Genomic DNA, 57,671 nt, shown 5'->3' with positions numbered 1-57,671 from the left:
CAGCATGACGGCAAGCTTATCAAACTGTGCCGGGAAAATTCCCATTCCGAAACGAATCAAACCATACGCACCGATTTTTAGTAGAATACCAGAGTGAATCATAACCACTGACGGCGGTGCTTGTACGTGAACGCGGAGCATCCAGCTGTGCAATGGGAAAATTGGTAATTTTACACCAAAGGCAATGAGCAAGGCAATAAACAAGCCCATCTTTAAATCACCCGAAATCGGACCGCCTTTGACATTAACAATATGCTGTAATTGCTCAATATTCGTTGTTCCTGTTTTTGAAAACAAGATCATAATGGCGATTAATAATACCGCAGAACCTAATCCATTGTAGATTAAGAAGCTGAATGCGGCCTTTTCTTTTTCAAAATAACCCCATTTTCCGATTAAGAAGAAGGTTGGAATTAAGGTTACCTCGAAGAAGATAAAGAACAAAATTAAGTTTTCCGCTGTAAATACGCCGAGCATGCCAATTTCTAAAAGAAGGAACAGCATGAAGTAGCCTTTCCATTCTTTTTTCACAAATTTAGCAGCGCCGATTGCTGACAACGTTGCAATGACTGCTGTTAATACAACTAATAACAGCTGGAAGCCGCCGATTGCAAGCTCATAACGAACCGATAACAAATCCTTTGCGGCACCGGTTAGATTCCCAAATTTAATCCACGGAACCGATACGGAAAAGTCCGCTAGGTTTTTACCTGCTTGATAATGTAAATACACGGCAAGTGCCAGGAGCAAGGCCGGCAATGTAGCAAGGAAGCCAATCGCTTTGATTGCTTTTTCCGCAGTCTTTGGCATGAATGCTAAAATCACAATCCCTAGTAACGGGGAGAATACTAGGATTGAAAGAACGGATGTTAGATTCATTTTAAGTACCCCCCTGTTAACGCAAAGATGACAGCTAGAACAGCAAGACCCACGAAGGCAACCGCACCATAAGTTTGAACCTGTCCGGTCTGCATTTTCGAACCGGATGCTCCAAGTCCCTGTACAAATCCGACAACACCCTTCACAATTCCCTCTACAATAAAGGTGTCAATGAACTTGAGGAAGTAGCTGATTCCGGTTGTAACAGCAACCACTGTCATTTGGTAAAATTCGTCGATGTAATATTTGTTTAATAAAATCGTATGAAGCGTATCGCCTTTCCCGCTCAACCAGTTGCGTGATACGGAACGTTTTCCGTAGATCAACCATGCAAGGAAAATTCCAAGCAAGGATACAATGGTTGCGGCAGGCATAATCCATCCTGGACCTTCCGCATGGGCGTGGTGTGCAAGCACTTCGTTTCCATCCACAAGCCAATCGCCAAAGAAGGTTCCAAACCATGGAGTGTTCACATAACCTCCAATAATCGCCAAGACGCCAAGAATGATCATCGGGATCGTCATATTGGAAGGCGATTCGTGAACATGTTTTTGATCTCCGCGTGCTTCTCCGGTAAATACCATGAAGAACAGGCGGAACATATAAAATGCTGTAAAGAATGCTGCAATTAGAGCCAACAAGAATAGGACATAATGTCCATCTGCCCATGCAGCCGCTAAAATTTCATCTTTACTGAAGAAGCCTGATAAAAGTGGAACCCCACTGATGGCAAGCGTTCCGATTAAGAATAATGGTCCTGTCAGACGAAGCTTTTTCCAAAGGCCGCCCATTTCCTCGATGTTTTGTGTATGTACCGCATGGATGACACTACCTGCTGCAAGGAACAGCAATGCTTTAAAGAATGCATGTGTCATTAAGTGGAACACACCCGCCACATAGCCGGCAGATCCGAGGGCAAGCATCATGTAGCCAAGCTGACTGACCGTTGAATAGGCTAATACCCGCTTAATATCTGTTTGCACAAGACCGATGCTTGCGGCAAAAATCGCTGTAATCCCGCCGATCACGGCAATGACAAGCAGCGCTGTTTTACTTGCTAAGAACAATGGGAACAATGCTGCAACTAAGTAAACCCCGGCAGCAACCATTGTTGCGGCGTGGATTAACGCCGAAACTGGTGTCGGACCTTCCATCGCATCAGGCAGCCACGTATGAAGCGGGAACTGACCTGATTTACCAACAGCCCCGATAAAGATCAGAATGGCTGTTAAGGTGATCATCGATTGTGAAACAGCCCCGTTTTGGACGGCAGCAAAAATTTCACTATATTCAAAGCTTTTCGTTTCCCAGAACAAGAGGATCATCCCGATTAAAAGCCCAACGTCCCCGATACGGGTCATGATGAAGGCCTTTTTAGCAGCAGCCCTTGCCTCTTCTTTGTAAAAATAAAAACCGATTAAGAGGAAGGAACCGACCCCGACAAGCTCCCAGAAAATATAGGTTTGCAAAAGGTTTGGTGAAATGACCAGACCAAGCATTGCAAAGGTAAATAGTCCTAAATAAGCATAGAAAACGTGGAACCGCTCGTCACCATGCATGTACCCTTTTGAATAGGTATGTACTAAGCAACTTACGAGCGATACAATCACTAGCATTAATGCATTTAATTGGTTCACTTCAAAGCCCGCTGTTAAATGAAGATCTCCTATCGTCAGCCAGTCTGCCTTTGTCATATAGGTTGGCTCTGTGAAGCGTTCAAAGAGCACTAACACCGAATAAACAAGCGATGCCAATGTGAGCAGAATTCCCACATATGCACTCGCCTCCTTCAGGCGCTTCCCGAAAAGAAGAAGGAGCACAAACGATAATAGCGGGAAAAGCGGTATGATCCATGCATTTTCCATCAATATCACGATCCCCTTTTTTAAACGCGCTACCGCTGTAAATTTTATAAAATTGCGCGTCAGATTGGGCCCGCTAAAAATAGCAGGACAGATAAAGGTGTGGTCAAGACCACTCACCTCATCACAGGCTATAAAACACTACCTGCGCATTCATTCACAAAATATTCAAGATTTTCCAGTTGAAAATCCCTTGTTGGATTAGTTTTTCAATTTGTTCATTTCGTCAATGTTCACCGTCTTACGGTTGTTGTAAAGCGAAATGAGGATGGCTAATCCGACGGCTGCTTCTGCTGCGGCAACGCAGATGGCAAATAGGGCAAAGATTTGTCCGGTAATGGACGGTGCTAAGCCGTATTTACTGAAAGTAACCAAGTTGATGTTAACAGCATTCAGCATTAATTCAATCGAGATTAGGACAATTACGGTGTTGCGTTTTGTTAAGGCACCGTACAATCCGATGCAAAATAGAATCAGCGCAAGGGCCAGGAAGGCTGAAGCAGGAACTGAACTCATTCGTCGTCCGCCTCCTTCTTGTCTTTTTTCGCTAAAACAATCGCCCCAACCAATGCCACTAAAAGTAAAACAGAGGTTAACTCAAATGGAATCACCCATTTTGAGTAAAGAGCTTTACCGATTTGCATGGTGTTATTTTCATGCAAAGTGGTAGGAACTTGTTCGATATTGAAGTTATAGATCCCGATGTATACGGCAAAGGCGAAGCCTACAACCCCTAAGAACAATAGAAACTTTCGGAGTTTGCCAGTTGTTGGTTCACTTTCGTCATCATGCTTCGTTAACATGATTCCAAAAAGCATAATAATGGTAATTGCACCTGAATAAATTAAGATTTGGACACCTGCAACGAATTCTGCTGACAGCATAACATAGATGCCGGCAATGGCAACGAAAGTGAATATGAGGGCAACGACCATGTGCATAACCTTTGTCAGGTTTAAAAGCAGCACACCACCGATGACCGCAGCCAAGGCAAGACCCAAAAATGCGAGAAACTCGCCTGAAAATGTCATGGTTTATTCACCTGCCGTATGTTTTCGTCGTTTTCATCTAACCATTCAAGGTTTTTAAATAGAGCATCCCTGCTGTATTCAGCAAGCTCGAAGTTATTGGTCATGATAATCGCTTCTGTCGGGCATACCTCTGTACATAGATCACAAAGGATGCAGATTTCAAAGTTAATATCATAGGTATCGATGATTTTTCCCTTTTTCGTTGGATCCGGATGTTTTTTACCGACTAAATCAATACATTCGGTCGGGCAAATGTTCATGCACTGGTTACAGACGATACATTTTTCCGGATAGAATTTTTGAATGCCGCGGAACCGGTCAGGCAGTGGCAGCGGCTTATTCGGATAGTCATAGGTGACCTTTTCTTTTGTTAATTGTTTTAGGGTATATTTCAAGCCTTTTGCTAATCCAAGCACGTTTTTCACCCCTTTTATCATTTTAAAGTTTGCTTATCTGCCAAACGTGCGGCAGTCAAGGTATTGGACAACTCTATTCTCGCTGAAGGCGAAATAAGTTCCTTTTTAAAAAAATAAGGTTTTGATTAAGGCGGTTAGGAAGATGTTTGCCAAGGATACTGGCAGTAATACTTTCCAGCCCATTTCCATCAAATGGTCGGCACGCAGACGTGGGAACGCTACGCGGAACCAGATGTAGACGAATAGGACAACGGCGAATTTGAGTGCGAACCAAACGGCCCCTGGGATAAATCCAAGGAAATGGAATGGTGGCAGCCATCCGCCAAGGAAGATGGTCACAATTAGTGACGTCATCGCAAATAGGTACACATACTCGGCCAGCATGAAGAATGCCCAGCGGAATCCTGAGTATTCTACGTGGTATCCAGCGACAAGCTCTGATTCCGATTCCGGAAGGTCAAATGGTGTCCGGTTTAATTCTGCGACCGATGCGATTAAAAAGACGATAAAAGCGATTGGCTGTAATAGGATAAACCAGCCATGGCTTTGTTGGTGTACAATATCGTTTAGGTTTAAGCTGCCGGTGATAAGAATGATTCCCACCACTGACATGACAAGCGGGATTTCATAGGAAATCATTTGGGCTGCCGCACGCATTCCCCCGATAAGGGCGTACTTGTTGTTTGAAGCCCAGCCGCCGGTTACGACTCCAAGTGTGGTTAACCCGGAAACCGCGATGTAGTAAAGCAAGCCGACACCGATATCAGCAAATTGAAATTTGTCGGTAAACGGAAGCGTTGCAAGCACCATGAACGACGGTGCAAAGGCAATGACTGGTGCCAAAATAAATAATGGACGGTCCGCTAGTGTCGGAATAATATCTTCTTTTAATAATAGCTTTAAGACGTCAGCAACGGTTTGCAAGAGTCCCCAGCGGCCGCCGACTTGGTTCGGACCGTGGCGGAGCTGCATGTACCCCATGACCTTCCGCTCTGCTAAAATCCCGTAGGTAACGAAGCCAAGCACGACTAAAAGTAAAATGACTCCGAGTAAAAAGAAGATGAGAAAATTGAACAATCCAGGACTTGATTGGAGCAGATTATTAATCATTAGCCGTCAACCTCCCCAAGGACAATATCAATGCCCCCTAAAATGGCGATGAGGTTTGCGATATTTTCTCCTTTTAATAGCTTAGGGAGAATTTGCAGATTGTAGAAGGATGGCCTTCTCAGCTTTAGGCGATACGGCTCTTTCTTACCATCACTGCTAATATAAACGCCAATCTCTCCGCGTGGTGCTTCGATTCTGACATATGCTTCGCCTTTAGGCGCTTTGATAATTTTCGGCACTTTCGCGAGTATGTCCCCTTCTGCAGGAAATTGTTCGCAGGCCTGCTCAACAATTTTCAATGATTCTTCAATTTCCAATAGACGCAGCTGGTAGCGTGCCCAGACATCCCCGCCGTCAAGGGTCGGTACATCAAAATCAAAACGGTCATAAATCGAATATGGTTCGTCCTTGCGCAGATCCCATTTCACACCGGTACTGCGAAGGTTTACACCGCTAAGGGAATAATTGAGTGCATCATCTTTTGTGTATGTCCCAACACCTTTGACACGGCTTAGGAAAATTTCGTTTCCGGTTACAAGGTCATGGTAGCCTTTGACTTGTTCTCTCATGTAAGGGACAAAGTCTTTAACTCTTTCCACCCAGCCTTCAGGAGCATCCCATTTGACGCCGCCAACACGCATATAGTTAAAGGTTAGGCGGGCACCGGATAATTCGTTTAGGAAATTCAAAATCATTTCCCGGTCACGGAAAGCGTAAAGGAATGGACTGACTGCCCCCATATCAAGGAGGAAGGTTCCCCACCACAGGATATGGCTTGAAATCCGCCCTAATTCCATCGCAAGAATCCTTAAATATTCAGCCCGGTCTGGTACTTTAATTCCCATCATCGTTTCGACTGCATGGCAGAGAACATAGTTGTTCGTCATCGCTGATACATAGTCCAAGCGGTCTGTATAGGGAATGATTTGAGTATATTGCAGGTTTTCAGCTAGTTTTTCTGTTCCGCGGTGTAAGTAACCGATGACAGGGTTTGCTTCGGTAATAATTTCCCCATCAATTTTTACAACTAGCCGGAATACTCCATGCGTACTTGGATGCTGAGGACCTACGTTTAACATCATTTCTTCTGTTCTGATCATTGGCTATACCTCCACATCGTACGGCTCATAATCTTTTCTAAGTGGATGGCCAACCCAATCTTCTCCGAGCATGATTCGGCGTAAATTCGGATGTCCTGTAAACTTAATTCCGAGCAAATCATAAGCTTCACATTCTGCCCATTCCGCACCGGCCCAGATTGGCGTGACGGACTCGATTGTTGGTTCATCTCGGTCAATTTTCACTATGACAGCGACGGATTGACGGTTTTTGTATGAGTAAAGATGAGCATAAACTTCCATATGTGTTTGAAAATCGGTTCCATGGATCTCGGATAAATAATCGAATCCTAACAGCTCATTGTATTTTAAAAATTGTGTAAGCTTATAGTAGGATTCACGTTTTACCACGAGTGTTGGAACGTCTTTGGACAGTTTATTAATATAAGAATCTTCTAAAACCTCAGCGCCCAGGTTTTCCTCAATCACTTTTCGGTATTTATCCAGGAATGGCTGATTTGGTGAAGCTGCTTCCTCAGCCGCTGGTGCTGGTGCTTCTCCCGCTTTGCCGGCTGCTTTCGCCTTGGCTGCTGCTGCCGCTGCGGCCTTTGCTTTCGCTGCTGCGATGGCTTTTGCTTTTTCGTCATCGCCGCCTGCTGCTGCACCGCCCGCTTTTGCTGCGGCTGCTGCTTTGGCTTTTGCTGCGGCGGCGGCCTTCGCTTTGGCGGCTGCAATGGCTTTTGCTTTTTCATCATCGCCTGCAGGGGCTTCTGAAGCACCACCGGCTAATTCCGCTGCTTTTCGCTTCGCGGCTGCCGCTGCTTTAGCTTTGGCCACTGCGGCTGCTTTTTTCTTTGCTAGATCGTCGTCGCTGCCCGCTTCCGCTGCTGGTGCTTCCGCTGGTTCGTCTGCGATGCCTTCTCGTTGCTTTTTCGCTAATGCTGCAGCCTTTGCTTTCGCGGCTGCGGCTGCTTTTTTCTTCGCTAGATCATCGCCATCCGCTAGGGCCTCCGCTTCTAGTGCAACCGTTTCCTCAACCATGCCTTCCCGTTGCTTTTTGGCGAGTGCAGCTGCCTTGGCTTTCGCTGCTGCCGCTGCTTTTTTCTTCGCTAGATCATCAGCGTCGCCCGCCGCTTCCGCTGCTGGTGCTTCTACTGTTTCGTCCGCGATTCCTTCTCGTTGCTTTTTAGCGAGTGCAGCTGCCTTCGCTTTCGCTGCTGCTGCAGCTTTTTTCTTGGCAAGATCGTCAGCGTCGCCTGCTGGGGTTGGCGTATCTTCAGGCTTTGGTGCGTTTTCTCCGGCTTCCTTCGCCTGGCGTCTCGCTAGTGCGGCCGCCTTTGCCTTTTCAGCGGCTTCTCGCTTTAATTGTTCGAGATCTTTCTCCCCGCTCATGGATTACATCACCTTCTTCCCAGTCTTCGCTTCGTAACGAATCTTTTCCTTTAACTTATTGATTCCATATATTAAAGCGGCCGGGTTTGGAGGGCATCCCGGGATATAAACATCTACAGGGACGATTTGGTCCACACCTTTAACAACGGAATAGGATTTCACATATGGTCCGCCTGCTGTTGCACACGATCCCATCGCAATTACCCATTTCGGCTCCGGCATTTGATCATATAAACGGCGAAGAATTGGTGCCATCTTTTTCGTCACGGTCCCTGACACAATCATACAGTCCGACTGCCTCGGCGACGTCCGGAAAAATGATCCGAATCGGTCCAAGTCATAGTGGGAGGAACCAACGGCCATCATTTCAATCGCACAACAAGCCAGACCAAATGTCAGCGGGTAGATCGAATTGCTTCGCGCCCACGCTTTCACCTGCTCTAGTGTTGTCATAAATACATTCCTCTGTAACTCTTCCATTTCCTGAGGCGATACGTTGTCTAGTTTTAGGTCCATTTTAACACCTTCTTCTTCCAAGCATAGGCTAGGCCAATTAACAGCATGACAACGAAAATTAACATTTCGATCAATGCAAAAATGCCTAGTTTATCATAGGCAACAGCCCATGGATATAAAAACACAGTTTCTACATCAAAAATAACAAACATTAGGGCAAAAATATAATAGCGGACATTGAACTGTACACGGGAATCGTGAAATGGCTCAACACCGCTCTCATATGTGGTATTCTTTGCATCACTTGGTGCATGAGGACGCAAAAGCTTACCTAAATATAATGCTACCGCAGGCAGCAATACCCCGAGACATAGAAACACAAAAACAATCAGATAGTTATTCTGATATACATTTAGAAGTTCCATGTCTATCCCCTCCAATGTTGAAAATTTTCTTACTAATGAATATTTGTAACCGAATACATTATAGCATTGATAGATACCTGTGTCGACAAGCCTCCTCCTTTAAATTGGAAATACAGGAAACGACATTTTTATTCTAGTAAAAGACGTATAAACCCTTGATATATCAAGCTATTATGCTTCGATAATTCGACAACAACTCCTATTTAACTACAAAACCACCAGATTGTATGTGAGATTTGTCATTAATTGTTCATCTTCTTCATTTAAAAACTAGACTTGTTATCATTTTCACTACTACAATCATATTCTTGTACGGTGATTTCATGCTTGGAATAGTGAAATGAGTAAAAAGGAGTGTAGTATACTTGAACCACCGTTATTTTCTGGTCACTTCACTTTTCCCGCTTTAAAAACAAAAGGCCCCTAAAAAAGAGGGGCTCCGTCTGCACAAGGGTAATCGCTTTCATTACTTCAAGTTGTATTTATAACTATCACCCAAAATATACTGTTTTCCAATATGCACAGGTCTGTCGTTTTCATCATAGACCGTTGTTTCCATGTAAAAAAGAGGTTCTCCGCTCGATGTATGAAGTAAATTGACCTCTTCCTCAGTGGCACGAACAATCTCCAATGTTAACTCTCCCGCACGATCTGGTTTTACATTCAGCTTTTCTTCCAATATCTTGTAGACAGAGTCGTCCAAGCTTTCATTTAATAATGAATGAAAATCTTTATATGAAAAGTAGTTATTTTCAATCATAATCGGTGATTCATCCGCATATCTTACTCTCTGAATGAATAACAATGCATCTCCCTCATCGAGTTGAAGTCTTTCTTTATCCTTGGGTGTTGGTTGAATAATTTCCTTTTTAAAGACTTTACTGCTGGCTTTCATACCATTTGCTTTACAAGCATCCGTAAAGCTTAAAAAATGAACGATTTTTCTTTCAATTTTCCTTTTGTTTACAAACGTACCTTTCCCCTGCTTTTTAACTAAATAGCCTTCTTCTACTAAATCGAGGATTGCCTTTCTTACCGTAATCCTGCTAATCTTATACTCTTCGCTCAATTCTAATTCAGTGGGAATTTGATCTCCGAACTTTAATTGCCCATTTAAAATCGAACTGCGGATGGATTCCTTTAATTGGATATATAAAGGAATTTGATTATCTTGTTTTAACATTTGTTTCACCTGCCTTCATTACGTCATTCTGTCTATATTCAAGTATATAGAATTTCATTCACCCTATCAATTTCAAAAAAAATCGGAAAAAACATCCAATGTCCTTTCAATTGCAGCATCCGGATTTTGCACATATTGATAAGAAGTATATTCTAATGTTAGAGAGCCCTCGAAGCCAATTTCATTCAATTGTTCGATGTATTTCTGTAGAGGAAGGACCCCATCACCCCAGACAAGATGGCCTTCAGGTTTTCCATCAATAAAATGAATATGAACTAAATCTTCCTTTAATAAGCTAAAATAATCATGGAAATCTTCGTTCGCTAATGCCATTGGAATACTATCAATCATTCCTTTAAGATATGGGCTGTTCACTTCATCTAACATGGCTTTAAGTGTCTTCGCATTGTAAATTAAATTTGACTCTACCCTTGTTAATGGTTCAAGCGCAAGGATTAAGTCTAATTTAGCGGCAACCGTTGTTAATTGTTCCAATGAATCTCTTGTTCTTTTCCATGCCTCATTGCAGTCCTCATTTTCATAGCCCCAGCCTGGAGTAACTAACAGCATGGGCGCACCCAACTCTTTCGCGGCTTGGGCTGATTTAATAAAGTATTGGATACTTTTTTCCCGGATTCGATCCTCTTTTGCTGCAAGATTGATTGGATATACACACTGCTCTGGTGTAAAGCAAACAACCGATAAACCTCTTCTATCAATCTCTTTCTTTACTTGTCTAATGTCTTGGATACTCATATCATCCACATAAAAATGCGGAGAGGCACCCCATAATTCAATATTTTTAAACCCGTATCGAACCATTGCATCTAAAAAGTATTCGAAAGAATAGTGTTTATAATGGAAGTTCATCCCTGTAACTTGGTCCCGCCTGATTTTTGCCATGTACCCCACCCCCTCTTTTTTCAGCTCATTTATCAAAATCAACATAACATCATATTATGTTATAAGTCAATGTAATATTAATTTCTTTGGGTTCCAAAAAATTAAATGTTCAAAAAACATTGACAATTTACCTTTTGGCACTTAATATAATGTTATATAATGTATTATTATATTCAATACAAAAGATTTTAAGGGAGGAAACATGAATGGTTAATTCACAAGTAGTTGTCGATCAGCAAGTTCAAAATGTTTTAGATGCTTTGAAAGGACGTACCATCAACCACGTATATTTTGTTGCATGTGGAGGTTCTTCTGCCATTATGTATCCAAATAAGTACATATTGGACCGTGAAGCAAAAGATCTTACTTCTGATGTTTACAGTTCGAATGAATTCATTCATCGCAACCCTAGAAAACTTGGAGAAAATTCACTCGTTGTATTATGCTCTATGTCGGGTACAACTCCTGAAACGGTTAAAGCAGCAGAATTTGCCCGTCAAAAAGGAGCATTAACAGTTGGATTTACAAACCAGCCAACCTCACCTCTTGCACAAGAAAGTGAATTTGTTGTGAAATATGAGTGGGGCACTGAATCCGTTGCTTTTAATACAAACTTAGGTTTACTCTATCAATTAACATTCGGCGTTTTAAACGTATTAGAAGGAAATGATAAGTTTGACAAGATGGTCAACAGCTTATCCAATCTCCAATCTGTGTTTGAGAAGGCCGCTAAGCAATATGAAGGCAAAGCACTACAATTTGGCCAGGAATACAAGGATGAAAAAGTGATCTATACAATGGCAAGTGGAGCAAACTACGGAATTGCTTATTCTTACGCCATTTGTATTCTAATGGAAATGCAATGGATCCACTCCAATGCCGTTCACTCTGGTGAGTACTTCCATGGTCCGTTCGAGATTATTGATAAAGACGTACCATTCATTATCTTGCTTGGCTTGGATGAAACACGCCCACTAGATGAAAGAGCATTAGATTTCTCGAAAAAATATGGTGAAAAACTAGTTGTATTAGATGCTAAAGATCTTGATTTAACTGGTGTTGACGAAGAGTTAAGGGGCTATATCGCACCGCTTGTATTAAATCATGTACTTCGTAAATATGCTGAACAATTAGCAGAGGCGCGCAATCATCCACTATCACAAAGAAGATATATGTGGAAAGTTGAATATTAATAGTAAGAATTAGCTCCTCGAGTTTGAACTCGAGGAGCTTTTTTCATTTAGATTGTTGTATATACCTACATTCAAGCTTCTGATAGTCATCTTAACAGCGGGTTTTAATAGTTTATTAGCAAATCCAGTGTTTTATTTGCGAATATATTATTAAAGCAACAAAGAGCCAAAAAAATAACCTGCTCTTCAACAGAACAGGTTCATCTTATTAACGGCCAATGACAATCTTACTCTCCCGCTTCTTTCCATGACCAAAGGCGCCAAAGCGCTGGCACGTTTCAGCTGCAGCTGCGGAACCTTTATCCATTGCAACCTGGGCATTCCCATGTGCCACATATTCTTTTAAAAAGATCGCTACAAACGTATCCCCAGCTCCAAGTGTATCCACTACATCGGTCTCGACAATTCCCTGTTCATAAACTTGATGGGAATCCGAGAACAATGATCCTTCAGAACCTCTAGTAACGACAACATTTGGTGTACCTGCCTTGTGTACCCTCGTAATTAACGCATTGCATTCCTCTTTGGTTAAATCTCCACCAGAGAAAATTGCATATTTCACATATGGACAAACCTGTTCTAAATAGTCATCATCATATTTGGTTGAAAAATCAAATGAAATATCGATGTATTTTTGCAATAATGGCAACTCTTTCTCCAAATGACTAAAAACGCTTGTATGCAGCAGCGAAAAGGTTTGAATATATTCTAGTTCCTCATCGGTAAGATTCAATTTTAGCTGCTGTTGGACTCCGCCTTTATTGGAGCCGACAAACTTCCGATCCCCATGCTCATCGAGTGTGACTACCGCTTCACCTGACGGACCAATCGCTCTTCGTACCCTTGAAACATTGAGATTTTCCAACTTTAACGAGTTAACAATATGATCGCCTTCTTCATCATTGCCGACAATCCCAATATAGGATACCTCATCAACACCATAACGTTTCCAAAAGACCGCCACATTTACAGCATTCCCGCCCGGAAACATCTCACCAAGGTCATCATAAAAATCTACTACATTATCTCCTACTGCTATCAATCTCATAATTGAAACCTCCCATATGGTGAATAAGAGAAAGATACTTCTTGTATCTTTCTCTAAATCTTTTTAATAAGCCACTGTACGATAATATCTTCTAATCTCTAAAGAATGATTGCGTTTATCTTCTAAATGGACACTCAGTCTTTGGAGAAGCGTCGATGTAACGATTGGTGATAAATATTTGCGGAACTCTTCATTAATTCCTTCTAGCTCAAACGCCTTTGTATCGATTACGGTCAATTTCTTTGTATACTTCTCAGCAAAAGCCTCAACACGGTCCATCAACGGGCGTGATTCATCTTCACCCTTAAGTAAAAGAACGCTCGTGTCCTCTTCCACTAGCTCCAAGGTGCCATGGAAGAATTCTGCTGCATGAATTGATTTTGTTTTAATCCATTGCATTTCTTCCAATACACACATCGCATAGGAGTAAGCACGTCCCCAGGTATTTCCGGAACCAACTACCATATGATAGGGCTCATCCTTATAAGCGACAGCAAAAGCTTCCGCCTTGTCTTCAAACTGTTCTTTTGCCTCGATTAATCGTTCTGGAAGGGCTTCTAACTGTGCTGCAAACTCCTCATAACGAGGGAAATCTCCATTTTTATTCATTAATTTAAAAATGAGTAAATAGAGAACTAGTTGATTCCCATCGCTGGCAAAGTCATTTTCTGCAAAATTAACGATTGGAAAATCAACTGTGTCAGCAAGCGGTTTATTGTACTCACCTGTCAATCCAATTGTTGTTGCGCCTTTTTCTCTACAATATTTCGCTGCTGCTACTGTCTCCTGTGTTGTACCTGATAGAGAAGATAGAATGACAAGCGATTGTTCACTTAGTTGTTTATGATTCTGTAGGACAACTTCTGCTGCAATTTCGGCATAGGCTGGAATCGTGGATGTTGAATTAATCATAAATTCAAATGGATAAAAGGTCGCAACAGCACCGCCTGATCCAATTAAGAAAATATTTTTAAACCCCTTCTCATAAACCTTGTCCACTACCTTTTCAATTTCTTCCCGCAGCCCTACTGCACCGCCGGTTACCTTCAAATACTTCTCTCTACTAAAGTTTAACAATCTCACTCACTCCTTATTAATATTAATATGTTATAAAACGTTATATACAAGATAATAATAGTGGGGCACTGATTGCCCCCAGTCTCTTATTATCCTTTTACACTTCCCTCAGCCAACCCTCTGACAAAATACTTCTGCATCATCAGGAAGATGGCAATCAATGGAATGGCGGAAATGACCAGCCCAGCTAGTAAGACTCCCCAGTTTGTATTTAATGCATCTTTGAAAACTAATAAACCGGAAGTAATCGGCTTTACCTCTTCTGTTTGAATGAAAAGCATTGAGAATAAAAACTCATTCCATGAATAATAAGCAGTTAAAATGACACCCGTAAACATGATCGGCTTGCTCATTGGAAGAAATATTCTCACAAAAACATCTATACTCGTAGCCCCGTCGAGATAAGCTGATTCTTCCAATTCTTTCGGAATTCCGAGGAAAAATGAACGAATCAACAGAACCGTTAATGGAATTCGATAGGCTGTAAACGTTAAAATCAGCGCCCAATAGGTATCAAAAATCCCCATCTTTTGAATTAATTCATAGAGTGGAATTAAACCGCTTTGCGGGGAAAACATCAGACCAGCTGACACAAATAGGAGCAGGAACTTTCCTCCTTTTATTTGGAAACGGGTCAAACCGTATGCACATAACGAGCTAATCAAAACCGTTAAAATACATGTACCAATCGTAATGATCAAGCTATTAACGAAGTAGCTCGAAACCCCTTGTTCCCACGCAGCACTATAATTTGAAAACAGCCATTCTTTTGGAAGCCCCCAAGTATGGTTATAAATTTCTGTTGTATTTTTAAAGGAATTGACAACCATCCAGAAGATTGGATAAGCAATTGCAACAAAGTAAAGAAGTAGAAATAGAAAGATGATCCCAACAACGATGGAGAAGCCTTGTTTATGTTTTTTTGCTTTCGTGCTGATTTTCGCAGGCTTTACGATCGTTGCATTCGGACTCACCGCCCCTGAATCTCCCTGTGATTCAATCGGTTTCATTTTTACTCCTCCCCTGTTTTTACGAACTTATTTTGTAGAAAGTAGAAGATTAATGTGATACCCAAAATTACGTTTGCGATAGCAGAAGCAAATCCCGGTTGATTGTCAATAAACGCCTTTTGGTATAGATAGGTACTAAAGACTTGTGAAGAGTTATTTGGACCGCCAGCCGTTAATACGTATACTTCACTAAACACTAAGAATGAACCTGTTACGGTATAGATTAATAGCACAAAGGTCATTTCTTTTACTTGTGGAACTGTAATGCTAAAAAATGTGCGGATTTTTCCTGCCCCATCGATGGTAGCTGCTTCATATAATTCCCCTGGGACTTTTTGGACGGCCAACACATACAACATAACGGTGTAGCCAAGGCTTTGCCATTGAGAAACACCAATAACAGCGAAAATCGATGTTTTCGGATCCCCAAGCCAGCCTCTTGCCCATTCACCCAAGCCAATTGCTTTAAGAAAACCATTTAGTAACCCAACCTCTGGATTATAGATGAAACTAAAGAGGATCCCAATTACGGTCATGGAAATAAGAACAGGAATAAAAAAAGTTGTTCGAAAGAATGTGGAAAATCTTCTGAAGATCTTGTCTTCTAATATTGCTGCAATCACTAATCCAAGACCAACTTGAATAATAACGGAGATAAAGGCGTAAAATAGATTGTTTTTAAGTACTGTAAAAAAGACGGGATCTTTAAAGAGGTGTGCATAATTTTGTAGTGCGACAAATTTTCGATCTAAAGTAAATGGGTTCCATTCATAAAAGCCATTTATTACATTTCGAACTAATGGATAATAAACAAATAGTGCAAGCATAAGAATGGCCGGTGCTATGTATAAAACTGGGACAACTCGTGACTTGTGCATTCTATACCCCTCCCATCAATATCTATTAAGATATGTCGGTTTAAGAGGACCAAGGGCTCCGCTAAACCGACATTTTAATAGATTTTATGTCTTCCTTTATTGATTTACTTGTTTCGCTGCATCCTGAACATTCTTCATGACTTGTTCTGGTGTCATGCTGCCACCAAGCATAGCTTGTACTCCATCACCATATGGCTTAAATACTCTGCTGTCTAATGCGCTGTCAGTCCAAATGGCCATATTCTTTGCGCTCTTGATTAAATCCATTGCTTCGACTTCATGATCCGTTGCGCTATTCGCATTCACCGCACCATCCACCGTACTTGCCAAACCTGTATCCTTGATTAGTTTCTCTCCATTAACTTTAGAAGTCATAAACTCCAAGAACTCCATTGCTTCTTTCGGATGTTTCGATTTACTATGAACCATAAATCCTTCAGGTGCACCGATTAAGCCTTCTTGGTCACCTTTCGCTCCTGCAATGGTCGGTACTTTAAAGGTTCCCCATTTAAATGTAGCGTCTTTCATAAAGGTAATTTCCAATGATTCAAGGAATGTTACCGCTGCTTTTCCGCCAAGGAATAGGTTTCTTGCTTCGTCATGGGCAATCGCATTTGGATTATCATTCATATACGTTTTTAATTCATTTAATTTCTTTAATGCTTCTACATATCCAGCGTCTGTAAACTGGGCCCCTTTATAGCTTAAATCTTTATCTAAAACTTCCTTCGGTACTAGTCTCTGATTCAATGCTGTTACATAGTGAGCAGCAGCCCAAGGTGATTTATTCCCTAAAATAAGTGGCGTCGTTCCGCTCTTTTTAATGACAGCGAGGTCCTGAATAAATTCATCCCATGTCGTTGGTGCCTTTAAATTTAGCTTGTCAAACAAGTCTTTGTTGTAGAAGAATAACTTACTGTCAGTAAATAGTGGAACACCGTAGACTTTATCATCCTTTTTAAAGAAATTTACTTGTGAACCAATTAATTTACCTGACCAATCTTTGTTCTCGTCATAGTATTTCGAGAGATCTAATGCTACACCATCCCGGATAAACTTTTGACCATATTCTCCTGCCCAAGTAAAGAAAACATCCGGCGGATTTTGACTTCCAAGAAGAACATTTGCTTTTTGCTTATAATCATCATTTAATGCGGTTACTTCTTTAATTTGAATGTTAGGGTGCTGCTTTTCAAAATCTGCAATCACACTCTTAAAGTAAGACTTGTATGGCTCATTTGGCCAACGGTAAAAAAATGTAATGGTTGTCTTTCCGTTTGCTGAGTTTGAACTCGTGCTTTTCGAGGAACATCCGGCTAAAAATATGGACATTACCAAAAGGATACCAACTGCTAGATTAAGCCAACGTTTCATATACAAGATCCCCCTAATTAGTCTATAAACTATCAAATTACCAGATTACCATGTTAACCGCTTACAATTCCAAAAAATGTCTCCTAAGTCTCATTACACCCCACTGTCCCAGCGATTTTCCCATCACTTAATGTATTATAATATAATATTACATTCTATAACGTTTCACGTCAATATCAAAATAGCTTAAACTTTCAAACTATTTACTGTAAACTTAAATAGAACCATTAATTTCAGCTCTTCTCATTAGAAAACGGTATATCAAAATAATTCTTTCCTATCTATAAATACCACAAAATCAGCAAATTTAATAGTAATAATATTATCTTTTTTCAAAATACTCTATACATCAGATAGAGTAACAAAAAACCCCTCCAAAAAGGAGGGGTTCTTATCTAAAAACATCATTATCTTTTATCCGATACGGCGAGGCGGTTGATGGCACGTTGAAGAGCTAGTTCAGCACGCTTGAAATCGATATGTTCCTGCTGTGCTTGTTGAAGACGCTGTTCAGCGCGTTCCTTCGCCCTTAGGGCACGATCAACATCAATATCAGCTGCATTTTCCGCTGCTTGAGCTAAAATCGTCACTTGATCCGGACGAACTTCTAAAAATCCGCCGCTAACTGCGATCTGCTCTTGTTTACCGCCGCCTAACTTCAGACGAACAGCACCAATTTCAAGCGGGGCAACCAAGGGAATGTGGCCAGGCAAAATACCAAGTTCGCCACTTTTAGCTTTTGTACTAACCATTTCCACATCTGATTCATACACCGGGCCATCGGGAGTAACAACATTGACTTTAATCGTCTTCATTTTTTACCCTCCTGGCTGGAATTAGACCTCTACGCCCATGCGTTTAGCAGACTCAACCACTTCTTCAATGCGGCCGACAAGACGGAATGCATCTTCTGGAAGGTGGTCGTATTTACCGTCAAGGATTTCTTTGAATCCTTTAACCGTTTCTTTTACCGGCACATAAGATCCAGGCTGGCCAGTGAACTGTTCAGCAACGTGGAAGTTTTGTGATAAGAAGAACTGGACACGACGAGCACGAGCTACGGTTAACTTATCATCATCAGAAAGTTCGTCCATACCCAAGATCGCAATGATATCCTGTAATTCACGGTAACGCTGTAAGGTTTGCTGTACTTGACGAGCAACATTGTAATGCTCCTCACCAACGATTTCAGGTGACAATGCACGAGAAGTCGATGCAAGTGGGTCCACCGCAGGGTAGATACCCATCTCAGAAAGCTTACGCTCAAGGTTTGTTGTTGCATCTAAGTGAGCGAAAGTTGTAGCCGGTGCCGGGTCCGTATAGTCATCGGCTGGTACGTAAATCGCTTGGATCGATGTAACAGAACCTTTTGTTGTTGAAGTGATACGTTCTTGTAATTTACCCATTTCAGTAGCAAGTGTCGGCTGGTAACCAACGGCAGATGGCATACGGCCAAGTAACGCGGAAACCTCAGAACCTGCTTGTGTGAAACGGAAAATGTTATCGATGAACAATAACACGTCTTGGCCTTGCTCATCACGGAAATATTCAGCCATTGTCAAACCAGTCAAGGCAACACGCATACGTGCACCTGGAGGCTCGTTCATTTGTCCGAATACCATCGCTGTTTGCTTAATAACACCAGAATCCGTCATTTCGTGAAAAAGGTCGTTCCCTTCACGAGTACGCTCCCCTACACCAGCGAATACGGAAATACCGCTGTGCTCTTGTGCGATGTTATTGATCAATTCCTGGATTAATACGGTTTTACCTACACCGGCACCACCGAACAAACCGATCTTACCACCCTTAATATATGGAGCAAGAAGGTCAACTACCTTAATACCAGTCTCAAGAATTTCAACCTCAGTTGAAAGATTTTCATAAGTTGGTGCTTCACGGTGAATTGGATCACGGCGAGCGCCTGCAGGAATTTCTTCCTTAAGGTCAATTACTTCCCCTAATACGTTAAATACACGGCCAAGAGTTGGTTCCCCAACCGGTACAGAAATCGGTGCACCTGAATCCAACACTTCCAAACCACGAGTTAATCCGTCAGTAGAAGCCATTGCAATCGTACGAACTGTATCATCACCTAAATGAAGGGCTACTTCAAGGGTTAGGTTGACTGATTCAGAACTAATTTTCAATGCATTATAGATCTCAGGCAATTGGGCGTTATCAAACTTAACGTCAACAACCGGACCCATAATCTGAACAATGCGTCCCTTGTTCATCATTTTCCCTCCTTACTTACTTTTTTGATCCAAAACCCCTTTTTTAAAAAGGAACTTATTGAATCACACTGAACTCTGATTTCGGCCTGAAACCTGTTCACAGCAACGAATCACGATCCATAAGCTAAAAACAAGTCACAGACACGAAATAAGGTTCATTTTTCAAAAAACGGTCTGTCTAGCTTCAGCACCAAGGCGCTTCCGCTTTTCGGTCTATTCTAACGCCGCTGCACCGCCGACGATTTCGGTAATTTCTTGCGTAATCGCTGCCTGGCGGGCACGGTTATACATAAGTGTATAGTTACGAATTAATTCTTTTGCATTATCGGTTGCATTCTTCATTGCCGTCATCCGGGCAGCATGCTCACTGGCTTTGCTGTCTAGCAGCGCGCCATAGATTAAGCTCTCGGCATATTGCGGCAGGAGAACTTCTAGAATTTCTTCGGCAGACGGTTCGAATTCATATGAAATCAGCTTGCCTGTCGTTTTAATTTCAGCAAGTGGCAACAGTTTCTTCTCGGTTACTTCTTGCGAAATTGCGCTTATATAATGATTGTAATATAGATAAATTTCATCAAATGTACCATCAGCAAACATGCCTACTGTGCTCGATGCAATGTCTTTAATGTCAGCAAATGAAGGTTGGTCTGAAATACCAATGATTTCAAGTGCAACATTGATGCCGCGTTTGGCAAAGAAGTCACGGGCAACACGACCGACTGCAATAATCGCAAATTCGTCATTGGATTTGTGATTTTGTTGGATGGTTTGATGTACACGTCTTAAGACGTTACTGTTAAACGCACCTGCAAGACCACGGTCAGATGACATAACGATATAGCCTGTCTTCTTTACAGGACGTGCTTGAAGCATAGGGTGATTCACCCCTTTACTGCCAAGCGCAATCGCTGCTGTTACCTCTTGGATTTTTTCCATGTAAGGGACGAATGATTTCGCATTCATCACCCCGCGGTTCCATTTCGCAGCAGAGGTCATTTCCATTGCTTTGGTAATTTGACTCGTCTTTTTCGTCGAATTAATACGAGTTTTTATATCGCGTAATGATGCCATTTTAAGTTCTCACCACCCTCACTAAAAGTGTTCAATGTTAGCCATGAATTACTCGGAAACTGCAAACGTCTTTTTGAAGGCGTTGATCGCAGATGCCCAATCGTCATCAGAAGGGAGATCCTTCGTCTTGGTAATATGGTCTAACAACTCTTTGCGATTGTGGTCTAACCATGTTAGGAATTCAGCTTCGAAACGACGGATATCCTGCAACGGAATATCATCTAAGAAGCCGCGTGTTAATGCATATAGGATCGCTACTTGTTTTTCAACAGAAAGCGGCTTATTCAAGTCTTGTTTTAGCACCTCAACGGTACGTGCACCACGATTCAGCTTCGCTTGGGTTGCTTTATCAAGGTCAGAACCGAACTGGGCAAATGCTTCTAGCTCACGGTATGAAGCAAGGTCAAGACGCAGTGTACCTGCAACCTTCTTCATCGCTTTAATCTGTGCGGATCCACCTACACGAGATACGGAAAGACCTGCGTTGATCGCTGGGCGAACACCGGAGAAGAATAGGTCAGATTGTAAGAAAATTTGTCCATCAGTGATGGAGATAACGTTTGTTGGAATATAAGCAGAAACGTCACCTGCTTGTGTTTCGATAAATGGTAATGCAGTGATTGAACCCGCGCCAAGGCTGTCGTTCAATTTCGCTGCACGTTCTAATAAACGGCTGTGCAAGTAGAATACATCCCCTGGATATGCTTCACGACCTGGAGGACGGCGAAGTAGCAAGGAAAGCTCACGGTATGCAGATGCTTGCTTTGTTAAGTCATCATACACGATTAATACGTGCTTACCGTTAAACATGAATTCTTCACCCATTGAAACGCCTGCATATGGTGCCAAGAATAGCATTGGAGCTGGTTGTGATGCAGATGCAGACACAACGATTGTGTAATCTAATGCGCCATTTTTACGAAGGGTTTCAACCGCACCGCGTACTGTTGATTCCTTTTGGCCAATCGCAACATAGATACAAATCATGTTTTGACCTTTTTGGTTCAAGATGGTATCAATAGCAACAGCTGTTTTACCTGTTTGACGGTCACCGATGATTAACTCACGTTGACCACGTCCGATTGGCACAAGTGCGTCAATCGCTTTAATACCTGTTTGTAATGGCTCATGAACGGATTTACGAGCCATAACGCCTGTTGCTACTTGCTCAATAGGGCGAGTTTTTGTTGTATTGATTGGACCCATCCCATCAATTGGTTGTCCTAATGAGTTTACTACACGTCCGATTAGCTCTTCTCCAACCGGAACCTCCATGATGCGGCCTGTACGGCGTACCTCGTCACCTTCACGGATATCTGTGAAAGGTCCAAGGATAATAATACCGACGTTATTTTCTTCAAGGTTTTGTGCCATACCCATAACGCCGTTTGAAAATTCAACTAGTTCTCCAGCCATGACGTTGTCAAGACCGTGAACACGAGCGATACCGTCACCAACGGTGATAACCGTACCAACATCCGTTACTTGAATTTCCGCCTGATAGTTTTCAATTTGCTTTTTTATCAGGGCACTGATTTCTTCAGCTTTGATGCTCATGAGTTTCACCCCTATCTACAAATCTTAGCTTAACAATTTACGTTGCAAACGATCGAGCTTGCCGCGCAAGCTGCCGTCATATATACGATTTCCGATGCGGACCTTTACGCCGCCGAGCAATTCGGAATCTACGATATTTTCAATTCTGAGAGACTGCTTGCCAACTTTTGCTGCAAAAGTAGCCGAGATCGCCTCACGCTCAGCATCTGAAAGCGGGCGTACGCTGGAAACTTCAGCTTCAGCAACACCGGATGCTTCATATGCAAGCTCAATAAACTGGTTGACCACTTCAATAATTTCACCTTCACGGTGGCGGTCCATTAGAATCATTAATGTATTAACAACAAATCCATTAATATTTGCAAAAGCCTGTTTTAAAATGGCCTTTTTATTTTCCTTTGAAAGTTTTAAAGAGCTGAGAACAGCCTTTAAATCCTTATTCGTTTGGATTACTTCTTTTACTACACGAAGATCTTCTTCTACTTGACTTAGAATCTGTTGTTCTTTGGCAATTTGAAAAAGTGCCGACGCATAGCGCTTTGCTACGATGGAGTTACTCATCGGCGTTCTCCTGCCTCTTTAATATATTCGTTGATGAGTTGATCCTGATCCCCAGCATTCAACTCTTTCTCAATAACCTTAGAGGCGATTAATACAGACAAGGAAGCAACTTGTTCGCGAATTGCGGCCAATGCTTTTTCCTTTTGCTGTTCAATCTCAAGCTTTGCAGCTTCTTTCACGCGTTCAGCTTCGGTACGGGCTAGCGCAATGATTTCCTCACGCTGAACATCGCCTTGCTTTTTCGCATTTTCAATTAAGCCTTGTGCTTCTGTACGTGCTTCTTTTAAAAGATTTCTTTGCTCTTCTAAAAGCTTTTGCGCTTCAACACGGCTTCCTTCAGCCGCATTAATTTCACCTGCAATATGGTCTTCACGCTGTTTCATGATGCCCATTAATGGACCCCACGCGAATTTTTTAAGCAATGCTAACAAAATTAAGAAAACTACTAGTTGGAAAATACTGTCTCCACCATTGAAATGGCCTGCGCTTTCTGCAGCACCTAGGACAAATAGATTGCCTGATAACACCACGGGTTCACTCCCTTCAAGAGTCGTTCGCTACTCAAAAAAGTATGTTCTCTATTGCACAAACATAAATGGCGAAGGTGTCTCTTCTTCCTCTCCGCCACTTGGGATTTTTCTCTCTACTAATTAACGTCCTAAAACCATGAACGCGATAACAACGCCGATGATCGGTAATGCTTCAACTAACGCAACCCCGATAAACATTGTTGTTTGTAATAAACCACGAGCTTCTGGTTGACGAGCGATACCTTCAACTGTACGTCCAACGATTAAACCGTTACCAATACCTGCGCCTACTGCTGCCAAACCAATTGCAATTGCTGCTGCTATAAGATTCATTATAATGTTCCTCCTTAAAAATGTATGAATAATTTAGTGTTTAAAAATATATTAATGGTCGTGACTCACTTTGTGAGACAAGTAAACCATTGTTAACATGGTAAAAATGTATGCCTGGATCGTTCCGACGAATACGGAGAAACCTTGCCAAACAAGGGTTAATGGTACGGCTGCTATCATACCAGCTACTCCGGTCCAAGCCAATCCTCCCGCTAAAAGCGAAAGAAGCAATTCACCTGCGTAAATGTTCCCATAAAGACGCAGACCAAGCGTTAATGTGTTCGCGAATTCTTCAATAATTTTCAATGGGAACAAGAATCCCATTGGGCTGAAGAATCCCTTTCCATATCCAGCTGCACCTTTCAGCTTTACACCATAATAATGGGAAAGCGCAACGACCATTACGGCCAGCGATAATGTGACAGCAGGATCGGCTGTTGGTGATTTCCACCAAAGCTTACCACCAACGGAGATAGAGAATGGAAGACCTAGCATATTAGATACAAAGATATACAAAATTAAGGTAAGTCCAAGGATGTGGAATCTTCCGCCTTCCTTCCAATCCATCGTACTGTTGATGATTCCTTTGACGAAGTCCATCACCCATTCAAAGAAGTTTTGCATGCCTGTCGGCTTCATCGCAAGCTTCCGGGTAGATAGAACCGCAATGATAAAAACAATGAGACTTGCTACAAGAATCATTAGATCATTCGCCAAGTTAAAGGTTAGTCCCCCAAATGTTACTAAAGGAGCTTCATGATGCATCTATGTTCACCTCACTTCCCTTATCATTTATGAAAATGCAATGCATGATAAAAATAATCTATCATAATGACAATATAGGATGTCATTAGTCCCATAACCACACTGACTACATGAAAGTAATTGGGCCATCTCATGGCAATAATCACTGCAATCGCGGCTGTCGCCATTCTTTGCAGCGAGCCGAGCGATTTCATTTTTTTACCCTTATCAAAGGCCTTGTCGAACTTCTCTGTTTTCTTGGTTAACATCCAGATGTTCAGAAAGCTAAAGCATGTCCCAAGAATTAATCCTAAAAATACAGTTTTGTAGGAGGTAAACCCCCATCCAAGCACGAATATAGATAACAAGTACAAATTCCATTTTCGCTGCCTAGTAAATATCTCTCTAAAATCCGGCATAATCATTTATCTCCCGAGAAAAAATGGCGAATCGAAACAAGCATGGCATAGGTTCCCGATGCTAATCCGATTAACAATCCGATAATTAAGAAAATTGGCTCGGTACTCCACTGATGGTCCAACCATCTTCCTGCAAAAATACCAATGAGAATGGAACCGACTAACTGGGAGATAATTGCGGACATTAAAGCCATAGCTTGAAATGGATTGCGGTTGTTTTTACGCATCATTATCGCATCCTCACCATAAGAGAATGTGAACCGGGCTTAATGGCAAATCACCAAGGAAATTAACACTTTCTTGAATGTGAAAACCTTATCATTTACACCCTTTGTAAGCATACAATAGGCAATATGTAAAGTCAATGAGTTTCCACGAAATATTCACTTGCAATTTTCAGCTTTTCGAGATATATTAGGATACCAATAATTATCAGAAAATTTAATATATACCTATACTCTTCCCTTTAGAAGTTTTTTTGAAAAAACTTACCTAGGAGGACACACAGTTAGTTAATACGGCTAAGTTTTAAAAAGGTTTCACTTTCTTTTTAAAACTTTACTGCTGCCTTTTTTCAATTTTTAACATCGTTTCAATGAAGTTCTCTTTACCGGCCTTTTTCGCAAATACTTTTGCAAGGTATACCCCGTCCTCCGGAAGATTCTCATTTTCAATTTTCTTTTGAATCAATCCTTTTTTGACATTTTCAATGGAATCTAAAAAGCCGACAAAGCGATAATCACCGGGATCGAATAAGGCAATGCCGAACTCCTCGGCTCCCCCCGGAAGGTAAACCTCATATAGGTACTGCCCCGGAGCATCCCCTTCCCCAAAGGAAAATCCCATTACTCTTGGGTAATTTGGTTCTTCGAGTACATAGATATATGGAATATGGATGGAGGTAGATCCCGCCTGAAGCTTGATGTAACCATCATGGATTTTCTTTTTAAAGCTTTGCGGGTCTACCCTCAGTTCTATCGCAACCTCTTTTGTTTCCTTTGGTGCCAAGGTAAACGAAAATGGTATTTTCCATGATAACCCGTCTGTTCGCTCCGGAATGTCAAAGGAGTATCTTTTTGTCGCATTGCTTGTGTTTTCAACATGCAAAAAGGTTTTATGAACATCCCTCTGTTCTGTAAATTTACCAAAGTGAATCGAGCTCGGTGTTACAAGCGATTCCGCCTTTACTGCCTCGGGGACTTGAATCCTCCCTGCTCCCTGCTCGTAGGTTCGATACGGAGTGTTTGCATTTTTAAACAATGGCTTGGCGGTATTCATCAAGGAAGCTTTTATTTGCTGCGGCGTCCAGTCCGGGTGGGCCTGTTTAATTAAGGCACAGGCGCCGGCGACATGCGGTGCTGCCATACTTGTGCCCTGTAAGGAAAGATAGCCGCCAGGAACGGTTGAGTTAATCGCAACCCCGGGTGCCACAATATCTGGTTTTACCTCCCATGTTCCGGTTACCGGCCCTCGAGAACTAAACTCTGCCATCCGGTCCTTTTCTTCGCTCTGGTCAATCCTTATTATGGTAGATTCTTTTTTCAAAAGCTGCTCACCGTCACGCTTCGAGATGGATCCAACCGGTAACGGCATCAGCGATTCTAAGTTCCCGATAAAATTTCCGCTCATATTATTGTAGATAAGCACGGCCTTGGCCCCTGCCTTCTGGGCGTTTTTTGCCTTCTCGGTAAAGGTTAAGCCGCCTCGCTTAATGAGAACAATTTTGCCCGTAACATTTTTCAAGTCTTCCTTTTTGCCAATCCCACCATCAACGATTGTATACGAGCGGTCCAACTCCCATTTTTCCGAACCTTCCATTGGATGAATTCGAATTTTTTCCCGCGTTCCTTCTATTAATAAGTACGGTATTTCCATGGTGGGTGTCGAGGCCCCGACAGAGATTGCTTTTGATGCCGTTCCGGGTGAACCGACTGTCCAAATATTCGGGCCGGCATTACCATTTGCCGCCACCGCGACAATTCCTTTGTCGACAGCGCGGTTGAGCGCGAGGCTAATCGGCAGATCCGGACCGTTGACATCATTTCCAAGGGAAAGATTCATGATATCGACCTTATCCTTAATGGCTTGATCGATCGCAGCAATAACTTGCTCCGTCGTTCCGCCCCCTCCTGGTCCGAGTGCCCGATAAGCAATAATCTTCGCCTCCGGTGCAACGCCGCGGATTTTCCCATTAGCAGCGATGATTCCCGCAACATGTGTACCGTGAATGGTCGCTTTGCCAATGGCACGGGTTTCCATCGGATCTTTGTCGTTATCAACAAGGTCGTGTCCGCCACCATAGTTGCGCCGAAGGTCGGGATGAGTGTAATCCACGCCGGTATCGATGACCGCGACAGTGATTCCTTTGCCCGTGAGGCGTTGATTTTTCGGTGAAAATAATCCGCGGACCTCTTCGCCTCCTATGATTTTTACGCTCTCCTCAGTCTGGGCCTGGTAACTGGTTACGGGAGACACGTTTAGAATTTTGACGTTTTCTGCTAGTTTTGTGATCGCCGCGCGGTTGCCCTCAATCGAAAATCCTGTGATTGCTTCCGTAAAAACACGGCGCAGTTTAATGTCTTTGTATGGTGTGAGGAACTGTTTGATCTGTTGTATGGTTTGTGGTTGTTTTGTGACGACGATGGCGACGGTTTGCTGATTTGGGATGGGTGGTGTGATCAGTTTCCGTGTTTGGGATTGGGTTGGTGTGGGTATGGTGATGGATGTGATGAGTATAATGGTTAGAATAAGTTTCTTCATTTTGCTGATTTCCCCTTTTTTCATAGGGTTTTCTTTGGGTGGTGGAAATATGCAGGGGGATTTTTTTGGGAGGTATTTGGGTGTGGTATGGTGGGGTGGAGTTTATTGGCCGGTTTTTGGCTTTTATTGGCCAGTTTGCTTGTTTTATTGGCCAGTTTAACTAATTTATCTTCCACTTCCACCAAAATGCCTTCCGCTATCAATTCCCCAATATAAAAAAGAGACCTTTTTCAAAAAAAGATCTCTCAAAAAATTATTTCGTTCCAAACAACCGGTCTCCGGCATCGCCTAGTCCTGGTACGATGTAGCCGTGGTCATTTAGCTTTTCATCTAACGCCGCAATATAGATATCAACATCCGGATGAGCCGTTTTCACCGCTTCGACTCCTTCTGGTGCCGCAATCAAGCACATAAACTTGATATGTTTCGCGCCGCGCTTCTTCAACGAGTTGATCGCTTCATTGGCTGAACCGCCAGTTGCCAGCATTGGATCAACAACGATGAAATCACGTTCTTCCACATCACTTGGAAGTTTTGCATAGTATTCAACTGGCTTAAGTGTTTCCGGATCACGGTAAAGACCGATATGGCCTACCTTCGCTGCCGGAATTAATTTCAAAATCCCATCAACCATTCCAATCCCTGCACGCAGAATCGGAACAAGACCGATTTTCTTCCCGGAAAGAACCTTTGATTGGGCCGGGCAAACCGGCGTTTCAATCGTAATATCTTCAAGCGGCATATCCCTCGTGATCTCAAAAGCCATAAGTGTCGCCACTTCGTCTACCAATTCCCTGAACTCTTTCGTTCCTGTGTTTTTATCACGTATGTATGTAAGCTTATGCTGAATGAGTGGGTGGTCGAAGACGTAAACCTTTGCCACAAAAATCGCCCCTTTTATAAAAAATTTAACATCAAACACTTCGTCTAATTTTACAGAAAAACATCCGAGAGGGCAAATAAAAATCGACCTTTTTTATAAAAAGGCCGATTCCCAAAAATCTTAATATTCAGGATATAAAACAAACTTGCTCGTTAACGCTTCAACGCGCTTGCTAGCTTCTTCAAGCTTTGCTTTGTCTTCATGGTTTTTCAAAGTAAACGCAATAATCGATGCAATTTCATCCATATCCTCTAAACCGAAGCCGCGGCTTGTAACAGCTGCAGTACCAATGCGGACACCGCTTGTTACAAATGGGCTGTTTTGATCGTAAGGAATAGTATTCTTGTTAACAGTAATCCCCACTTCATCAAGGACATGCTCAGCCACTTTACCAGTTAAACCAAGAGTCGTTACATCCACTAATAATAAGTGGTTGTCCGTTCCGCCGGAAACGAGCTTTAAGCCTTCTTTTTGCAGACCTTCAGCAAGACGTTTTGCGTTTGCAATAATGTTTCCTGCATAATCTTTAAAGCTTTCCTGTAATGCTTCACCAAAAGCAACCGCTTTTGCAGCAATGACATGCATTAATGGACCGCCTTGAATTCCAGGGAAAATCGACTTATCAATCTTTTTCGCAAACTCTTCACGGCAAAGAATCATCCCGCCACGTGGGCCTCTTAAGGTTTTATGCGTAGTAGTCGTAACAAAATCTGCATATGGAACAGGATTTTGATGAAGACCTGCCGCAACAAGACCTGCAATATGAGCCATATCAACCATTAAATAGGCGCCCACTTCATCAGCGATTTCACGGAATTTTTTAAAGTCAATTTCGCGAGGATACGCGCTGGCACCCGCAACAATTAGCTTTGGCTTATGTTGGCGAGCTTTTTCTAAAACATCTTCGTAATTGATGCGGTGTGTTTCTTCATCTACACCGTACTCAACGAAATTATATTGAACACCACTGAAGTTTACCGGACTTCCGTGTGTTAAGTGACCGCCGTGTGAAAGGTTCATCCCTAGAACGGTATCGCCTTGCTCAAGAATTGTGAAGTAAACAGCCATATTTGCTTGCGCACCGGAGTGTGGCTGTACGTTCACATGCTCAGCACCGAAAATTGCTTTCGCACGGTCACGCGCTAAATCTTCCACGATATCCACATATTCGCAGCCGCCGTAATAGCGTTTTGCTGGATATCCTTCTGCATATTTATTGGTTAAAACAGACCCCTGTGCTTCCATAACCGCTTCGCTTACAAAGTTTTCTGACGCAATTAATTCAATCTTCGCGCGCTGACGTCCTAATTCCTGTTGAATTGCCTGAAATACTTGCTCGTCCTGCTGTGATAAGTGCTTCATAAAGATCCCCCTTATTTGTTGAAATCCGCTATCAGTTTAAAAATCAACCTCATTTTAACACAGTTTTTCGATTATCAAAAAAGAAAGAATATTTGAATTTTTGGAATTGCTTTCATGAAAAAAAGCTCACTAGCTACAGCTCAAATTCTCACTTTTTCGCTCGTACACTGCTCTTTCCCCGCCAATCAGTTTTGGCCGCGTCCTTGCAAGTGTTACGTGAGCATGACCCACCATTTTTTGCTTCACGCGAACCGGTACAGCGACATGTTTTAAATGCATGCCGATAAAGGTTTGTCCGATATCAATTCCCGCATCCGCCTTGATAAATTCCACGACGACTGCATCCGTCATTTTTTCAAAAGCGTACGTTGCCATCGCCCCGCCTGCTTTTCGTACGGGCACAACCGAAACTTCTTCCAATCTCCGTTCGTCCGCTGTTGCCCTTTCGATCACCAATGCACGGTTTAAATGCTCGCAGCATTGGAAGGCCAAACGAATTCCAGTTTGCTCCTGAAATTGTTTTAACTGGCGAAAGATCATTTCCGCAACCTCTAACGTACCGGATGTGCCGATTTTTTCGCCCATGACCTCGCTTGTACTGCAACCGACCACCAAGAGCTGACCCGGTTTTAAGTCGGCCTGGTCGTTAAACTCTGACAGTATCGCTTCTAATTCCTGTTCCCACTTCTTGATCATGATTTTCGCCCCTTATTTTGGGATATTAAAGATGCTTATTTTCAATTTCAGTAATTTTATTGACGCGATTGGCATGTCGGCCACCTTCAAACTCGCCTGTCAGCCAAATCTGCGCGATATCTCTCGCAAGCCCCGGGCCAATCACGCGTTCTCCCATTGTTAAAATATTGCTGTCATTATGGGCACGTGTTGCCTTTGCACTGAATGTATCATGAACAATTGCCGCACGAATTCCTTTTACTTTGTTTGCCGCAATACACATGCCAATGCCGGTGCCGCAAATCAAAATGCCGCGGTCAAACTCGCCGTTTGCTACTTTTTCCGCAACCGGCAGGGCATAGTCGGGATAATCGACGGATGTTTCGCAGTCACAGCCAAAGTCCTGATATTCGATGCCCAATTCGTCCAGTAAATGAGCGATTTCTTTGCGAATATTCACGCCGCCATGATCTGATGCCAATGCTACCTTCATAAAAATACCCCCAGATTTAAATTTACTCTGCCTTCATTTTGACATACCCGGAGAAAAAGATAAAGTTCCTGCTATCGTAAAAAAGCCCCCCATTTAGATGGAGAGCAGTTCTTACTTATTCTTCGTTATTTTTTCAATGACTCTATCAATTAATTGTTCAAGCTCCTGAAAGGTTTCACGGTAGATGGAGACATTTCCGCCATAGGGATCGCTCACATCTTGAAAGATGGTCTCGCCGGTGTATTCCTTCAGGGTAAAAAGTTTGGCCGCCGATTCCGGATAGTAATTCAAAATAGCTCCCTTATGAGATTCCGTCATCGTCAAAATCAGGTCCGCCCAACCTACTTCCTCTCCGGTCAGCAAACTGGATTGATGATTATGTACAATTTTATTTTCCTCCAACACCTGCTTGGCATGTGCTGAAGCCTCATTGCCGTCAACCGCAAAAACCCCTGCTGAGCGAACCTCAATGCCTTCGAGGTCTTTATTTTTCAAAATCGCTTCCGCCATTGGACTCCTACACGTATTTCCCGTACAAACAAATAAAATGCGCCGCATGTTATTTGCCCCCCTTTCTTTCTAATATTTTAACAAATTACTGCCATCTTCACCAAAAAAGTGGGAGCAATTTTATCCCAAAAGCTAGTAGGATGGTACCGCCAAGCGCCTCGCTATAGGAGCCAATCCAGCCTTGTACCTTTCTGCCGAGCAAGAGACCCGCCCATGTTTGCAATGTTGCTACAATCCCAAAGCATATAATAACCATAATGGTTTTGGCACCATATATTCCGAGAGTAAGGCCAAGGGAAAAACTATCGAGGCTCACACTGAGGGCAAAAACAATTAAACCAAACCCAACTGGGGTCATCACTTTTTCATCGCCTTTTCTGAAGCTGCCCCAGATCATCTGCACTCCTAAAATGATGAGCAGCAGACCGCCGATTAGGGACGCAAAGGTACCGAATTTTGCCGATAAAAATTTCCCGGCCAGGATTCCTACGAGCGGCATCCAGACATGAAAAAGTCCGATGGTCAGACCGATTTTAAAAATTTGCCGACGTCTGAGGTTGTACATCCCCATGCCGAGGCCAACTGAAAAGGCATCCATACCTAGTGCGAGTGCCATTATTACGAGTGTAAGGATTTCTCCAATCATTGCTGACATTCTTTCTCCGCCCCCTTGGACTTGCTATTTCAACATATGCACGTCCACTGCCGTTTAGAAGTCAGACCTGAGAAATTGGAGAATGAGATTTTATTGTCCACTCGGGCCAGTTTATTTGCCACTTTGACTGCTTTATTTGCCAATCTTGTTATTTTCACTTCAAAACAGGGCCTTGAACAATTTTTCCACCTGGAAATGAATTATCTCCCCCTAAAACTATAAATTTTAGTTACCCTTTTGAGCAGTTCTTTCAGTTATTTTCCACTTCACTCACTTTATTTGTCGCTTTCTCTATGTTTTTTCCCACTTTCTCCACTTTATTTTCCACTATACCCGATATATTTGCCGCCACTTTTCAAAGCAGCCGCCCCCAGCAACCAAAAAAAGCACCCAGTCCCCCCAGGTGCTCCCAAAAACAACTATTCCGAAATAACCTTATTCCCTGCAGCCTTCTCCAGCCGGTTCATGATCGCCAAACCAACTCCGCCCCTCGGGAATATTTCACTAAAAATCACATCGACCTTTTCCAAATTAAATCGCCGCAATGTATCATAAAGCTCCGTTGCAACCGTTTCAAGTTCAGCCCTTTGTCCACAAGCAATCACAACATCCGCCGAAAATTCACTCTTATTCTCCTCCGTCGTCAGAACGCCGACACACAAACCCTCACGCTGTTTTTCATCCACAAGCTTCTGAAGAAACGGCCGGCTCCCGTCGACTAAATAAAGCGGAGCATTCGGTGCGTAATGACGATATTTCATGCCAGGCGATTTCGGCTTCAATCCACCTTCGTTGGCACCACTCTCAAGCGCTGGATCCATCCGAACCTCCCCAATCACTTTCTCAAGCTGCTCCTTTGTCACACCGCCCGGCCGCAAAATAACCGGAACCGCCTCCGTGCAATCCACAACGGTCGACTCGACACCAACTCCGGTCGGACCCGCATCTAACACCCCGGCAATTTTCCCTTGCAAATCCTCAATCACATGCTCAGCATGTGTCGGACTTGGCTTTCCTGAACTATTCGCACTTGGTGCCGCAATCGGCAGACCGCATGCCTTAAGCAGCGAGAGCGCGACCGGATGGTCCGGCATCCTCACTCCAACTGAGTCAAGACCAGCAGTTGCTTTTTCCGAAAGCACGCCTTCCTTCTTTTTAAATATAATCGTCAATGGACCCGGCCAAAATGCCTCCATGAAGCGCTCCGCCGTTTCCGGAATTTCCGCCACAAATCGACACAACTGCTCCCGATCCGCAATATGAATAATTAACGGGTTATCCCCAGGTCTGCCCTTTGCCGCAAAAATCTTCGCGACCGCCACATCGCTCTCCGCATTCCCGCCAAGGCCGTAAACCGTTTCCGTCGGGAGCGCAACCACTTCATTTTCTCGTAAAAAATGTGCTGCATCCACAATATGTGGATTATTTTCTAAGATATCCACATAGTTATCCACTTTCCAAACTTTTGTGTTCATAGTTATCCACCTTTATATAAAAACAAAACTTCTATCGAAATTTGCCGAATCTAGGCACCTAGACTCATATTTTTCACATTATACGTTTGCAAGTATAAAAGAAGGTGTGGAAAAATACAAGTTTTATCCACAAATTGTGCATAACTTAGTGGAAATAGTGGATAACTTTGCCCGAATATCCACATCTACAATGAAAATTTCAGAAAAATCGAGTTATCCACATTTAAAATATGTCGAATGTGCTCAGACCCGTTCAATTCAGACGGTAATCTCATACGTTCAATCTCTTGAAAACCTAGCAAATTGAAAAATGGCAGGGCCGCCCGCTTATTCGTCGCCAAAAATAAGCTTTCCATCCCCTTCTCCTTCGCAAGCTTCATCATTTGTTCCACAAGAATAAAGATTTCTTTTTCCGCCTGCCCTGGGGTGACCACCAATGAGCGAAGCAAGCCAAAGCCATCAAACGCCTCTATTCCAAGCGTACCCTTTAATTGTCCGTCTGCATTTTCTAGCAGCAAAAAGTATTCAATCGTTTCGTCTGTTAGTCCGTCGGTCCCAAGGTTTGCCCTGATCAAGAAGTCTCTTAATTTCCCCAAATCCTGCTTAGTTGCCGTGCGAATCAATGCCTGCATCGTGTTCCACCCCAATTTTTTTAATTCTATTCTATGAATATGAGAAAATAGGAAAAGTAGAACAATGAACTCTATTATTTTTAAAGCAAAAAAAAGAACCCTTCCCATTGAAAGAGTTCTTAGTCAAAAAGCTTTTTCCACAATTCTACTACGAAAAATTTCACTTGAACCGGATCCTCGTCTTTAGAGGTATAAACAGGCGCTTGAGCCGTCTGTTCGGATTTGCTTACATCCACAGAATTATCCACAGTATTTTTATCAGTGGTTTCAGCCTTTTGCTCTACACCACTAGTAGCCGGTGAAGATTTCTCCTTAACATCACTAGTACCTGCAGTATGATTTTCTTCAGCATTATTAGTCGTTGTAACAGACTTTTCCTCAACCTCGCTAGTTCTTGTTACAGGATTTTGCTCACCCTTACTATCTGTTTCTACAGGCTTTTCCTCAACCTTACTAGTTGTTGTAACCGGGTTTTGCTCATCCTTACTATCAGGAACCACGGAACTTTGCTTAGTATCCACAGATTCCCGCTCCTCAGCCGCCACAGCCTTTTGCTCTTCTCCTTGGTCTTCCACTTTTTCACTAGCTTTCTCCGAATCCCTCTGAACTTCCGACTCCGATTTTACCTTTTCATCAAACCCATCGCTCACCGCAACTCCATTTGAAAAATCAAGAAAACATAATGGCGGATATAGCACACACCACCAGTTTGCCCCTTTTCCTTCACCAAGCGTGATTAAAATCGCTTGATACTCACCTGCAGGATATAAAAACTCGCCGTATAACTTCGTTGGAAACTGAACCTTCCCGAACTCCACGTGCACTGCTTGCTTCGAACCTTTATCCGCAACTGTTTTTTCCGCAATCGCCTGAATTTCCGGCAGCTTCGACTTAATCACCGATCTTGCTTTATCAATCGAAGTTAAATCCTTCACCCAAACGGTAATTTTCGCATTCACCGCATCCCTTACTTCACGCTTCAACTGCTGGTCAGCTGGCACGTCACTGTTTGCTAGAATCCTTAGCCGGATCGCTTCCCCTGGAATCACCACTGACTCCTTCGCAATCGCTTCATTTTTCGGTATATATAAACTTAATATCGTCCCAAACGATAAAATTAGAAGATACGCCCAAATCAATGTTTTACTATGCATTCTTAGCACCGTCCCTTCGATATCCTCATTGTGGACAGAAACTAAGAATCTTAAACTAGTAATTTTTAATATTTTTCAAAAAAGCTCCGGGGCCCTATTCCCCGAAGCCAATTTCCGCAAACACCATCCGGTCTTTACCGTTTATATCATTCACAATCTCCACTTTTACGTCTTTAAAGGCCTTTTGAAAAAGCTCCGCTACCGCTTCGCCCTGACCGGCCCCAATTTCAAAGCCAACGAGCGCGACCGGCGCTAGCACACGAGGCAGCTCCTCCATAAAGCGGCGGTAAAAATCCAAGCCATCCTCCCCGGCAAACAACGCCCGGTGCGGCTCATGCTCCGTTACCACTTCAGACATCGTGATGATATCACCAGTAGGTATATAAGGCGGATTGGAAATCACGACATCAAGCCCTTCCTGAAAAGGCTGAAGCAGATCGCCTAGATAAAATTCGACGTCCGCCCCAAGCAGCTGGGCATTTTCTTTTGCCACCTTAAGTGAAGCCTCGGCAATATCGGAGGCGGAAACATTTAATGTTGGATCCTCAAGCTTTAGCGTAATCGCAATTGCTCCGCTCCCAGTTCCGATATCGGCAAGTTTTTTCGTTTCTTTCGGAAGCCTTTTTACTCTTTTCAACGTTTCATAAACAAGCTCTTCCGTTTCCGGCCGTGGAATCAGCACTGCTTCATTAACGATAAACGTTCTGCCGTAAAATTCCTCTGAGCCGATAATATATTGAATCGGCGTGCCTTTGACATGTTCATATACTGCTTTTTCAAATCGGTCCCAAACAGTTGGGTCCAAATCCTCTCTGACATTCGCAAATAAATGGGCCCGCGACATTCCGGTGAAGTGGCGGAGGAGAAGCTCGCCGGCATTCTCGTCCCGGTTAGATCTTTTTAAAAAAGAAGAAGCCCATTGAAGAGCTTCGTAAATTTTTTTACTCATTTGCGGCATTTTCCAATCTTCTTGCTTGGTCATCCATGATTAAAGCATCAATAATTTCCTCAAGCTTGCCTTCAATGATTTGATCAAGTTTTTGAATCGTTAAACCGATACGGTGGTCGGTCACGCGATTCTGCGGATAGTTGTAAGTCCGAATCCGCTCTGAACGGTCACCGGTACCAACCGCAGATTTCCTCGCTTGGTCAAGCTCCGCCTGAGCTTCCTGCTGGAACTTGTCATATACACGTGCCCGTAAGATCTTCATGGCTTTATCCTTGTTCTTATGCTGGGATCTTTCGTCCTGGCTGGTTGCGACGATACCAGTCGGAATATGGGTTAAACGAACGGCTGACATGGTCGTGTTAACGCTCTGTCCGCCGGCACCGCTTGATGCGAAGGTATCAAAGCGAATATCCTTATCGTTAATCTCGATATCAAACTCTTCTGCCTCCGGCAGAGTGGCAACGGTTGCGGTAGAGGTATGGATACGGCCGCCTGATTCCGTTTCCGGAACACGCTGCACACGATGGGCACCATTTTCATATTTTAGTTTGGAATAGGCACCTGTCCCGGTAATCATAAAGATAATTTCTTTATAGCCGCCGAGGCCGGTTTCGTTGGCATCAATCACCTCTGTTTTCCAGCCCTGTGATTCAGCATAACGGCTGTACATACGGTATAATGTGCCGGCAAACAACGCTGCTTCATCACCGCCCGCAGCACCGCGGACTTCCATGATTACGTTTTTGTCATCGTTCGGATCTTTTGGAATGAGAAGAATTTTGAGCCGCTCTTCCAATTCTTCGATTTGCGCTTCAAGCTCATGAACTTCTTCTTTTACCATTTCGCGCATTTCAGCATCAAGCTTATCCTCAAGCATAGCTTTCGCATCTTGAAGCTGTTCCTTCGCTTCTTTATATTGACGATAAGTTTGTACGGTTTCTTGTATATCAGATTGTTCTTTTGAATAATCACGCAATTTTTTTGAATCATTAATAATTTCCGGATCGCTTAAAAGTTCATTCAACCTTTCGTAGCGATCTTCAACAGATTGAAGACGATCAAACACAGTTACTTCACCTCAAATTTTAGTCCATAACATTCTAATTATAGTATAGGTGAAATGCATGCGTCAAAACCAAATATTACGGGAAAAATTTTGATTAGGCCGGGTTTAGGATTTTGAGGGTTTGTTATTGGCGACACTTCATCCTGTCTTTCACCCATTTTTGTCGCCTATCCTGCTTATTGGCGACACTTTGCCCCGTCCTTCACCTCATTTTGTCGCCTATCCCGCTTATTGACGACACTTTGCCTCGTCCTTCACCCTATCTTGTCGCCTATCCCGCTTATTGGCGACATTTTGCCCCGTCCTTCACCCCATTTTGTCGCCTATCCCGCTTATTGGCCACACTTTGCCCTGTCCTTCACTCGATTTTGTCGCCTATCCCGTCCCGTTTATTGGCGACACCTTACCCCTGTCACCACAAATTTTTTGTGGCCAATCGCCACTGCCACCACATAAAAAAACATGCCCTAAAATCAGAGCATGTTATCTGCGGTCTTCCTGAACTCGAACCTCAATATTGTAGCGTGGCAAGGCCTGGACTAATTTCTTATGAAGGCGCGCTTCTGCATCCTCTCGCTGCTGATCATTCAGCATGCCACTTTTATAAACATTCACCCACATCCGGTCACCATTAATCCAAACCGAATCCGTTCTGAATTCATGCGTATCCCGAATAACCTTTTTCGCCTTCCTCACATCAATCCCAGTATCCTGTCCGCCCCCGGTACCACGGGTACTCGTACCCTCCAGGTTAAGAAAATTCGGATTCTGATTCTGAACATCCTGGCCAACAAGAGGTTTCTTATACTTATTGGACATCTCATTCGGGGCACTGCGATCCTTGCGCAAATCATAATCTGCAGCCTCATTTCCACACCCCGTCACCGCAAAGAGCATGGTAAGCAATAATGAAGGAACAATAAACTTTCTCAATGTTTACACCTCCATTACTATCATTCCCATGCCCTCACTAACTTCTCAAGAGAATTCTTTCCATTCGACAAAAATCGGGTGGTGCCTGGCACCACCCGATTTTTGTCGAAACGAATATCTACATTTTTGAAGCTGCTTCTTCCTGTTCACGATAGGCGTTTTTTGGGACTTCGTGGTGGTGACGGCAGCGTGGTTCGTAGGCTTCGGATGCACCGACCAGGATAATCGGGTCGTGGTAGGATGCAGGCCGGCCGTCAATTAGGCGCTGGGTTCGGCTTGATGGGGAACCGCAGACGGTGCAGACAGCTTGAAGTTTTGTGACGTGTTCAGCGATGGAGAGGAGGGCTGGTACTTGTCCAAAGGGTTCGCCGCGGAAATCCATGTCAAGGCCGGCGACTATCACACGGTGGCCGCTGTCGGCTAGCTGCTGAACAATGCGAACAATTCCTTCATCAAAAAATTGAACTTCGTCGATTGCGATAATATCGATGTCTGCCTCGATATGGTGCAGAATTTCAATGGAGTGGGAAATGGGCTTCGCAATAAAAGAAGAGCCATTATGGGAGACTACAGATTGCTCACTGTAGCGATTATCAATTTTTGGTTTAAACACAGCTATTTTTTGCTTGGCAAATTGAGCGCGTCTTACGCGACGGATCAATTCCTCTGATTTTCCAGAAAACATACTGCCACAGATAACCTCAACCCATCCGCTTTGTTTCATTACATACATAAAACGGCCTCTCCTTCCTAAAAGCAAAACCTAATAAAAATCTATATTTTTTCAATAAAAAACAGGCAAGTAAAATTTCTCTTGCCTGTTTTGGGCGTTCATAATTACTGTTGTTGTGACTTAAGGCCGTATTTTTTGTTGAAACGGTCAACACGTCCGCCAGCTTCAGCGAATTTTTGACGACCAGTGTAGAATGGATGACATTCAGAACAAGTTTCAACACGGATCTCATTTTTTACTGATCCAGTTTCAAACGTGTTACCGCATGCGCAAGTCACCTTAACTGTTTTATAATTTGGATGAATTCCTGTTTTCATTTTTTTCAGCTCCTTCCGCCCTGAATCTTTCGAAACAGAGTTATCATAAGTGCTTGTCTTAAACAGGCACTGAAATACTTAAAACACACTGTACCCATTATAACAACGAGTGTTTACTTTTGCAAGCAACGGTTTATGGAAAATAATTACCTACGAACGGCGGGACTTCATTTCCTCGCCCAGCTGTGCAAAGAACTCCTCGTTTGATTTTGTTTGTCTTAGTTTTTTCAAGAAGCGCTCGGCAAAATCTGGTGAATCAGACATCGATTTACGAATCGCCCATAATTTATCCAAATGATCTTTTGGAAGAATAAGCTCTTCTTTCCGTGTTCCGGAACGACGGATATCGAGTGCAGGGAAAATACGGCGCTCAGCAAGTGAACGGTCAAGGTGCAGCTCCATATTACCGGTACCTTTAAATTCCTCATAAATAACGTCATCCATACGTGATCCAGTATCTACCAATGCTGTAGCCAAAATCGTTAAACTTCCGCCCTCTTCAATATTACGAGCGGCACCGAAGAAACGCTTTGGACGGTGGAAGGCAGCCGGGTCAATACCTCCGGATAACGTTCTTCCACTTGGCGGAATCACCAAGTTGTAAGCACGAGCCAGACGAGTAATACTATCCATCAATATCACGACATCACGTTTGTGTTCAACTAGGCGCATCGCGCGGTCTAACACAAGCTCGGCCACTTTAATATGGTTTTCCGGCACCTCATCAAAGGTTGAGCTGACAACATCTCCAGCAACGGAACGTTCTATGTCGGTTACCTCTTCCGGACGTTCATCAATGAGCAAGACAATTAATTCTACATCTGGATGGTTTGTTGTGATACTGTTAGCGATTTCTTTTAACAGCATTGTTTTACCAGCCTTTGGCGGAGCGACAATCAAGCCCCTTTGGCCAAAGCCAACTGGTGCAACTAAATCCATGATTCTTGTTGAAAGGGATTTTGGGGTAGTTTCAAGCTTCATCTGTCTATTTGGATACAGAGGTGTTAACGCTGGAAAATAAACGCGTTCCTTCGCGGATTCCGGGTCTTCCCCATTTACAGCTTCTACATGTAATAACCCGTAATAACGTTCATTTTCTTTAGGAGGACGAACCTTACCTGATACTTTATCACCATTCCGAAGATCGAAGCGGCGGATTTGCGATGCAGAAATATAGATATCCTCGGAACTCGGCGAATAATTAATCGGCCGGAGGAATCCAAATCCTTCTGACTGGATAATTTCCAGAACGCCTTCCATGAAAAAATAACCCTGCTGTTCGGCACGAGCTTTTAGGATGGCAAAAATTAATTCTTTTTTCGTTAATTTGCTGTAATAGGTCACTTTATATTCGCGCGCAAGCTCATAAAGCTCCTTCAGCTTCATGTTTTCTAAACTTGATATTGTTAAGTCCATTTGTACACCACTCTATTTGATTTTTTCGTCCGCAGGTTATATTAATATTAATAAAATCGGCGGGGGATTGTTATGATTTTCTTCACACCAATTTGAGTTATATGTGATTGGAGGATGAGAAAGTAAATGAAGAAATGAATAGAATTGTAGAAAGTTTTGTGTCTAAAACAATTTCTATTGTACCCCCTTTGTGAAAAATTAATCAACTATTATTTAAAAATTGGAAAATTTTAGAGAGGAGGAGTTTTTAGAAAAGAGACTAGACCTTTGCGGGTCCAGCCTCCCTATCATTTTTATTTAATGACTAAATTCGGTTTCTTTTTCAAGCTGTGACGGCCGTCGATGAATCTGACTGTTCCTGATTTCGCCCGCATGACAACGGAATGAGTAGAACCATGAGATCCTTTAAATTGAACACCGCGCAATAATTCCCCGTCCGTTACACCGGTCGCAGCAAAAATCGCGTCATCGCCCTTCACAAGGTCCTCCATGCGAAGAACTTTGTTGACATCAAGCCCCATTTTAATACAGCGTTCGATTTCAGCGTCACTTTGCGGCACTAATTTTCCCATTAACTCGCCGCCAAGGCATTTTAGGGCAACAGCGGAGATTACCCCTTCAGGTGCACCGCCGGAACCAAATAGGATGTCCACGCCAGTATTATCGAAAGCTGTATTGATCGCTCCCGCAACATCACCGTCATTAATCAATTTGATTCTGGCACCAGCTTCACGAAGCTGTTGAATAATATGTTCGTGGCGAGGACGATTTAGAACCGTAGCAACCACGTCTTCAATATCTTTATTTTTCGCTTTGGCAACTGCCTTTAGGTTGTCCAAAACCGATGCATTAATATCGACAAGACCTACTGCTTCCGGTCCTACCGCAATTTTCTCCATGTACATATCCGGTGCATGAAGAAGGTTACCATGGTCAGCAACCGCAAGAACGGCAAGAGCGTTCCAACCGCCCGATGCTAAAATATTGGTTCCTTCAAGCGGATCAACTGCGATATCCACACGGGGTCCATAGCCATTTCCAAGTTTTTCACCGATATAAAGCATCGGTGCCTCGTCCATTTCGCCTTCCCCAATAACGACGGTTCCCTTCATTGGAACGGTGTCAAACACGTCACGCATCGCTGTTGTTGCAGCACCATCTGCTTCGTCTTTTTTTCCGCGGCCCATCCATCTAGCAGAAGCAAGTGCTGCTGCTTCTGTTACACGGACAAGTTCCATTGATAAACTTCTTTCCATCAGTTCCATCCCCCAATTCTCTCACCCGAGAGCTGCCTAAGTTGTGTACTAGTACTGTAAGTTTCTTGTTCCAATGGCCGAAAAATCTATATTTTAAAAATCACGTATTCTTAAGGTGTTCTAATTCTTCTTTCGTTAACGCTTCACGCCAAACTGTTGCGCCAAGGCCATTTAATTTTTCAACCAGTTCGCTGTAGCCGCGGTCGATATGTTCGAGCCCGGTTACCTCAGTAATCCCTTCCGCCATCAGACCGGCGATAAAAAGGGCTGCCCCTGCTCTCAAATCGCTTGCTTTCACCTTCGCCCCCTGAAGCTGGACAGGACCGTTGATGATCGCTGAACGACCCTCTACTTTAATATTGGCATTCATTCTTCTTAATTCATCAATATGTTTAAAACGGGCACCATAAATGGTATCCGTTACAACGCTCGAACCTGTGGCCCTTGTTAATAGCGTCGTAAACGGCTGCTGCAAATCGGTTGGAAATCCAGGATAGACGAGGGTTTTAATATCCACAGTCTTTAGATTAGAAGCACCCGAGACAAACACTTGATCATCACCGGATTCGATTTGAACACCCATTTCCCGAAGCTTGGCAATCAATGATTCTAAATGCTGCGGAATCACATTATCAATGAGAACCCCGTCGCCAGCAGCGGCAGCTAAAATCATATAAGTCCCCGCCTCAATCCGATCAGGAATAATCGTATGACGGCAGCCGTGAAGACTATCAACACCATCGATCCGAATCACATCGGTTCCGGCACCCTTAATTTTCGCACCCATATTGGTTAAAAGAGTTGCAACATCAATAATCTCCGGCTCTTTTGCCGCATTCTCAATGATGGTCCGCCCTTTTGCGCGAACGGCTGCAAGCATGATATTAATCGTTGCGCCGACACTGACGACATCAAGGTAAATCCGTGCCCCGCGGAGCTCGTCCGCCCGTAAATAAATGGCGCCTTGTTCATTCGTGATACTAGCACCTAATGCTTCAAACCCTTTGATATGCTGATCAATCGGGCGCGGGCCTAGATGGCAGCCTCCTGGAAGCCCAATAACTGCTTTTTTAAAGCGGCCAAGCATTGCCCCCATCAAATAATAGGATGCACGAAGCTTTTTAACCTTCCCGTTCGGCAGTGGCATCGAAATCATTTTTGATGGATCGATGGTCATTTCATCCTCAGACAGCTCAACCTTTCCGCCAATTTCTTCAAGCAAGTCTTTAAGAATGTCTACATCCGAAATATGTGGCAATCCTTCAATGGTTACTGGTGATTCCGCCAAAATCGTCGCTGGAATAAGGGCAACAGCGCTGTTTTTGGCTCCACTAATCCTTACGGTACCACGCAGTGGATAACCGCCCGCAATCTTTAGCTTTTCCATTTTCGACTCCCTTCTAAGCCTTTCTCACGTCCTACACATGGGTCGACATATTTTAATTTATGCCAATAACGGCTTTAGGTAATTTTTTCCAATTAAGATAAGCATATTTCGACAGCTTGTCTATCCTCTAGTTTACACGAAAATTCTATTTTCATGTATTAATATTAAAAAAAGTTATAGCAAATTACTGGAAATTTCTCCAAATTACGCGTTAGAACGAGCATTCCAATCCTTTAAGAAGGCTTCAATTCCTTTATCGGTTAATGGGTGGTGGAATAAGCCCATCAATACTTTATATGGAATTGTCGCAATATGTGCCCCTCTTAAAGCCGCTTCTGTTACATGAATTGGGTTGCGGATGGATGCCGCAATGATTTCGGTTTCAAGACCGTGCACAGCAAAGATTTCTGCAATCTGTGAAACTAGGTCTAGTCCTACTTGACCGATATCATCCAATCTTCCGAGGAATGGTGAAACATATGTAGCGCCTGCTCTAGCTGCTAGGAGTGCCTGATTAGCATTGAAAATCAATGTTACATTTGTTTTAATGCCTTCTTGTGAAAAAGCATGGACTGCTTTTAACCCATCAGGTGTCATTGGAACTTTAATTGTTACATTTGGAGCGATGGTTGCGAGTTCTTTCCCCTCACGAATCATCCCTTCTGCATCAAGGGCAATAACTTCTGCACTTACCGAACCGGGAACAAGGCTGGCAATTTCTCTAATTCGATCAGGAAATGAAATATTTCCTTCTTTTGCGACAAGTGTTGGGTTTGTCGTTACACCTGAAAGTAAACCAAGCTCATGTACTTCACGGATTTCATCTAGATTTGCTGTATCAATAAAAAATTTCACAACGTTTCCCTCCAATTTTTCGATGAATTTCGGCAAAATTTTCAGTTTTTGTCGAACACACTGAAACCGCCCTCTTTAGGAAGGGCGGTTTCGCTTTCATTGACAATCGTACACTATTTCAATAGCCTATTTCAAGGGTATACAAGAATTAAGCTTTTTGAGAGGAACCAAATTCACGCATTTTGCCAATAACGGTTTCTTTAATGGCATCGCGCGCAGGTCCTAAGTATTTACGTGGGTCATATTCATTTGGTTTTGCAGCTAATACTTCGCGAACAACTTTCGCAGAAGCAATTTGGTTTTCTGTATTTACATTAATTTTCGCTGTTCCAAGCGAAATCGATCTTTGAATATCTTTTGTTGGAATTCCAGTACCGCCATGAAGAACTAATGGCACACCTGTAAGGTTACCGATCTCTTCCATTTCTTTAAATCCAAGGTTTGGTTCCCCTTTGTAAGGACCATGAACAGAACCTAAAGCAGGAGCAAGGCAATCAATACCAGTACGTTTCACTAATTCCACACACTCATTTGCATCCGCATAAATAATGCTGCCGGAAACATCATCTTCCTGACCGCCAACTGTTCCAAGTTCAGCTTCAACTGAAACACCTTTTGAATGAGCATACTCAACCACTTTAGAAGTCGTTGCGATGTTTTCTTCAAATGGATCATGAGAAGCGTCAATCATGACAGAAGTAAAGCCTGCATCGATTGCTTCTTTACATTTGTCAAAGCTAGAACCGTGGTCAAGATGAATCGCAACTGGAACGGTAACATTGTAATCTTCCAATAGTCCTTCTACCATTTTTACAACAGTTTTGAACCCGCCGATATAACGTCCTGCACCCTCAGAAACACCAAGAATAACCGGTGATTTTTCTGATTCAGCAGCTTGAAGAATAGCTTGAGTAAATTCTAAGTTATTAATGTTAAATTGCCCAACAGCATAGCCTTCTGCTTTTGCTTTTTGGAGCATTTCGGTCATAGAAACTAAAGGCATTTTTCTTCCTCCTTAATTTAGGCTGGTATCTTTTCGCAATAGACTTCCATATAAAGGTTTTCCCTCTATTTTAAGGATTATGTATGTTTCGAAAAGATTTAACTACCAGAAAAAGTTCATATGTATCATATCAAAAAGAAGGAGGAATTGCCATCAATCTATCCCAATTTTTAAAACTGTCATAATGAAAGCGTAAACAATAGTAGTACAGTTTTTTCAGTATAATAATAGGCCTAATTCGCTTTTTGCGGCATGTGTTTCTTCACTGCAGCCCTGATGTCATCAATATCGAAGGGCTTCGCAAAATGAGTGATGGCCCCAAGATCCTTCGCTTCTTGAATCATGTCCAATTCACCATAAGCGGTCATGATGATGACACGAATTTCCGGGTCAATCACTTTCATTCTTTTTAAAATTTCAATTCCGTCCATACCAGGGATTTTCATATCTAAGAGAACGAGATCTGGGTCATGCTTTTTTACAATATCAAGGGCCTGGATGCCATTCGCTGCCTGATAAGTTTGGTACCCTTCCTTTTGGAATACCTCATTAAGTAAAATTCGAATTCCAAATTGATCGTCTACGATTAATATTTTCTCTTTCATAACTCCACCTCTTCCCGTTTGATGTGTTCCATTTAAATATTATATATTAGTTCAATTCCATATATAATTCTACTTTTATTTTGAAATTCCTGCTAATATCAATTGTTATTTTTGCATTTATGCAAAAAAGTCTATAATGAAAGTGCTAAAAGGAGGGTTTTTATGTTAAAAATGTTTACTACTCAATTAACGGGTTTGTTTAAAAAAATTGACGAAAAAGAAGAGTTTTCCTTTGAGGATGGGGCACGATTGCTGGCCCAGGCACCTGTTGGCGATGGAACCATCTATCTTGTCGGATTTCGCGAGTTGAAGGCGATAGAGTTCGAAGCCTTAGAGGGTGCGGAGCCGCTTAAGAGTGCCCAAGTGCTGGGTAATTTGACTTCGGTAACCGATGCGGACCGCGTGTTAATTTTTACAAGAACTTCAGCAGATGAGAAGGCTGTTACGCTTGCGAGAGCGCTCCAGGAAAAAGGAATTCCGTTTGTCGCTGTTTCAAGTGTCGGGGAGGAAGCGGGTCAGCTTGTAGAACTAGCGGATGTTCATATTGATTTGGGGTTGAAAAAGGCGCTGCTTCCCGATGAACTTGGTGGACGCTACGGATATCCGTCTTCAATGGCTGGTTTATTCGTCTATTTCGGTTTGAAATTTACGATTGATGAGATTTTAGGGGAATATGAGGAGTAGTTTTGTGGCGGCCTGGATAGCGGGTCGCTTTTTGTTCGTTTCGTCAAAAAAGACCACTCCCCACAACAAGGAATGGTCTAAAAAACTTATTTCAACGTCGCACAAATAAAATCACGGAATAGCGGTTGTGGACGATTTGGTCTTGAAATAAACTCAGGATGGAACTGGGATGCCACGAACCAAGGATGATCCTTCAGCTCGATAATCTCCACTAAACGGCCATCAGGGCTAGTACCGGAGAACACAAGACCTGCCTCCTCCATCTCCTGACGATATTGATTATTAAACTCATAACGATGACGGTGACGCTCATAAATCACGTTCTCTTCATATGCCGCAAAAGCTTTCGTATCCTCCGCTATACGTGCCGGGTACAGACCAAGACGCAATGTTCCGCCTAAATCCTCAACATCCTTCTGTTCAGGAAGTAAATCAATAATTGGATAATCAGTATCTGGAACAAACTCAGCGGAATGTGCACCCTTATGTCCAAGAACATTACGGGCAAATTCAACCGTTGCCAGCTGCATACCTAAACAAATGCCAAGGAACGGCTTCTTATTTTCACGTGCATAGCGGGTCGCTTCGATTTTCCCTTCAATACCGCGGTCACCAAAGCCGCCAGGAACAAGAACACCATCAACATCACTCAATAACTCAGCAACATTCTCAGCTGTCACATCTTCAGCATTAATCCACTTAATATCAATATCCGTGTCAAAAGCATAGCCAGCATGGCGCATCGCTTCGACAACGGAAATATACGCATCTTGAAGCTCTACATATTTTCCGACAAGACCAATTCGGGTCTTACTTGATAAATGAAGAACCTTATCTACCAAGGCATTCCACTCGGTCATATCTGGTTCCGGAGTCACTAATTTTAAGTGATCGCAGACAATTTGGTCCATGTTTTGCTCTTGAAGTGCGAGCGGTACAGAGTAAAGCGTATCCGCATCACGGCACTCAATGACTGCTTTTGAATCGATATCACAGAACAAGGCAATTTTGTCCTTCATATCCTGTGATACTGGCATTTCTGTACGAACGACAATAATATTTGGCTGAATTCCAAGGCTGCGCAGCTCTTTAACGCTATGTTGTGTTGGCTTGGTTTTCATTTCACCGGCAGCTTTGATATACGGAATCAATGTACAGTGAACATAAAGAACATTGTCACGACCGACATCATTTTTAATTTGACGAATGGCTTCAAGGAATGGCAGTGATTCAATGTCACCCACTGTTCCGCCAATTTCGGTAATAACCACATCCGCACTCGTTTCGTTGCCAGCACGGAATACACGGTCTTTAATTTCATTTGTAATATGCGGAATAACCTGAACCGTTCCGCCTAAATAATCGCCGCGGCGCTCTTTGCGAAGCACGCTGGAGTAAATTTTTCCGGTCGTTACGTTGCTATACTTGTTTAAGTTAATATCGATAAAACGCTCATAGTGGCCAAGATCCAAATCTGTTTCCGCACCGTCATCCGTTACGAACACTTCACCATGCTGATATGGACTCATGGTTCCCGGGTCGACGTTGATGTACGGATCAAATTTTTGAATCGTTACGTTCAATCCACGATTTTTTAATAAACGTCCTAAAGATGCTGCGGTAATCCCTTTTCCAAGCGAGGAAACTACGCCGCCTGTTACAAAAATATACTTTGTCATAAATGAATCCCCCTCATATTTACAGTTTGTGCATTATCCAGATAGTTTAAGGCATTTTTCAAAAAAAATTCGCCTTACCCTAAGGTGATTGGTTGACGGGGAAGTGAAACTTTTTTTACCCCTAAAAACAACAAAAAAGCGCTCCACTTACATAATGTAAGGGAGCGCATATCATCAAAAATTGAATCGTTCCTTTTTTAAGGAGCCCAAAAAAGATAATACAAGGGTGGCGATGAAAAGTCAAGACTATTTCGAGTCCTCATCCTCATCCACTAACTCATCCTCATCTTCGTCCAGGTCATCATCGAGTTCTTCATCTTCGAGTTCAAATTCCTCATCGTCCTCAATGACCTCTTCATCTTCATCGATCTCATCGACGTCATCAAGCTCATCAAAGACATCCTCATCTTCAAGGACTTCATCCTCATCATCGGTATAATCGTCAAGATCATCGTATTCCTCTTCATCGATCTCATCGTAATCGTCAAGTTCATCCTCGTCGACAACTTTCTTCGCCTTTTTCTTCTTCGGTTTCACAACTGTAACAACTTCTTCTTCCTGCGTATCAACTGGGTACCAAACACGAAGTCCCCAGCGGTTGTCCCCTAACGATAGAAAACGGCCGTCAATATTAATATCAGTGTAAAATTGTGCAAGCTTTGACCGTATTTCCTCTTCCGAAATACCGGCAGCAGCTGAAATTTCTTTTACCAAGTCATGAAATGAAATCGCCTGCTTGCTGTTTTTTAAAAATTCAAAAGCCATTTCTATAAGGGAAAGCTCTTTTAATTCCTCTTTTGAGTATTGTGCTAAACTCAATATTGGCACTTCCTTTCTCTATTTAACACTCTAATAGAGTGAATAACGGACAATCTCCAAAAAACCATATTCTTCATTATAAACAATTTCTTGGGGTTTATGCTAGTTCTATCTGTTGTTTCGCTTGATTTTTTGCCTTTTCTGCCTCTCCGGATTCATTTCCTTATTCAATCGCAGCTTTTTCGTCTCCTTGATCGAGACCACCAGAAAGAAAATCGCCAGCAGCAGAAACGAAACCGCCCCGAGCTGGAGCTCATAGAGATAATATAAGGGCCAGGCAAAAACAAGTAGAATTCCAATCATATACGTCATCTTCATTTGTTCCACCACCCGGAGCCTTATTATGTAACAACTATGATTATATAAGAAAATTTTTCATTTGGAAAAAAACTTTTTGACAGAAATAGACAATGGCCACTAAACAAGCCATTGTCTACCAAAATTACATATTTCTTCTATACTGCCCGCCAACCTCGTAAAGCGCTTTTGTAATCTGTCCGAGACTCGCTACTTTGACTGTCTCCATTAATGCTGCAAAAATGTTGCCATTGTTGACCGCTGCAGCTTTTAATGCCTTTAATGCCTGTTCTGCCTCACCCGAATGGGCTCTTTGAAACTCGCGCAAATTGTGAATCTGCAGCTCCTTTTCTTCCTCCGTTGCTCGGGCTAGCTCCATATTGTCTACTTCTTCCTCAGATGGAGGATTAGGATTCAAATACGTATTGACGCCGATAATTGGCAATTCGCCCGTATGCTTTTTCATTTCATAATACATCGACTCATCCTGGATTTTTCCGCGCTGATACTGCGTTTCCATTGCACCGAGCACCCCGCCGCGGTCATTAATCCGCTCGAATTCCTGTAAAACGGCCTCTTCGACAAGATCTGTCAGCTCTTCAACGATAAACGAACCTTGAAGCGGATTTTCATTCTTCGTTAAACCATGCTCCTTCGTAATAATCATCTGAATCGCCATCGCTCTTCTTACAGATTCCTCGGTTGGAGTCGTGATCGCTTCATCATACGCATTCGTATGAAGTGAGTTACAGTTATCATGGAGTGCCATTAACGCCTGCAGTGTTGTCCGGATATCATTAAAGTCAATTTCCTGCGCATGCAGTGAACGCCCAGATGTTTGCACATGGTACTTCAGCTTTTGACTGCGCTCATTTGCACCATATTTATCGCGCATCACCGTTGCCCAAATGCGGCGGGCAACGCGGCCAATTACCGTATATTCCGGATCCAAACCATTCGAGAAGAAGAACGAAAGGTTTGCTGCAAAATCATCAATTTTCATGCCGCGGCTTAAATAATATTCAACGTACGTAAACCCGTTTGACAGCGTGAACGCCAATTGTGAAATTGGATTCGCCCCTGCTTCGGCAATATGGTAGCCTGAAATCGAAACGGAATAATAATTGCGCACCTGATGGTCAATGAAATACTGCTGAATATCGCCCATCATTCTTAGTGCAAATTCCGTGGAGAAAATACAGGTGTTTTGTCCCTGATCTTCTTTTAAAATATCAGCCTGCACCGTACCTCGGACGGTTTTCAACGTATAGGCTCTAACCTCAGCAAATTCTTCTACCGTCAACACACGGCCAAGCTCCGCTTCTTTTTTCTGAACCTGCTGGTGAATCGCTGTATTCATGAACATCGCCAAAATAATCGGCGCCGGACCATTAATCGTCATCGAAACCGATGTGGACGGATGACATAAGTCAAATCCATCGTACAACTTTTTCATGTCGTCAAGCGTACACACACTGACGCCGCTCGTGCCGATCTTCCCATAAATATCCGGACGGTGATCCGGATCCTCCCCATAAAGGGTAACCGAGTCAAACGCTGTACTTAATCGTTTTGCCGGATCATCCTTCGATAGATAATGGAAGCGGCGGTTCGTGCGCTCCGGTGTTCCTTCCCCGGCAAACTGCCGTTTTGGATCCTCTCCTTCACGCTTGAACGGAAATACCCCTGCCGTGTACGGAAATGAACCAGGTACATTTTCGCGGTACACCCAGCGAAGGATTTCGCCATAATCTTTATATTTCGGCAAAGCTACCTTTGGAATATTGAGACCAGAAAGACTCTTCGATTTTAATACCGTAATAATTTCCTTGTCACGAATTCTCGTTACGAATTGATCCTTTGAATAGGCTTCTGTTGTTGCTGACCAGCCGTTCAGGATTTTCTTCGATTCCGGTGTCAGCTGCTCTTCTGTTTCTTGTTTGATCGCTTCTAAAGAAGCAACAATTTCACTGCCAGCCTCTCGCTCCTTAACAGCGGCAATTGCCCCTTCAAGCTGGAACAGCTTCCGAGCCAAGTCCGCCTGTTCTTCCGCTTTTTTATGGTAACGGCGCACGGTATCGGAAATTTCCCGTAAATAATAGCGGCGGTCGGTTGGAATGATGACACTTTGTTTTTCGACCTTTGCATCCTTAGTAAAGGAGGTCTCCCAATCAGAAGCCATTTTTTCATTAATTTTTTCAATTAATGCTGCAAAAAGTGCGTTGGTGCCGAGGTCATTAAACTGACTGGCGATTGTTCCATACACAGGCATTTCGGACGGATCCTTTTCGAACAGCATATGACTGCGCTGGTATTGCTTTTGCACATGGCGCTTCGCATCCTCTGAACCTTTGCGTTCAAATTTATTGATCACGATAAGATCGGCAAAGTCGATCATATCAATTTTTTCAAGCTGTGATGGCGCTCCGAATTCACTTGTCATCACATACATAGATAGATCACAAATCTCAGTGATTTCCGCATCGCCTTGGCCGATTCCACTCGTTTCAACTATAACGAGATCAAATCCGGCTGCTTTGACCACTGACACGGCATCCTTGATCGCCAAGGATAATTCCGTTTTCGATGATCGAGTCGCAAGACTGCGCATGTAAATATTCGGTGAAAAAATCGCATTCATCCGAATCCGGTCACCCAGCAGCGCCCCACCCGTCTTTTGTTTTGTTGGATCAACGGATAATACCGCTATTCTTTTATCTGGAAGCTCATTAATAAAACGACGAATCAGTTCATCTGTCAGCGAGCTTTTTCCAGCACCGCCTGTACCGGTAATCCCGACAACCGGAATCGTTTTTGTTAATGTTTTAACTTGATCGAGAACAAGTTCTGCCGCTGCTGCAACTTCTTTATTGTCATCCACATGTAGCTCCGCAAGCGTGATCAGCTTGGCAATCGCATTAGCATCGCCTGCTTGTAATTTTTCAATCTGTTCCGCCGCATTGGTTGTGACGGTAGGGAAATCGCATTCCTCAAGCATGCGGTTAATCATCCCTTGTAGGCCCATCTTCCGGCCGTCCTCCGGTGAAAAAATCCAAGCAATTCCGTAATCATGAAGCTCCTTGATTTCTTTTGGAATAATAACGCCGCCCCCGCCGCCGTATATGCGGATGTTCGGTGCGCCTTTTTCCTTTAGTAAATCATACATGTATTTAAAATATTCCACATGGCCGCCTTGATAAGAGGATATCGCAATTCCTTGGACGTCCTCTTGAATCGCTGCGTTTACCACCTCTTCTACCGAACGGTTGTGGCCTAAATGGATGACCTCTGCTCCGCTTGACTGAAGAATTCTTCTCATAATATTGATTGAGGCATCATGTCCGTCAAAGAGACTGGATGCGGTGACAAATCGGATGTGATGTTTTGGCTTATAAATCTCCATCATGCTCCCCCTTTTTGCTTCATTCCGGATAAAATCAACTCGGTTTGCAATTCAATATATTCATCGATGGTATATAATTTCTGAATGGACCAGCGGCGGAAGCTCCACATATGTCCGTCGACAATTATGTTGTGGGAAATAAGTTTTAATTGTTTTTCTGATAAATCCAGCTCGCCATTTTCCACACATAGGATCAGCAGCTTTTCAAACATCGCCGCCATTTCCTTTTCTTTGTTTAGAACATATGGAAGAGCATCCTTTGTTAACGATTTTACTTCCTGGTACATGACAAGAAACTCATCCTGCATCTCATCTACCACCCGGAAGTAGTTCGCAATCCCTTGCTTTAAATTCGCCAATGTCCCCTGTTTATTGTCGAGGTCCTTCTGCAGGCGATCACTCACATGCTCATAAATGCTGTCACAGACAAGGTAAAGGACATCTTCCTTTGAGCGGATGTATTCATAAAGCGTCCCAATGCTAAATCCAGCCGCCTTTGCAATTTCCCTCGTGGTCGTCCGATGAAACCCCTTTTCTTTAAAAAGTGTAACGGCCCCTTTAATCATTTGATCACGTCTTTTTTCAACGAGACGCTCATCCTTGACCGAAGCCTGTACTTCCCTTTTTTTCGTCACGTTCAAAACCGCCTTTTGTTCCCGGCACCCTCCTAAAAAAGCAGGTGTTCGATTTTTCCTGCTTTCTTTAACGGGGGAGCCTTCAAATTCCTTTTATGATTGGTCTTTCAATGCATTTCTGCTTTTCTATTTCGTTACCATCCTTGAGATGACAAGACGTTGAATTTCTTGTGTACCTTCATAGATTTGCGTGATTTTTGCATCGCGCATAAATCGTTCTACTGGGTAATCCTTTGTATATCCGTAGCCGCCAAACACTTGAACCGCTTCGGTTGTCACCTTCATCGCGGTGTCACCGGCCATTAATTTAGACATCGCCGACTCTTTTCCATAAGGCAGCCCGTTCGACTCCAGCCATGCTGCTTGGTAGGTTAATAGTCTTGAAGCTTCAATCGCTGTTGCCATGTCCGCAAGCTTAAAGCTAATTCCTTGGTTCGCTGCAATCGGCTTACCAAACTGGTGGCGTTCCTTTGCATAATCAACCGCTGCATCAAGTGCGCCCTGCGCAATTCCCACCGCTTGCGCCGCGATGCCGTTGCGGCCTCCATCAAGCGTCATCATCGCAATTTTAAAGCCTTCGCCTTCTTGGCCGAGTCTGTTCTCAACTGGAACCTTGCAATCTTCAAAAATGATTTCTGTTGTCGGCGATGAGCGAATACCAAGCTTCTTTTCCTTTTTGCCAACGGTGAAGCCTGGGAAATCCTTTTCAATAATGAAAGCGGTTGTTCCTTTTTGTCTGCTGGATGGGTCCGTTAACGCAAACACCACATAGATGTCCGCAATCCCGCCATTGGTAATGAAAATTTTTGAACCATTCAGGACGTAATGGTCACCCTCCAAGCGAGCGGTCGTTCTCATCCCGCCGGCATCAGAGCCGCTGCCAGGCTCCGTTAAGCCGTAGGCACCAATTTTTGATCCTTCCGCCATGGGACGAAGGTATTTTTGTTTTTGCTCTTCAGATCCGAACTTGTAAAGAGGCCAGCCCGCAAGCGAGGTGTGGGCAGAAAGTGTTACCCCAATGGATGCGTCGACGCGGGAAAGTTCTTCGACTGCGATACAATAAGCAAGATAATCACTGCCAATGCCGCCGTACTCTTCCGGCCACGGAATTCCTGTTAAGCCTAGTTCGGCCATTTTGTCAAAAATGGCGCGGTCAAAGGTTTCTTCCTCATCGCGCTCGGCCGCAGTCGGTGCAACCTCATTTCGGGCAAAATCCCGGACCATTTTGCGAATCATTTCATGTTCTTCGGATAATTGAAAGTTCATTTTGAGTCCTCCTTGGGATACAGTTCGATAGCTACAAAGTTAAATTTTTTTCTACCTATCAAGCAATTTACAGATGCTTGCTCACAACAATGCGCTGAATTTCGCTTGTTCCTTCATAAATCTCGGTAATTTTCGCATCGCGGAAATAACGCTCAACTGGGTAATCCTCGGTATAGCCATACCCGCCAAACACTTGGATCGCCTCCGTCGTCACTTCCACCGCCGTTCGAGAAGCAAACAGCTTAGCGACAGACGATTCGAAGCCGCATTTCACACCGCGTTTGCGTAAATCCGCTGCTCGATAGATTAATAGTTTTGCTGCCTCCACACTTGTCGCCATATCGGCCAGCTTAAAAGCAACCCCTTGCTGCGCTGCAATTGGCTTGCCGAACTGCTGACGCTGCTTTGCGTAGTCCGTTGCCGCTTCTAAAGCTGCCTCAGCAATCCCAAGGGCTTGGGTCGCAATCCCGATGCGACCAACCTCAAGGTTTGCCATGGCAATTTTAAAGCCTTCTCCTTCTTCGCCAAGACGATTGGCAACCGGCACCAACATATCTTCAAATGTAAGCTGAACCGTTCTTGAACCGTGCAGCCCCATTTTCTTTTCGTCCTTACCAATAATCAGACCAGGGGTGTTTTTTTCCACAATAAAGGCTGTTATTCCACGCGCACCTTTTTCCGGATTCGTGGAAGCAAACACGATATAGACATCGGCTTCGCCGCCATTGGTGATAAACGCCTTTGTGCCGTTTATTTTATAGTAATCACCATCGCGTACGGCCCGCGACTTCAGGCTGGCAGCATCAGAACCCGAGCTTGGCTCGGTTAAGCAAAACGCCCCTAAATACTCCCCGCTTGCCAGCTTCGGGATATACCGTTGTTTTTGTTCTTCTGTGCCAAAATATAAAATTGGATTCGTGCCCACTGAAGTATGAACAGAAAGAATTACCCCAACAGTCGCACTCACCTTGGAAATTTCGTGGATCGCAATGATGTAGGAGGTGAAATCCATTGCCGCACCGCCGTATTTTTCCGGAACTGGGATCCCCATTAAGCCGAGTTCGCCCATTTTGCGAAGGACCTCACGTGGGAATTCACCTTGCTCCATCCGCTCGACAAATGGTGCAATTTCATTTGCTGCAAAATCCTTGACCATTTTTCGCATCATTTCTTGTTCTTCTGTGAATGTTAGGTTCATGTCCATTCCCCTTCCCGAGGATTTTGATTGTATTTACATGGCTATGTTTCGAACCATTCCTATGGTGTTTGCAGTTAAGACCATCCTAAAATGTTCTCTTTTTTTGGGCTGTGTTAAACGTGGTTGTTGATTTCCGCTCCAGGATGCTCGCTTTCCGCGGGGCGGGCGGTGAGCCTCCTCGGCGCTTTAGCGCCTGTGGGGTCTCACCTGTCCCGCTGCTCCCGCTGGAGTCTCGCACCTTCCGCTCCAATCAACTTTGTTTAAATCATATTGTTCTTTAACAAAGCCTTTGTTTAAACCAATCCTGTGTTTATCATCTCTATCTATTTATATGTGTAAAACCCGCGTCCGGTTTTCTTGCCAAGCCAGCCTGCTTTTACATATTTACGAAGCAGCGGACATGGACGGTATTTGTCATCGCCAAAGCCTTCATGCAAGGTCTCCATAATGTACAGGCATGTATCCAAGCCGATAAAATCTGCCAATGTTAACGGTCCCATTGGATGGTTCATACCAAGCTTCATCACTTCATCAATTGCTTCTTTCGTTGCAACACCTTCATATAGCGTATAAATCGCCTCATTGATCATCGGCATAAGAATGCGGTTTGATACGAATCCTGGATAGTCATTCACTTCAACCGGTACTTTGCTCAATGTTTTCGTCATATCTTCAATTACCTGATACACTTCATCTGCCGTTGCCAACCCGCGGATAATTTCAACAAGCTTCATCACCGGCACCGGATTCATGAAATGCATGCCGATGACCTTTTCCGGACGCTTCGTTGCCGCAGCGATTTCCGTAATCGGCAGTGAGGAGGTGTTGCTGGCCAAAATGACATGTCCCGGGGTAATTTCATCAAGCTGGGCAAAGACTTTCGCCTTAATTTCCATGTTTTCAACCGCTGCTTCAATGACCAAATCGACAGCGCTTGCATCCTGTAGGTCAGTAGAAGGCGTCAGCCTTGCCAATACTTCCTGCTTTTGCTCTTCCGTTAAGCGGCCTTTGTCCACGTTTCTTGAAAGGTTTTTATTAATTACGCCTAAACCACGCACGACGAACTCCGGTTTCAAATCATTTAAAAACACTTGATATCCCGCTTGGGCACAAACTTGGGCAATTCCTGAGCCCATTTGCCCTGCACCAATGACCATTACCTTTTCAACCTTCATGATTTTCCCTCCAAGCGGGGCTGCCCGCTCCTTAGGTCAGCCCCTTTTTTATAAAATCTATGAAACTAGCCTTTTATCTGCGATGCGAAATTCCCACCAGAAACCGGTCAAACTTTTAAACCTTCGGAACCTCAATCATCACAGCATCACCCTGGCCGCCGCCGCTGCAGATAGCAGCAATTCCGATTCCGCCGCCGCGTCGCTTCAATTCATGCATTAATGTCAGGATAATCCGTGCGCCGCTTGCCCCAATTGGGTGACCGAGGGCAACCGCACCGCCGTTCACATTGACCTTTTCCGGGCCAAGTCCGGCAATTTGGCTGCTCGCTAATGCAACCGCTGCAAAGGCCTCATTGATTTCAAACAAGTCAACTTCTCCTAAGCTTTTTCCGGTTTTTCGTAGTATTTCATTGATGACAAGTCCCGGCGTTTTCGGGAAATCCTTTGCTTCCACCGCTATCGCCGCATGCCCTAAAATGACCGCTTCCGGTTTACGGCCTTCACGCTCTGCACGCTCTTCGCTCATCAGCACAAGTGCCGCCGCACCGTCATTTACACCCGGCGCATTCCCGGCAGTAATCGTTCCTTCAAAATTAAATACAGGTGCCAGCTTTGCCAATCTTGCTAAAGAGGTATCTTTCCGCGGCGC

General features: G+C 43.4%; 59 protein-coding genes (2 of these 59 cut by a window edge). 2 read left to right on the top strand and 57 right to left on the bottom strand.

All coding sequences use genetic code 11. The features are described from left to right. The 12 genes from M028_RS0103660 to M028_RS0103600 form a co-directional block, all read right to left on the bottom strand. Positions 1-879 carry the 5' portion of an NADH-quinone oxidoreductase subunit M gene (locus M028_RS0103660; RefSeq protein ID WP_026572705.1) on the bottom strand. 633 nt of this gene lie to the left of the window's left edge, so the window shows 879 of its 1,512 coding nt (coding positions 1-879); it begins with the start codon at positions 877-879; its stop codon lies beyond the left edge, outside the window. Continuing rightward, on the bottom strand, positions 876-2,747 hold the full coding sequence (gene nuoL / locus M028_RS0103655; RefSeq protein WP_026572704.1) for an NADH-quinone oxidoreductase subunit L: 1,872 nt from the start codon (positions 2,745-2,747) through the stop codon (positions 876-878). Before nuoL ends, M028_RS0103660 begins: the two co-directional genes overlap by 4 nt. A gap of 195 nt (positions 2,748-2,942) precedes the next feature. Continuing rightward, on the bottom strand, positions 2,943-3,257 hold the full coding sequence (nuoK, locus tag M028_RS0103645) for an NADH-quinone oxidoreductase subunit NuoK (protein WP_026572702.1): 315 nt from the start codon (positions 3,255-3,257) through the stop codon (positions 2,943-2,945). Further along, positions 3,254-3,772 (bottom strand): NADH-quinone oxidoreductase subunit J, encoded by a 519-nt coding sequence (locus tag M028_RS0103640; RefSeq protein WP_026572701.1) that lies wholly within the window; start codon positions 3,770-3,772, stop codon positions 3,254-3,256. Before M028_RS0103640 ends, nuoK begins: the two co-directional genes overlap by 4 nt. Then, positions 3,769-4,188 carry an NADH-quinone oxidoreductase subunit NuoI gene (nuoI, locus tag M028_RS0103635; protein ID WP_026572700.1) on the bottom strand — a complete coding sequence of 140 codons (420 nt, stop codon included), beginning with the start codon at positions 4,186-4,188 and terminating at the stop codon, positions 3,769-3,771. The genes M028_RS0103640 and nuoI overlap by 4 nt, the downstream gene beginning before the upstream one ends. Before the next feature lie 105 nt (positions 4,189-4,293). Then, positions 4,294-5,298, bottom strand: coding sequence for an NADH-quinone oxidoreductase subunit NuoH (gene nuoH, locus M028_RS0103630; RefSeq protein WP_026572699.1), 1,005 nt, complete (start codon positions 5,296-5,298; stop codon positions 4,294-4,296). Continuing rightward, positions 5,298-6,398 (bottom strand): NADH-quinone oxidoreductase subunit D, encoded by a 1,101-nt coding sequence (locus tag M028_RS0103625; protein ID WP_026572698.1) that lies wholly within the window; start codon positions 6,396-6,398, stop codon positions 5,298-5,300. Before M028_RS0103625 ends, nuoH begins: the two co-directional genes overlap by 1 nt. Before the next feature lie 3 nt (positions 6,399-6,401). After that, the gene (locus M028_RS0103620; protein WP_026572697.1) at positions 6,402-7,748 is read right to left on the bottom strand and encodes an NADH-quinone oxidoreductase subunit C; all 1,347 of its coding nucleotides are present in this window, start codon (positions 7,746-7,748) and stop codon (positions 6,402-6,404) included. A gap of 3 nt (positions 7,749-7,751) precedes the next feature. Beyond that, positions 7,752-8,264 carry a NuoB/complex I 20 kDa subunit family protein gene (locus tag M028_RS0103615; protein WP_026572696.1) on the bottom strand — a complete coding sequence of 171 codons (513 nt, stop codon included), beginning with the start codon at positions 8,262-8,264 and terminating at the stop codon, positions 7,752-7,754. Then, positions 8,255-8,629, bottom strand: a complete 375-nt coding sequence (locus M028_RS0103610) for an NADH-quinone oxidoreductase subunit A (protein WP_026572695.1) — start codon at positions 8,627-8,629, stop codon at positions 8,255-8,257. The genes M028_RS0103615 and M028_RS0103610 overlap by 10 nt, the downstream gene beginning before the upstream one ends. Before the next feature lie 466 nt (positions 8,630-9,095). Beyond that, positions 9,096-9,812: a GntR family transcriptional regulator gene (locus M028_RS0103605; protein ID WP_026572694.1), complete on the bottom strand. Its 717-nt coding sequence runs from the start codon at positions 9,810-9,812 to the stop codon at positions 9,096-9,098. Between the two features lie 72 nt (positions 9,813-9,884). After that, positions 9,885-10,715, bottom strand: a complete 831-nt coding sequence (locus M028_RS0103600) for a sugar phosphate isomerase/epimerase family protein (RefSeq protein ID WP_026572693.1) — start codon at positions 10,713-10,715, stop codon at positions 9,885-9,887. A 206-nt stretch (positions 10,716-10,921) separates the two neighbouring features. Here M028_RS0103600 and M028_RS0103595 point away from each other — a divergent pair, with 206 nt between their 5' ends. After that, complete coding sequence (locus M028_RS0103595; RefSeq protein WP_026572692.1) at positions 10,922-11,908, top strand: SIS domain-containing protein; 987 nt, start codon at positions 10,922-10,924, stop codon at positions 11,906-11,908. 208 nt (positions 11,909-12,116) lie between these two features. On the opposite strand, the gene M028_RS0103590 is transcribed toward M028_RS0103595, so the two are convergent. The 36 genes from M028_RS0103590 to M028_RS0103405 all read right to left on the bottom strand — a co-directional run bounded on the left by M028_RS0103590 (position 12,117) and on the right by M028_RS0103405 (position 45,866). Continuing rightward, positions 12,117-12,974 carry a PfkB family carbohydrate kinase gene (locus tag M028_RS0103590; protein WP_442852773.1) on the bottom strand — a complete coding sequence of 286 codons (858 nt, stop codon included), beginning with the start codon at positions 12,972-12,974 and terminating at the stop codon, positions 12,117-12,119. Between the two features lie 45 nt (positions 12,975-13,019). After that, the gene (locus M028_RS0103585) at positions 13,020-14,039 is read right to left on the bottom strand and encodes an SIS domain-containing protein (protein WP_231510766.1); all 1,020 of its coding nucleotides are present in this window, start codon (positions 14,037-14,039) and stop codon (positions 13,020-13,022) included. Positions 14,040-14,122: 83 nt separating this feature from the next. Further along, positions 14,123-15,007, bottom strand: coding sequence for a carbohydrate ABC transporter permease (locus M028_RS0103580; RefSeq protein ID WP_035423730.1), 885 nt, complete (start codon positions 15,005-15,007; stop codon positions 14,123-14,125). A gap of 38 nt (positions 15,008-15,045) precedes the next feature. Next, a complete protein-coding gene (locus M028_RS0103575) occupies positions 15,046-15,921 on the bottom strand; it encodes a carbohydrate ABC transporter permease (protein WP_026572688.1) in 876 nt (291 codons plus the stop codon). A 96-nt stretch (positions 15,922-16,017) separates the two neighbouring features. Continuing rightward, a complete protein-coding gene (locus tag M028_RS0103570; RefSeq protein ID WP_026572687.1) occupies positions 16,018-17,295 on the bottom strand; it encodes an ABC transporter substrate-binding protein in 1,278 nt (425 codons plus the stop codon). Positions 17,296-17,702: 407 nt separating this feature from the next. After that, positions 17,703-18,110, bottom strand: a complete 408-nt coding sequence (locus tag M028_RS0103565) for a F0F1 ATP synthase subunit epsilon (RefSeq protein WP_026572686.1) — start codon at positions 18,108-18,110, stop codon at positions 17,703-17,705. Between the two features lie 21 nt (positions 18,111-18,131). Further along, positions 18,132-19,532, bottom strand: a complete 1,401-nt coding sequence (atpD, locus tag M028_RS0103560) for a F0F1 ATP synthase subunit beta (RefSeq protein ID WP_026572685.1) — start codon at positions 19,530-19,532, stop codon at positions 18,132-18,134. 213 nt (positions 19,533-19,745) lie between these two features. Continuing rightward, a complete protein-coding gene (gene atpG / locus M028_RS0103555; protein ID WP_026572684.1) occupies positions 19,746-20,603 on the bottom strand; it encodes an ATP synthase F1 subunit gamma in 858 nt (285 codons plus the stop codon). A gap of 48 nt (positions 20,604-20,651) precedes the next feature. After that, on the bottom strand, positions 20,652-22,160 hold the full coding sequence (gene atpA, locus M028_RS0103550) for a F0F1 ATP synthase subunit alpha (RefSeq protein ID WP_026572683.1): 1,509 nt from the start codon (positions 22,158-22,160) through the stop codon (positions 20,652-20,654). Between the two features lie 24 nt (positions 22,161-22,184). Next, positions 22,185-22,721: a F0F1 ATP synthase subunit delta gene (locus tag M028_RS0103545; RefSeq protein ID WP_026572682.1), complete on the bottom strand. Its 537-nt coding sequence runs from the start codon at positions 22,719-22,721 to the stop codon at positions 22,185-22,187. Beyond that, positions 22,718-23,248 (bottom strand): F0F1 ATP synthase subunit B, encoded by a 531-nt coding sequence (locus tag M028_RS0103540; protein ID WP_026572681.1) that lies wholly within the window; start codon positions 23,246-23,248, stop codon positions 22,718-22,720. The genes M028_RS0103545 and M028_RS0103540 overlap by 4 nt, the downstream gene beginning before the upstream one ends. Positions 23,249-23,371: 123 nt before the next feature. Continuing rightward, on the bottom strand, positions 23,372-23,584 hold the full coding sequence (gene atpE / locus M028_RS0103535; RefSeq protein WP_026572680.1) for a F0F1 ATP synthase subunit C: 213 nt from the start codon (positions 23,582-23,584) through the stop codon (positions 23,372-23,374). 51 nt (positions 23,585-23,635) lie between these two features. Beyond that, positions 23,636-24,349: a F0F1 ATP synthase subunit A gene (gene atpB, locus M028_RS0103530; RefSeq protein ID WP_026572679.1), complete on the bottom strand. Its 714-nt coding sequence runs from the start codon at positions 24,347-24,349 to the stop codon at positions 23,636-23,638. 23 nt (positions 24,350-24,372) lie between these two features. Then, the gene (locus tag M028_RS0103525) at positions 24,373-24,747 is read right to left on the bottom strand and encodes an ATP synthase subunit I (protein ID WP_026572678.1); all 375 of its coding nucleotides are present in this window, start codon (positions 24,745-24,747) and stop codon (positions 24,373-24,375) included. Positions 24,748-24,749: 2 nt separating this feature from the next. Further along, positions 24,750-24,974 (bottom strand): AtpZ/AtpI family protein, encoded by a 225-nt coding sequence (locus M028_RS0103520; protein WP_026572677.1) that lies wholly within the window; start codon positions 24,972-24,974, stop codon positions 24,750-24,752. Between the two features lie 331 nt (positions 24,975-25,305). Next, entirely contained in the window at positions 25,306-27,507 is a 2,202-nt protein-coding gene (locus M028_RS0103515) for a S8 family serine peptidase (RefSeq protein WP_026572676.1), read from the bottom strand. A 253-nt stretch (positions 27,508-27,760) separates the two neighbouring features. Next, the gene (gene upp / locus M028_RS0103505) at positions 27,761-28,390 is read right to left on the bottom strand and encodes a uracil phosphoribosyltransferase (protein ID WP_026572675.1); all 630 of its coding nucleotides are present in this window, start codon (positions 28,388-28,390) and stop codon (positions 27,761-27,763) included. Between the two features lie 120 nt (positions 28,391-28,510). Continuing rightward, complete coding sequence (gene glyA, locus M028_RS0103500) at positions 28,511-29,752, bottom strand: serine hydroxymethyltransferase (RefSeq protein ID WP_026572674.1); 1,242 nt, start codon at positions 29,750-29,752, stop codon at positions 28,511-28,513. Positions 29,753-29,881: 129 nt separating this feature from the next. After that, positions 29,882-30,448 carry a TIGR01440 family protein gene (locus M028_RS0103495; protein WP_026572673.1) on the bottom strand — a complete coding sequence of 189 codons (567 nt, stop codon included), beginning with the start codon at positions 30,446-30,448 and terminating at the stop codon, positions 29,882-29,884. A 25-nt stretch (positions 30,449-30,473) separates the two neighbouring features. Then, positions 30,474-30,920 carry a ribose 5-phosphate isomerase B gene (gene rpiB, locus M028_RS0103490; RefSeq protein WP_026572672.1) on the bottom strand — a complete coding sequence of 149 codons (447 nt, stop codon included), beginning with the start codon at positions 30,918-30,920 and terminating at the stop codon, positions 30,474-30,476. A 111-nt stretch (positions 30,921-31,031) separates the two neighbouring features. Beyond that, positions 31,032-31,478, bottom strand: a complete 447-nt coding sequence (locus M028_RS0103485) for a low molecular weight protein arginine phosphatase (RefSeq protein ID WP_026572671.1) — start codon at positions 31,476-31,478, stop codon at positions 31,032-31,034. 49 nt (positions 31,479-31,527) lie between these two features. Then, the gene (locus M028_RS0103480; RefSeq protein ID WP_026572670.1) at positions 31,528-32,085 is read right to left on the bottom strand and encodes a manganese efflux pump MntP; all 558 of its coding nucleotides are present in this window, start codon (positions 32,083-32,085) and stop codon (positions 31,528-31,530) included. A gap of 419 nt (positions 32,086-32,504) precedes the next feature. Then, on the bottom strand, positions 32,505-33,560 hold the full coding sequence (locus tag M028_RS0103470) for an L-threonylcarbamoyladenylate synthase (protein ID WP_026572669.1): 1,056 nt from the start codon (positions 33,558-33,560) through the stop codon (positions 32,505-32,507). Positions 33,561-33,745: 185 nt separating this feature from the next. Further along, complete coding sequence (locus M028_RS0103465) at positions 33,746-34,192, bottom strand: GNAT family N-acetyltransferase (RefSeq protein ID WP_026572668.1); 447 nt, start codon at positions 34,190-34,192, stop codon at positions 33,746-33,748. A 119-nt stretch (positions 34,193-34,311) separates the two neighbouring features. Beyond that, positions 34,312-35,346 carry a stage II sporulation protein R gene (spoIIR, locus tag M028_RS29335; RefSeq protein ID WP_035423701.1) on the bottom strand — a complete coding sequence of 345 codons (1,035 nt, stop codon included), beginning with the start codon at positions 35,344-35,346 and terminating at the stop codon, positions 34,312-34,314. 94 nt (positions 35,347-35,440) lie between these two features. Beyond that, positions 35,441-36,295, bottom strand: coding sequence for a peptide chain release factor N(5)-glutamine methyltransferase (gene prmC, locus M028_RS0103455; protein ID WP_026572667.1), 855 nt, complete (start codon positions 36,293-36,295; stop codon positions 35,441-35,443). Beyond that, entirely contained in the window at positions 36,288-37,361 is a 1,074-nt protein-coding gene (gene prfA, locus M028_RS0103450; protein ID WP_026572666.1) for a peptide chain release factor 1, read from the bottom strand. Before prfA ends, prmC begins: the two co-directional genes overlap by 8 nt. 483 nt (positions 37,362-37,844) lie before the next feature. After that, positions 37,845-38,294: a hypothetical protein gene (locus M028_RS29330; RefSeq protein WP_035423700.1), complete on the bottom strand. Its 450-nt coding sequence runs from the start codon at positions 38,292-38,294 to the stop codon at positions 37,845-37,847. A gap of 118 nt (positions 38,295-38,412) precedes the next feature. After that, positions 38,413-39,027, bottom strand: coding sequence for a thymidine kinase (locus M028_RS0103440; protein ID WP_026572665.1), 615 nt, complete (start codon positions 39,025-39,027; stop codon positions 38,413-38,415). Positions 39,028-39,131: 104 nt separating this feature from the next. Further along, positions 39,132-39,344: a 50S ribosomal protein L31 gene (rpmE, locus tag M028_RS0103435; RefSeq protein WP_026572664.1), complete on the bottom strand. Its 213-nt coding sequence runs from the start codon at positions 39,342-39,344 to the stop codon at positions 39,132-39,134. A gap of 150 nt (positions 39,345-39,494) precedes the next feature. Then, the gene (rho, locus tag M028_RS0103430; protein WP_026572663.1) at positions 39,495-40,760 is read right to left on the bottom strand and encodes a transcription termination factor Rho; all 1,266 of its coding nucleotides are present in this window, start codon (positions 40,758-40,760) and stop codon (positions 39,495-39,497) included. 293 nt (positions 40,761-41,053) lie between these two features. Further along, positions 41,054-42,016, bottom strand: a complete 963-nt coding sequence (glpX, locus tag M028_RS0103425) for a class II fructose-bisphosphatase (RefSeq protein ID WP_026572662.1) — start codon at positions 42,014-42,016, stop codon at positions 41,054-41,056. Between the two features lie 100 nt (positions 42,017-42,116). Continuing rightward, positions 42,117-43,403, bottom strand: a complete 1,287-nt coding sequence (locus M028_RS0103420; protein ID WP_026572661.1) for a UDP-N-acetylglucosamine 1-carboxyvinyltransferase — start codon at positions 43,401-43,403, stop codon at positions 42,117-42,119. A 204-nt stretch (positions 43,404-43,607) separates the two neighbouring features. Beyond that, positions 43,608-44,258: a fructose-6-phosphate aldolase gene (fsa, locus tag M028_RS0103415; protein WP_026572660.1), complete on the bottom strand. Its 651-nt coding sequence runs from the start codon at positions 44,256-44,258 to the stop codon at positions 43,608-43,610. A 148-nt stretch (positions 44,259-44,406) separates the two neighbouring features. Continuing rightward, positions 44,407-45,261: a class II fructose-bisphosphate aldolase gene (locus M028_RS0103410; RefSeq protein ID WP_026572659.1), complete on the bottom strand. Its 855-nt coding sequence runs from the start codon at positions 45,259-45,261 to the stop codon at positions 44,407-44,409. A gap of 233 nt (positions 45,262-45,494) precedes the next feature. Further along, positions 45,495-45,866, bottom strand: a complete 372-nt coding sequence (locus M028_RS0103405; RefSeq protein ID WP_026572658.1) for a response regulator — start codon at positions 45,864-45,866, stop codon at positions 45,495-45,497. A gap of 162 nt (positions 45,867-46,028) precedes the next feature. Between M028_RS0103405 and M028_RS0103400 the strand changes: the two genes are divergently transcribed. Then, complete coding sequence (locus M028_RS0103400) at positions 46,029-46,550, top strand: DUF2529 domain-containing protein (protein ID WP_026572657.1); 522 nt, start codon at positions 46,029-46,031, stop codon at positions 46,548-46,550. Between the two features lie 86 nt (positions 46,551-46,636). Here the strand turns inward: M028_RS0103400 and M028_RS0103395 are convergent, their stop codons facing one another. From M028_RS0103395 to M028_RS0103355, 9 genes are all read right to left on the bottom strand, one after another. Further along, complete coding sequence (locus tag M028_RS0103395) at positions 46,637-48,229, bottom strand: CTP synthase (RefSeq protein ID WP_026572656.1); 1,593 nt, start codon at positions 48,227-48,229, stop codon at positions 46,637-46,639. 246 nt (positions 48,230-48,475) lie between these two features. Further along, positions 48,476-49,048 carry a DNA-directed RNA polymerase subunit delta gene (rpoE, locus tag M028_RS0103390; RefSeq protein ID WP_026572655.1) on the bottom strand — a complete coding sequence of 191 codons (573 nt, stop codon included), beginning with the start codon at positions 49,046-49,048 and terminating at the stop codon, positions 48,476-48,478. Between the two features lie 108 nt (positions 49,049-49,156). Then, positions 49,157-49,366, bottom strand: a complete 210-nt coding sequence (locus M028_RS29325; protein WP_035423699.1) for a hypothetical protein — start codon at positions 49,364-49,366, stop codon at positions 49,157-49,159. A 124-nt stretch (positions 49,367-49,490) separates the two neighbouring features. Continuing rightward, positions 49,491-52,751: a fused isobutyryl-CoA mutase/GTPase IcmF gene (icmF, locus tag M028_RS0103380; RefSeq protein WP_026572654.1), complete on the bottom strand. Its 3,261-nt coding sequence runs from the start codon at positions 52,749-52,751 to the stop codon at positions 49,491-49,493. Further along, positions 52,748-53,383, bottom strand: a complete 636-nt coding sequence (locus M028_RS0103375; RefSeq protein ID WP_035423698.1) for a TetR/AcrR family transcriptional regulator — start codon at positions 53,381-53,383, stop codon at positions 52,748-52,750. The genes icmF and M028_RS0103375 overlap by 4 nt, the downstream gene beginning before the upstream one ends. A 126-nt stretch (positions 53,384-53,509) precedes the next feature. Further along, positions 53,510-54,649: an acyl-CoA dehydrogenase gene (locus M028_RS0103370; RefSeq protein WP_026572652.1), complete on the bottom strand. Its 1,140-nt coding sequence runs from the start codon at positions 54,647-54,649 to the stop codon at positions 53,510-53,512. 67 nt (positions 54,650-54,716) lie between these two features. Next, positions 54,717-55,847, bottom strand: a complete 1,131-nt coding sequence (locus M028_RS0103365) for an acyl-CoA dehydrogenase (protein WP_026572651.1) — start codon at positions 55,845-55,847, stop codon at positions 54,717-54,719. Between the two features lie 323 nt (positions 55,848-56,170). Beyond that, on the bottom strand, positions 56,171-57,022 hold the full coding sequence (locus tag M028_RS0103360) for a 3-hydroxybutyryl-CoA dehydrogenase (RefSeq protein ID WP_026572650.1): 852 nt from the start codon (positions 57,020-57,022) through the stop codon (positions 56,171-56,173). Positions 57,023-57,137: 115 nt separating this feature from the next. Beyond that, positions 57,138-57,671, bottom strand: the end of a protein-coding gene (locus M028_RS0103355; RefSeq protein WP_026572649.1) for an acetyl-CoA C-acetyltransferase. Its footprint extends 654 nt past the window's final position; the window shows 534 of its 1,188 coding nt (coding positions 655-1,188); the start codon falls outside the window, past its right edge; it ends in the stop codon at positions 57,138-57,140.

It is taken from the genome of Bacillus sp. UNC438CL73TsuS30 (assembly GCF_000482325.1).
Lineage (GTDB): Bacteria > Bacillota > Bacilli > Bacillales > Cytobacillaceae > Neobacillus.
This window is presented reverse-complemented; position numbering and strand designations above follow the sequence as displayed.

Bases quoted from the DNA above. Each gene is read 5' to 3' on its own strand.
- M028_RS0103515 (WP_026572676.1), bottom strand. From the start codon at position 27,507: ATGAAGAAACTTATTCTAACCATTATACTCATCACATCCATCACCATA.
- rho (WP_026572663.1), bottom strand. From the start codon at position 40,760: ATGGACTTAACAATATCAAGTTTAGAAAACATGAAGCTGAAGGAGCTT.
- M028_RS0103595 (WP_026572692.1), top strand. From the start codon at position 10,922: ATGGTTAATTCACAAGTAGTTGTCGATCAGCAAGTTCAAAATGTTTTA.
- atpB (WP_026572679.1), bottom strand. From the start codon at position 24,349: ATGCATCATGAAGCTCCTTTAGTAACATTTGGGGGACTAACCTTTAAC.
- prmC (WP_026572667.1), bottom strand. From the start codon at position 36,295: ATGAGTAAAAAAATTTACGAAGCTCTTCAATGGGCTTCTTCTTTTTTA.
- M028_RS0103395 (WP_026572656.1), bottom strand. From the start codon at position 48,229: ATGACAAAGTATATTTTTGTAACAGGCGGCGTAGTTTCCTCGCTTGGA.
- M028_RS0103565 (WP_026572686.1), bottom strand. From the start codon at position 18,110: ATGAAGACGATTAAAGTCAATGTTGTTACTCCCGATGGCCCGGTGTAT.
- M028_RS0103360 (WP_026572650.1), bottom strand. From the start codon at position 57,022: ATGAAGGTTGAAAAGGTAATGGTCATTGGTGCAGGGCAAATGGGCTCA.
- M028_RS0103545 (WP_026572682.1), bottom strand. From the start codon at position 22,721: ATGAGTAACTCCATCGTAGCAAAGCGCTATGCGTCGGCACTTTTTCAA.
- icmF (WP_026572654.1), bottom strand. From the start codon at position 52,751: ATGATGGAGATTTATAAGCCAAAACATCACATCCGATTTGTCACCGCA.
- M028_RS0103615 (WP_026572696.1), bottom strand. From the start codon at position 8,264: ATGGACCTAAAACTAGACAACGTATCGCCTCAGGAAATGGAAGAGTTA.
- M028_RS0103625 (WP_026572698.1), bottom strand. From the start codon at position 6,398: ATGATCAGAACAGAAGAAATGATGTTAAACGTAGGTCCTCAGCATCCA.
- M028_RS29325 (WP_035423699.1), bottom strand. From the start codon at position 49,366: ATGAAGATGACGTATATGATTGGAATTCTACTTGTTTTTGCCTGGCCC.
- M028_RS0103365 (WP_026572651.1), bottom strand. From the start codon at position 55,847: ATGAACCTAACATTCACAGAAGAACAAGAAATGATGCGAAAAATGGTC.
- M028_RS0103525 (WP_026572678.1), bottom strand. From the start codon at position 24,747: ATGCCGGATTTTAGAGAGATATTTACTAGGCAGCGAAAATGGAATTTG.
- M028_RS0103370 (WP_026572652.1), bottom strand. From the start codon at position 54,649: ATGAACTTTCAATTATCCGAAGAACATGAAATGATTCGCAAAATGGTC.
- M028_RS0103400 (WP_026572657.1), top strand. From the start codon at position 46,029: ATGTTAAAAATGTTTACTACTCAATTAACGGGTTTGTTTAAAAAAATT.
- atpA (WP_026572683.1), bottom strand. From the start codon at position 22,160: ATGAGCATCAAAGCTGAAGAAATCAGTGCCCTGATAAAAAAGCAAATT.
- nuoK (WP_026572702.1), bottom strand. From the start codon at position 3,257: ATGAGTTCAGTTCCTGCTTCAGCCTTCCTGGCCCTTGCGCTGATTCTA.
- rpiB (WP_026572672.1), bottom strand. From the start codon at position 30,920: ATGAAGGTAGCATTGGCATCAGATCATGGCGGCGTGAATATTCGCAAA.
- M028_RS0103610 (WP_026572695.1), bottom strand. From the start codon at position 8,629: ATGGAACTTCTAAATGTATATCAGAATAACTATCTGATTGTTTTTGTG.
- glpX (WP_026572662.1), bottom strand. From the start codon at position 42,016: ATGGAAAGAAGTTTATCAATGGAACTTGTCCGTGTAACAGAAGCAGCA.
- spoIIR (WP_035423701.1), bottom strand. From the start codon at position 35,346: ATGCATAGTAAAACATTGATTTGGGCGTATCTTCTAATTTTATCGTTT.
- M028_RS0103480 (WP_026572670.1), bottom strand. From the start codon at position 32,085: ATGTCAGCAATGATTGGAGAAATCCTTACACTCGTAATAATGGCACTC.
- M028_RS0103620 (WP_026572697.1), bottom strand. From the start codon at position 7,748: ATGAGCGGGGAGAAAGATCTCGAACAATTAAAGCGAGAAGCCGCTGAA.
- M028_RS0103495 (WP_026572673.1), bottom strand. From the start codon at position 30,448: ATGATCAAGAAGTGGGAACAGGAATTAGAAGCGATACTGTCAGAGTTT.
- M028_RS0103465 (WP_026572668.1), bottom strand. From the start codon at position 34,192: ATGCAGGCATTGATTCGCACGGCAACTAAGCAGGATTTGGGGAAATTA.
- atpD (WP_026572685.1), bottom strand. From the start codon at position 19,532: ATGAACAAGGGACGCATTGTTCAGATTATGGGTCCGGTTGTTGACGTT.
- M028_RS0103570 (WP_026572687.1), bottom strand. From the start codon at position 17,295: ATGAAACGTTGGCTTAATCTAGCAGTTGGTATCCTTTTGGTAATGTCC.
- M028_RS0103520 (WP_026572677.1), bottom strand. From the start codon at position 24,974: ATGCGTAAAAACAACCGCAATCCATTTCAAGCTATGGCTTTAATGTCC.
- M028_RS0103485 (WP_026572671.1), bottom strand. From the start codon at position 31,478: ATGCGGCGCATTTTATTTGTTTGTACGGGAAATACGTGTAGGAGTCCA.
- M028_RS0103405 (WP_026572658.1), bottom strand. From the start codon at position 45,866: ATGAAAGAGAAAATATTAATCGTAGACGATCAATTTGGAATTCGAATT.
- rpmE (WP_026572664.1), bottom strand. From the start codon at position 39,344: ATGAAAACAGGAATTCATCCAAATTATAAAACAGTTAAGGTGACTTGC.
- M028_RS0103605 (WP_026572694.1), bottom strand. From the start codon at position 9,812: ATGTTAAAACAAGATAATCAAATTCCTTTATATATCCAATTAAAGGAA.
- M028_RS0103600 (WP_026572693.1), bottom strand. From the start codon at position 10,715: ATGGCAAAAATCAGGCGGGACCAAGTTACAGGGATGAACTTCCATTAT.
- M028_RS0103640 (WP_026572701.1), bottom strand. From the start codon at position 3,772: ATGACATTTTCAGGCGAGTTTCTCGCATTTTTGGGTCTTGCCTTGGCT.
- M028_RS0103420 (WP_026572661.1), bottom strand. From the start codon at position 43,403: ATGGAAAAGCTAAAGATTGCGGGCGGTTATCCACTGCGTGGTACCGTA.
- glyA (WP_026572674.1), bottom strand. From the start codon at position 29,752: ATGAAGCACTTATCACAGCAGGACGAGCAAGTATTTCAGGCAATTCAA.
- M028_RS0103410 (WP_026572659.1), bottom strand. From the start codon at position 45,261: ATGCCTTTAGTTTCTATGACCGAAATGCTCCAAAAAGCAAAAGCAGAA.
- atpE (WP_026572680.1), bottom strand. From the start codon at position 23,584: ATGAATCTTATAGCAGCAGCAATTGCAATTGGTTTGGCAGCAGTAGGC.
- M028_RS0103440 (WP_026572665.1), bottom strand. From the start codon at position 39,027: ATGTATGTAATGAAACAAAGCGGATGGGTTGAGGTTATCTGTGGCAGT.
- atpG (WP_026572684.1), bottom strand. From the start codon at position 20,603: ATGGCATCATTACGCGATATAAAAACTCGTATTAATTCGACGAAAAAG.
- M028_RS0103575 (WP_026572688.1), bottom strand. From the start codon at position 15,921: ATGCACAAGTCACGAGTTGTCCCAGTTTTATACATAGCACCGGCCATT.
- M028_RS0103470 (WP_026572669.1), bottom strand. From the start codon at position 33,560: ATGAACACAAAAGTTTGGAAAGTGGATAACTATGTGGATATCTTAGAA.
- nuoH (WP_026572699.1), bottom strand. From the start codon at position 5,298: ATGATTAATAATCTGCTCCAATCAAGTCCTGGATTGTTCAATTTTCTC.